This window comes from Sphingobacterium sp. UBA7625 (genome assembly GCF_002484085.1).
Classification (GTDB): domain Bacteria; phylum Bacteroidota; class Bacteroidia; order Sphingobacteriales; family Sphingobacteriaceae; genus Sphingobacterium; species Sphingobacterium athyrii.
On record NZ_DLJD01000051.1, the window covers coordinates 313,934 to 371,604 of the forward strand.

Consider the following 57,671-nt stretch of genomic DNA (forward strand, 5'->3'; position numbering starts at 1 on the left):
ATGAAAGTCCCATAAAACGTTTAATAGAATAAATAGTTTTATGCGGATTAGTAATTGCTTGACGTTTAGCTGGATCACCCACTTTACGTTCACCACCTTCTACGAAAGCTACAATGGAAGGAGTGGTACGCTTACCTTCGTTGTTCGTAATTANNTATAATTTTAGACATATCTTGTATTTTAATTTTTTACTTAATAAATTCTATCACTCTATTATCAACCCTTATGCCAATCCGAATGTTTTGTAAAAAAATCACTATTTGTCATCAATTTGTCCTTAGGTACTGCCAAACTGACATTTTCAATAGACAAGTTGCTCCAAGATCCGTTTTTTTGCTGACTCATTTTGCCGGTTGCGTGGCATATATCTGCCAAAGAGCGCCGAAAATTCCTCCAATTTCATCTGCTTTGATTTTTTGTCCCGCCAATCTGTGGGGACCAGATTATTGGTATAAGCGATATTTGTTGCCCAGTATTGGATGTGCATCTCTGGTATGACCAGCCCCAATATCATGCCCGGAAGACCATGGCTCAGGGCAGGACCTGCAGAGACCGGTATTTCCTCGGCATAGTAGGCGATCAGATAAAGGGAGTCTTTTGTAGCCCCATTAACCCTTCGGCAGTTGATGCCGGCGATATTACGAAATTCCTCGGTAAAGCGCCAGGTAATGCTGTCCAAGGTTTCGGAAAGTAAATATTTCTCATCGATATCCAATTGAATGTCGGCTGTTCCGGCTTTTAAATCCTGGTAAAGTACTTTTCCATTTTTATTGGCTCCGCCTCTGAGCATACCCCGTTGGTTTCCGCCTCTTCCGCCCCGTGCCCCTCCTTGATTTCTGCCGCCTCTGCCACTAGCAGTAATACTTGGAGCCCGCATTTTGCCTTCTCCGTTCTGCTTTTCGGCACTTGTGCTCTCTTCGGGCATAAGCACGGTAGCATTCTCATCAAAGTATAGGTTCATTCGATCCGTATGCGATTCCGGCATCTTATCGAGGTGCTCCATAAAACCCATGCCCCGATCCATCATTTTTGAGCTCATGTCATTGGACATTTGTCGCATGCGGGCTTTTGTATACGTCACCTTGTCAAAACTAATGGTCCCCCTATTGCCAAAATAGGCGTATTGTGCCTGGAGAGATAATCCGGTGAGACAGGATATAATAATGGTCAAATATGTTTTAATCATTGCTTTTTCCTAAATATTTATTAAAATCCCATTTGACACCAACTAAAAAATACTGTGTCAATACCTGTTGGGTTGATTCCGAGTAATTGGTATCACTGCCATTCCGACGTGTATTGTTAAACGTATTGAAGAGGTCAAAGGCTTTCAGGCTGACTGTCAGACTCTCATCCTTCAATACCTTTTTCTCCAGTTCCAGGTTGGTATAAAATTGATTAATAGATTTCTTGTACAGTTTAGTAGGCCCGGTATAGCTATAGTAAATGTTTGTCATGATGTTAAATTTCTTCGGTAGAAAATATTTGATATATCCCGAAGCCCCACCTTCAAAATTAGTTGCGTTATATTGTGTGTTTATAGAATTTTGTTGTGCATTGAGCCCTGCATTCACTGAGAGGTCAAAATCAAATCCTTCTGAATCTTGCTCATTTAAACTCGACCCGAGGCCGAAAGAGGTGTTTTTTGAATTGTTCAGGAGAAACTCACCTTGAGATTGGCCGTTTTCAAATTTAGTGTAGCTATAACTATTGTTATATCTGATGTTTGCACTTTTATTGAAGTTAATGCGACGGTTGGCCAATGGTTGCATGTGATTGATGTTCAATCCGCCATTCCAGTTCGATTTGCCGGATAAATTTTCATAGCTACTGATCTGGGCCGAATTCTCCATAACTGTTGTCTTATTGACAATAGGGTTGTTGACAAATGAGAAATTTCCGTTCACGTTAATGTTGGTTCCTTTTAATAAGCTGAAAGCATTAAAATTTGCCGAGATGTTATTATTGACAGCCCGTTTGAGGTCCGGATTACCGATCTGTTGAAACAAAGGATTTGTTTGAGGTTGCAGCGGCTGTAACTGATCGAACGAAGGAATGATATTCGAGCTCTGGTAGGCCAGTCGGATATTTTTACTGTTTGAAATCCGGTAATTGGCATCAACGTTTAGATTGTTGTCCCAGAAATTCCTTGAAAGGTTTATATCCCGGTCACTATCGCTTAGTTTTTGATTTTTGTAAAATGTTCGGTTGGAGAAATTAACCTCAAATTTATCTTTCCGATAAGACAGATGAACATTGACTCCCTGGTTGGTATTATTGTCGATCTGATTTTTAGAGTATAATGGATCTTTCACATTCGTGGCGATGTCTGTTGATACCTGTTCATTCCTGTTGTGTGACTGATTGAAGCTGTAGCCCAAGGCTAAGTTCATGGCATCATTTAGCCTGTTGTTAAAATTCAGTGAAGTAGAAAAATTGTTGCCTTTGTTATTACTGAGCCTATTTTGATCAATACGCGTTGTATCACTGCTTTTATAAAGAATAGTCTTGGAATTTACCTTGCTGTAGGATTCAGATTCATTAAAGCTATTCCCGACCATTAGATTCAATGAGCTGCCGGCTTTGAGTCTTTTTCTATAATTCAGGCGAAAATTATTACTTTGGCTCGAAGTATTTGATTCATTTTTTTCCTTGAAAGAGCTAACTGAATCTCTTGCAGCATCTGTGGTGAAACTTTCTGACTGACTAAAACTGAAATTATTCGACCAGTTTCCGTTGGCTTGAAGTTCTATATTTTGGGTTGAATCTATTCGCATGGAAAGATTGGATCTGACACCATTGCTTCTTGCACTATTTTCGTTGTAATTTTTGCTGTTTCGTTCTAGAATCGAGTTGTCTGGGAGGATGTTCTTGTTGTAATCTTCAGACTGATTTTTGTTGCTGCTGTTATTGTAATTATAATTGGCATTTACCTTTAATGCTTTTTTGAGAAACTGATTTTCATAGTTCGCCCCCAAGGAGGTGTTTAGCGGTTGGCCCGTAATCTGGTTGTTCATCCGCAAAGAGCCTTCACGGCTATTGGAACTTCCCATGTTATTGTGATTGGCGGTGATGCCAATCCGTTCAGTTTGGTTGAATTTAGCTGCAAACAAGTTTCCGGCGTAGAGCTCTTTTGTTCCGCCTAAAACCTCCGTACTTCCAAAGATACCTTTTCTGGCCTTTTCTTTCAACACGACATTGACTGTCTGAATCCGAACACCGTCATCTATGCCTGAAAGTTCGGCCTCTTCTGATTTTTTCTCATACAATTGCACTTTGTCCACCGCATCGGCGCGGACATTCCGGATGGCAATTTTAGGGTCATAGCCAAAAAACTCTTCGCCATCAATAAAGACTTTCTGTACCGTTTTGCCCTGCGCTGTGATATTCCCGTCACCGGACACCGTGAAACCTGGCAATCTTCGAAAAAGATCTTCGAGTTTTGCATTTTTCTCGGTTGCGAAACTTGCCGCATCATATTCTATTGTGTCCCCTTTAAGCGTTATGGGTAATCGACGTGTAATAATAACTTCCTCCAGTACATTTCTTTGCGAATTGATTTTAATGTCGCTGAGATCAATGTCCTTATCTTTGATGTCGATGGTGTCGCTATAAAGTTCAAATTTGGGATAAGTAGCCAGAATGATATAACTCCCGGGTTTAATGTTTTTGATCTGAAATTTCCCCTCTTCATTGGCTCTGTTAAAATAACGGAGCACGGAGTCCCTGTTCAATAGGATGACCGAGGCATTAGTTAAAGGCTTATTGTCAGCTTTATCTAAAATTTTCCCCTTCATACTCGTTTGGGAATAAGCGGTGCTGATTATGAAAAATAATAGAAATAATTGAATTAATCTTTTCATTTACTGGTTGTATCTGCCAAAGATAATTTAGTTAATTGTTAATAAGTGTGAAATCTCATCGGGGAATGTAAAATCTTTGGTATACAGAAATTTTGAGAAAGTTGGATCTAAAAATTACCTTTGCACAAAATTGATTTTATGACGTTTGAAAATTATTTGCAACAATTCGAAGATATATTGAATCATCCTGAAAATCACCCGACATATCAGGATGACGAATACTATCAGTACACCAAAATGAACTGGACAAGAATGGGGCGTTGGTTAAAACGTTTTGAGCCAAGCGAGGCGTTTCAGCGGTTTGTCAACACGATTGCGGAAAAACAACAATGGATCATTATTACCGAACCTTGGTGTGGCGATGCTGCGCATTCTGTACCAATGCTTGCTAAGATGGCTGCCCAAAATCCCAATATTACCGTCGATATCCAATTGCGTGACAGTGCACCCTTTTTGATAGATTCGTATCTAACCAAAGGGGGGAAGTCTATCCCAATTTTGGTGATTCGAAATCAGGATGGCGTAGATTTGGCTGTCTGGGGTCCGCGACCAAAGGACTGTCAAGATCTATTCTTAAACTTAAAAGAGCAAGGAAAAGATTTCTCGGATATTAAAGAAGAGATTCAAAAATGGTACAATGCCGACAAAGGAACGGCGATCCAAAAAGAAATTCAGACACTTTTACAAAAATAGGTGTCAATAAAAGCGATACCGAAAATGCTTAGTCCAGGGAGAACCACATCTAATAGATGTGATTCTCCTTTTTTATTTTCCGTCGCCTTTCGCTTCCAGTAAGGCAACAATTTTATTAAATCCTTTTTTTCTTGCATGCTCAACTGGGGTTATACCTTCATGATCGGCGATGTTTTTATCACTATTTGCGTCGAGTAATATTTGGACAATATCCACATATTTTTGACTGCCATCTCCAAGTATGATTGCTTCCAATAATCCGGTCCAACCCAATCTATTAATGTGGTCGACGGGAAAGCCTTTTGTATGGGCAAGTAACCTAACGGTTTCCACATGGCCGCGTTCACAGGCAGGAATAAGTGCAGTGCCGTTATACCGATTGAAGACCTTGAAGTCTGCACCATGATCAAGGTAAAGTTTAACCAGTTCGGTATACCCCGAAGCCCCGGCGTATAGGAAGGAGCTATTTAAACTATTATCCTGAAGGTTGACGTTTGCGCCATGCTCAAGAAGTAACTTAGCCATGGCAAGATCTTTCTTTTCTGTTGCAACTAATAATAACGGCTTGGAATCATTGCTTTTTTGGTTTGCATCGGCGCCAGCTTCCAATAGTTTTTTTGCTATAGTATGCTGCCCCTTGGAAACGGCTTCGACGATGTTGTCCTGAGTCATATTGTCTTGATTTGTATTGTCTATACTTTTACATTGTATCGGGAGTGTCGATATAGATATAATGGTGAGTAGAATTATTCTGATATATAATTTTTTCATCTGCTAGCTGTGTTAATGATCTTTTTTAGTCCGCTTAGATTCTTTACGTAATTTGACCTATTACAAATTTAATCACAAATCTGAGCTGTTGTTTTGTTAAATTTATATTGATTATTGTCAAATTTATACGTAAATAAGAGCGTTGATGGTTGCGAATGAGTTAAATCAAACTAAGAAAATATGAATATTGAAGAGTTAAGAGATTATTGCCTTTCCATTGGTCCGGTGGCAGAGGAGACTCCGTTTGGTCCAGATACCTTGGTATTTAAGGTGGGCGGCAAGATATTTTTATTGGTGGGGCTGGATCAGATCGACGGGTTACGATTCAATGTGAAATGTGATCCGGAGAAAGCTGTTGAACTCAGAGAACGGTATGATCAGACAGTACTACCCGGTTATCACATGAACAAAAAGCACTGGAACACCGTGATTGCAAATCAGGAATTGAATGACGGTGCATTGGAAGAACTTATTACACATAGCTATAATCTGATTGTTGAGAGCTTGCCAACAAAAGTCAAACAGGAAATCAAAGACGCTTAACTGCCTGTTGCAGTGTAAAGAATTGGTTGCCTAGAAAGAAAAGGTGATTGAAATGTCTTTTTTTGGAGGTTAGATCGGTAGCTTTGTGCTCGTTTCAATGCATTGTCAACAGCATTGGGAATATATTTACACTAATACTATTTTTTATGAAACAAAGACGAATTTACCCTTGGGTAATTTGTTTTATGCTACTTTTTAGTCTGGGGAGTTGCATAAAAGAGGAGGCATTAAATGCCGAAGCAGATATTGAAGGAGCTACTATTGCCCAAAGTGATCAATTTCTAAAGAGAAAACCTTCCATTGATAATAATACAGTTGTTTTTCCGCTAAAACGTTTCACGGGAAGTTATGTGCATTCACCTGAATTTGTACTAACACCTGGGGCGACGATAGAGCCGAAGAGCGGAACCCAACTTGATTTCACTGAACCACAGAAATACACGGTTACTTCTGAGGATGGCGCTTGGTCCAAGACCTATACTGTCTCATTTGTTATTGATGAAGGCGCAGATTTGTATTCGGCGTTTGAATATGCTGAGGTAGTAGATACTAAAAGTCCGGAAGGGCATTACCACAAATTTTATGACCTAACAAAACTTGGACAGAAGACATACAGCTGGGCGACAGCGAATGATGGCTATAATATTTTGGCGGCAACGCTTGTTGGGGAAGGAGAAAAATTAGTTCCTAGTTTTTATCCAACATCCCAGATTAATGATGGATATATTGGCAAAGGAGCACGGCTCGTGACTAAGAGTACAGGTTCTTTGGGAGGGATTTTCGGCACTCCATTAGCTGCCGGCAATTTATTTCTAGGTACATTCCAAACGACTTTTCCTACGATCAAATCTCCGCGCTTTGGAACATTGTACGAGGAAAAAACTGCGCCATTGGCTATAAAAGGCTTTTTTAAGTATAAAGCGGGTGAAAAGTTTGTTGTCAATAATAAACCATCATCGCTCACCAAGGATACCTGGGATGGTTATGCCCTCTTATTTGAAAGAGCTTTACCACCCAATGATGATTTTTTGTCGGGTGACCATGGATTTGTTGATAAGCGAATTGTTGCAATAGCACGGGTCGGAGCCAAAGAACAGATCGAAACTAACGAATGGACCGCATTTAGCTTACCATTTTCTTTTGTAAATGGTAAATCATTTGATCCCAATAAAGAATATATGTATACGATTGTATTTAGCTCGAGTAAAGAAGGAGATAAATTTAACGGTGCCGTGGGGAGTACATTGCTTATTGATGAAGTTGAACTTGTCGTCGATGATGCCAAATAATCATTGGTTCATAGTTTGAATTAAACGATAGGGGCATACAATCAATTTGATATTGTTAGCTAGGTGAATTTACAAGAATGCTCGTCGGAAGGAGAACAGATCGTCGACAGATCAATAACTATCTTCAAGACAAACATACATCAAAAGAATATTTAATGAACAGGATACTTTATATAATAGCTATTTTCATGATAGCGACCGGGTATGTACAGGCTCAAAATAGTCCGTCAAACCGCAATCCAAATTTTTTTAATACAGATATTGATTACTCGGTACAGGCTCAATTCAGTATTGGTGGTAGTAGTCCATTGGGTCTTCCTAAGACAATACGTAAAATAGAAAGTTACAATCCCGGGCTTCAGGTAGGTCTGGAGGCAAATGCGACAAAGTGGCTGCAGGAAAATAAAAAGTGGGGGATTCGTACAGGAATCCGTTTTGAAACAAAAGGCATGAAAACCGAAGCCCGTGTGAAAAATTACCTTACTGAAATTGTGAAAGATAATTCAAAGGTGAAAGGGTACTATACTGGGAAAGTGGAAACTAATGTGCAAAACACTTACCTGACATTGCCTGTTTTAGCTGTGTACAGATTGTCCGATCATTGGAATTTATATGGCGGATTGTATTTCTCGGCATTGCTGGATAATACATTCGATGGCAATGTGTCAGATGGATATTTGAGACAAAACACGCCGGTAGGAACAAAAATTACTTTCGAAGAGGGGAGTCAAGCTTCTTATGATTTCTCTGACAATATACGAAAATTTCATTGGGGGGCACAACTTGGAACGGAGTGGAAAATGAATCGACATTTTAAACTGTTGACAGACCTTACCTATGGCTTTAATAATATCTTGGAAAAAGATTTTACCTCCATAGATTTTGGTATGCATAATATCTATCTTAATGTAGGATTTGGATACAACTTCTAATAGAAACGGATCGTATACAATCTGATTATATCATTGATTATTTATAGCATAATTCTATTAGCATAAAATAAAAACAGTCCGTTAGCAATCAAACTAACGGACTGTTTTTATTTAGTGCTTAAACGAAGCTACTCATATTACATTTTCAAACCGATTTCTCTTAATCTTTCATCTAGATATTCACCTGCGGTATAGTCTTCATAGGCCTTTGGATGAGCTGCGTCAATGCAAGATTCCAATGAGGCCAAGCTCATCGAAGATTTTGGATGTAAAAAGAACGGAATGGAAAAGCGGGAAGTGCCCATTTTTTCACGAGGAGGATTAACAACGCGGTGAGTTGTTGATTTAAGTTTGTTGTTGGTCAAACGCTGCAACATGTCACCTACGTTAATGACGATATCCTCTCCCTTTGCTTTGATCGGAAACCATTCGCCATCTTTTGTCAAAACTTCCAGTCCATCTGCGCTAGCACCGATTAATAGTGTAATCAGGTTGATATCTTCATGCGCACCAGCACGTACAGCGTCAGGAGCCAATGCATCAGGATCCGTAATTGGGAAATAATGGATCGCACGCAAGATAGAGTTGCCATTGATTACAAATTTCTCAAAATAATTTTCTTCAAGATCTAGGTAAGTCGCGATTGCTTTTAGTAATTCACGCCCTGTGTCTTCTAGTTTTTTATAAACTTCAGCTGTTACGCCATTAAAACGAGGTATTTCTTCCACTTGTGGATTGTCTGGGAAGTCCGCTTTTGAATACTCTTCACCAACGATCGTCTGACCACGTTGCCAGAATTCTTTTAGATCTGGAGTTTTTGCATCTTTCGCTTTTTCTCTTCCCTTAGCCGTGTATCCACGTTGGCCTGCAAGCTCAGGAAATTCATACTTTTCTTTTATCTCTGTTGGTAAACCAAAGAATTCCGGAACGACCTGATATAATTCCTCAATTAATTCTTTTGATAAACCATGATTTGCAATCGTTACAAAGCCCGTTTCGTTAAAAGCCTTGCCAATATCTTGAATAAATTGATTTCGTTGTTCTTGGGTTCCTTGTGTATAATGCAACAAGTCCAAGCGTGGTATGTTTACTAAAGCCATACGGTGTCGATATTTGTTTAGGACAAATTTAACGCAATTAATTTTGAATATTGCACATTGGCTGTTAATAAAAGTTTTGCGTTTTACTTTATTTAACTGGATTTCAGTTGTTAAAAGTTTTCCACATTTCGATTTTGGTCATAAAAAAGCAAGAAAAGTGATTCTAGAAAGATGAGGACAGGGAATTAACAAAATTTGCATTTTCAAGTTTGTTATTCTAATTCTTAACTATTATATTTGTTATGCAAGCATAATAATAAAATCGCTTGTGAATACGCTATGAACCAAAATCAGACAATCGACTATTTTTTAAAAACAGGTTGGCAGACAATCGCCAATAAATATAATCAAATTGCTTCACAGTATGGTTTTACCCAAGCAGCGGGTTATATTTTAATCAATATCCATAAAGAGGGTACGCCTGTTTCTCAGATTGCGAATTTGACCGGGGTCAAAACAACTAGTTTGTCCCGGGTGTTGAATAATTTAGAGTCCTTGGGATTTATCTACCGAGAGACCAGTACAACGGATAAACGCTCTGTCAAAGTATACCTGACAGAGTTAGGGCGCGAGAAGAGAAGGATTGCGAAAGATGTGGTGCGCAATTTTAATCAGTATCTCGCTGAGAATTTTTCGGAAAATGAACGTGATCAATTAATTGCTTCTCTGGCTAAGCTCAATGAGTTGGCAACCAATTATAAGGAAGAAGTAATTGTGTAGAAGTTAAACCAAATGTACGGATGTGCATGATAAATATGTTATGATGAACAGAAATATTAGAAAAGTGGCAGTTCTCGGTTCGGGTGTTATGGGCTCGCGAATTGCTTGTCATTTTGCTAACATTGGTGTCGAAGTCCTGTTGCTGGATATTATTCCCCGTGAACTGCTGCCTGCAGAACAAGCAAAAGGTCTAACGTTGGAGAGTAAGACCGTTCGGGATCGAATTGTCAATACTTCGTTAGAAACAGCTTTAAAGACAAATCCTTCACCAATTTACAGCAAGTCATTTGTAAAACGTATCAAGACAGGCAATTTTGAGGATAACCTCAAAGATATTGCTCAGGCCGACTGGATTATTGAGGTTGTTGTAGAACGCTTAGATATTAAGAAGTCTGTTTTTGATCGTGTCGAACAGTTCCGTAAACCGGGGACATTGATTACTTCCAATACTTCTGGTATTCCTATTCATCTCATGACTGAGGGGCGTAGTGAAGACTTTAAAGATCATTTCTGTGGTACACACTTTTTCAACCCACCACGTTATCTAACTTTGTTGGAAGTAATTCCTACACCGCACACAAAGCCAGAAGTTGTTGATTTTGTCCTTCATTTTGGAGATAAGATGTTGGGTAAAACGGTTGTTCTTTGTAAGGATACACCCGCATTTATCGGTAACAGGATCGGTGTTTATTCGATGCTTGCTGTGACTCATCTGGTAGAACCTTTAGGCCTGACAGTTGAGGAAGTGGATAAATATACAGGTCCGGCAATGGGACATCCAAAATCGGCTACTTTCCGTACCGCGGATGTTGTCGGTCTCGATACCTTGGTTAATGTCGCTAACGGTCTGGCGCAGAATGCGCCTGAAGACGAGGCAAAAGGTGTCTTCCAGCTTCCGGCCTTTATTAGTAAGATGGTTGAAAACAAGTGGCTCGGGGAAAAGACAAAAAAGGGATTTTATGAAAAGGTAAAAGCTGCTGATGGTAATTCTGAAATTCTTTCGCTTGATCTTAAAACACTCACATTTGGTTCTCAGCAAAAAGTTAAGTCTTCAACTTTAGAGGCGACCAAGCCCGTTGAAGATATCCGTAGACGGATGAAAGTCTATGAACAAGGAACAGACAAGGCGGCGGAGCTCTTCCGTGCTATGCATTATCCTTTATTTGAATATGTTTCACGCCGTGTTCCTGAAATCACAGATGATTTCTTCCGTATAGATGATGCCATGCGCGCTGGATTTGGCTGGGAATTGGGGCCATTTGAAGTCTGGGATGCTTTGGGGGTTCGCGAGACATTGGCTAAGATCAAGGCCGAAGAGAAGCGTTTGCCCGGTCAAGATGGCGAAGTGGCATCCTGGGTGCATGAAATGTTGGATTCAGGACATGAATCTTTCTATAAAATAGAAAATGGTGTTCGCTATTACTATGATATCGCATCCAAATCCTATAAACCTATTCCTGGAACCGAAGATTTAATTGTATTGGATGATATCCGTGAAAGCAAAACCATCTGGAAAAATACAGGTGTTTCTATTATTGACCTCGGTGATGGAATTATCAATTGCGAGTTTCATACCAAGATGAATACCATTGGTGGTGATGTGATTCAGGGTTTGAATAAAGCGATAGATCTGGCTGAAAAAGAATACCGTGGACTGGTTGTTTCCAATGATGGGAAGAATTTTTCTGCAGGAGCGAATATCGGAATGATATTCATGATGGCCGTAGAACAGGATTTTGATGAACTAAATATGGCTGTTCGAGCCTTTCAAAATACTTCCATGCGCTTGCGCTATTCATCTATTCCAGTTGTCGTAGCACCGTTTCAGATGACCTTAGGCGGTGGCTGTGAATTTTCAATGCATGCAGATTTTGTGCAGGCGCACGCCGAAACCTATATGGGCTTAGTGGAACTGGGCGTAGGTGTTATCCCAGGTGGTGGTGGAACTAAGGAATTTGCATTGCGTGCTTCCGAAGAATTTAAAGATGACCAGATCGTTCAGAATACATTAAAGGATAAATTCCTGACCATTGGTCAGGCTAAAGTCTCGACCTCGGCTTACGAGGCCTATGAGCTGGGATATCTACAGAAAGATAAATTTGCCATCACGATGAACCGTGCGCGTTTACTTGCTGATGCAAAGGCAAAAGCATTGGAGCTGGCCGATGAAGGATATGTGCAACCGGCACCACGCAACGATATAAAAGTGTTGGGCAATCAAGGTTTAGGTATCGTATATGTAGGTGCATCTTCGATGCGTGAAGGAAATTATATCTCGGACTATGACCGAAAGATCTCGGAAAAATTGGGTTGGGTGATGTGTGGGGGCAATCTGTCATCGCCAACGGAAGTCTCCGAACAATATTTGTTGGATCTTGAGCGCAAAACATTCCTCGAACTCTGTGCTGAACGTAAAACACTTGAAAGAATTCAGTACATGTTGACAAAAGGGAAGCCTTTACGGAATTAGATTGTAGATGTGAGCTATTAGATTTGAGATAAGAGATTATGCATGCTTTAAAAGAATTGAAAGTTTGGCAAAGAGCAATAGAATTATCCACAGCGGTATATACAGCTGTTGTAGATTTTCCAATGGATGAAAAATATGGGCTTACATCTCAAATTAAACGTTCGGTTGTGTCTATTGCATCTAATATTGCTGAAGGAGCAGGGAGAAATACGAAAAATGAATTTGTTCATTTTCTCGGTATCGCAAATGGATCTTCTTTCGAGTTGCAGACTCAGCTAATTATAGCTCATAACCTGAATTTAATAGATAAGGATAAAGTAGAACAATTGTGTTCTCATATAGATGAGATTCAAAAGATGATTTTTGGATTTCTTAAAAATTTAAAAACTAATATGTGACATTGGAATATCTCAAATCTCATATCTCCGATCTCACATCTTAATACTCAAATAATGGAAGCATACATAGTAGCAGGATTTCGTACAGCAGTAGGTAAAGCGCCTCGAGGAGGGTTTCGCTTTATGCGGGCTGATGATTTAGCATCAGATGTGATTAAACATCTTGTGTCCACTGTGCCAAATTTAAATAAAGAAGATATAGATGATGTCATTGTAGGGAATGCGATGCCTGAGGCGGAGCAGGGGCTTAATATGGCACGTTTTATTTCCCTGATGGGTTTAGATACCGATAAAGTGCCAGGCGTTACCGTCAATCGGTATTGTGCCTCTGGATTGGAAACGATCGCTACAGCGGTTGCAAAGATCAAGACAGGTATGGCAGATGTTATTATCGCCGGTGGAGTTGAAGTGATGTCCGGAATGCCTTTCGGGGGCTGGAAAATTGTTCCCAACCCTGTTGTTGCCAAAGAGCATCCCGATTGGTATTGGGGTATGGGGCTCACAGCGGAGGCTGTAGCGAAAGATTATAATGTCTCCCGTGAAGATCAAGATGCCTTTGCATTGAAGTCTAATCAAAAGGCTGTTGCCGCTATTCAAAATGGTCATCTTAAAGATGGTATTGTGCCGATTACAGTCAAAGAGAACTACCTGAAAGACGGGAAGATCGCGACTCGTGAATATGTTGTAGATACCGATGAAGGGCCTCGTGCAGATACATCCTTGGAAGCTTTGGGTAAGTTGAAGCCTGTATTTGCGGCCAATGGTTCGGTGACAGCAGGAAACTCCTCACAGACATCGGATGGCGCAGCATTTGTGCTGGTGATGTCAGAGGCAAAAGTGAAAGAGTTGGGTGTTAAACCCATTGCCAAGTTGGTCAGTTTTGCTGTTGCAGGCGTACCACCGCGGATCATGGGAATCGGACCGATCTATGCGATACCAAAAGCTTTGGAACGGGCTGGACTTAAAAAAGAAGATATCGATTTGTTCGAATTGAATGAAGCTTTTGCTTCACAGTCTTTGGCCGTTATTCGTGAACTGGGACTTGATGAAGAAAAGGTCAATGTCAATGGGGGAGCGATAGCCTTGGGGCATCCGCTAGGCTGTACAGGAGCGAAGCTGACCGTGCAGGTTTTGCATGAATTGAAACGTCGTGGCAAAAAATATGGTATGGTGACGATGTGCGTGGGAACTGGTCAAGGAGCGGCCGGTATCTTTGAACTATTAGACTAAGTTCGGACACTAAAAATAACAGTATAAACCATTTTATTTGCTAATCTCATAGCAGATAAAAATATTCAAAATATTGTGTAAACCTGGGTGGTCAAAAGACTACTCAAGGGTTGCACCTCAAATCTAAAAAACAATGAGCGAAAATAAAGCAATCAAAGGCGGTGAGTTCGTTATTAGAGAGACTCCCTATACAGCTATTTTTATCCCGGAAGAGTTTGATGAAGAAGCAAAGATGATTCGTCAGACCTGTTTGGACTTTTTAGAGACAGAAGTATTAAATAAACTTGATCGTATTGACGCACAGGAAGAAGGATTGATGCCAAGCCTAATGGATAAAGCTGGTGAACTGGGTATGCTGGGGGTGTCGATTCCAGAGGAGTATGGTGGCTTTGGCAAAAACTTCAATACATCAATGCTTGTAGCGGAAGCCGTAGGTGGAGGTTTCTCTTTTGCCGTCGCTTTGTCTGCACATACAGGTATTGGTACTTTGCCTATTCTTTACTATGGTAATGCGGAGCAGAAAGCGAAGTATATTCCTAAACTTGCAACTGGCGAATGGAAGGCATCCTACTGTTTGACAGAACCAAATGCCGGATCAGATGCCAATTCTGGACGGACCTCTGCAAAACTAAATGCTGAAGGAACCCACTATCTGATCAACGGTCAGAAAATGTGGATTACCAACGGTGGATTTGCAGATATCTTTATTGTATTTGCAAAAATCGATGATGATAAAAACCTGACCGCATTTATTGTCGAAAAAGATTTTGGCGGAATCACCATGAACCCCGAAGAGCATAAATTGGGGATCAAAGGCTCTTCCACGCGTCAGATCTTCTTTAATGACTGTGCCGTTCCGGTTGAAAACATGCTATCCGAGCGGGAGAACGGATTTAAGATTGCCGTAAATATTCTGAATATCGGACGGATCAAGTTGGGGGCTGCGACAAATGGTTCAGCTCGTATGGTGATCAATCATGCTGTTCAATATGCCAATGAACGTGTGCAATTTAACTTGCCGATTTCTAAATTTGGTGCTATTCGATACAAATTGGCAGAGATGGCAACACGTTTGTTTGCTGTGGAATCCGCATCCTATCGCGCCGGTCAAAATATTGATGATGCCTACGATGCATTGATTGCAGGCGGTATGGATGAAGCAAAAGCCAAATTGAAATCCGTTGAACAATTTGCGATCGAGTGCGCCATTATCAAAGTATGGTGTTCAGAGATGTTAGATTATGTGGTGGATGAAGGAGTACAGATCTATGGCGGGATGGGCTATTCAGCCGATGCGCCGATGGAGCGTGCTTATCGCGATTCACGTATCAACAGGATCTTCGAGGGTACCAATGAGGTGAATAGACTGCTTGTTGTGGATATGTTATTAAAACGAGCCATGAAAGGTGAACTGGATCTGATGGGGCCAGCGCAGGCCGTGGCAAGTGAACTATTGGCTATTCCTGATTTCGGGGAAGAAGATGATGCTCCATTCGCGGCGGAGAAGAAAATTGTCGCCAACCTCAAAAAAGCAGGTCTGCTCATTGCTGGCGCTGCGGTTCAGAAGCTGATGATGTCACTTTCGAAAGAAGAAGAGATCCTGATGAATATCGCAGATATTATCGGTTACGTATACATTGCAGAATCCGTTCTGTTGCGCGCAGAAAAGCTTGTGCATACCGGTTCTGAAAAGGCCGAGTACGCGACAGATATGGCAAAGATCTATTTGTATGGTGCGATTGACAAAATTAATGCTGCAGGTAAGGAAGCTTTGTATTCCTTTGGCGAAGGCGATGAACTGAATATGATGCTTGTTGGATTACGCAGGTTCACAAAAGCGCAGCCATTCAACATCAAAGATGCACGTCAGCGGATTGCAAAAAAATTAATAGAAGAAAATAAATATTGTTTTTGATTGATAATGATTATTGGTTTTGGTTGTATGGCCGGAGAGAAATCTTCGGCCATTTTTGTGTTACAATAACCAAAAGTATCCGCAATTATAGTAAATTTAGCCTTTTAATACTAACCAATATATGGCATCGTCAAGATCATTTGCATTTACAGAAGACTGGGTAGTCGTCATTTTGGGACTCGCCACCATTTTTTTAGCACTTTCAGGTATTTTTGCGCCTGTACCTAATTTTTCCTGGAATAATTCTTCCGAATTGGCCGCTACAATTTTTGAGCCGGCCAATCTCAGTAAGATTTTTCAGCAGTTTATCTTCGTCTTTGTGACAGGTATTCTGGGGGCATTTTTGCTCGGTAAATCCGTCAAACATCTGCTGATCGTATTTCCGGTAGTTTTTATTCTGACCGTATTCGCCTTGATATTGGCAGGTAATTCGACAGTGAAAGAATATAATCTCGAAGCTGTTATTTTTAGTTTGATTATCGGTTTGATCATCAGTAATTGCTTTAAGTTGCCTACTTGGTTTAAAGAAGCCCTGAGCACCGAACTATATGTCAAGATCGGATTGATTTTACTGGGTACTACGGTGATCTTTGGCGATATTCTTAAGGCAGGTTCGCTGGGGCTTATTCAGGCTTTGGCGGTTGTGTTGTCAGTATGGTATTTTGCTTTTTGGCTCTGTAAAAAATTGAAGATAGACAAGGAAATGTCGTTGATGTTGTCCAGTGCGGTCTCCATTTGCGGTGTTTCCGCTGCCATAGCTACTTCCGGCGCGATTAAGGGTGATAGCAAAAAGCTCTCCTATGTGATTTCCCTAGTCTTGATCACCGCAATTCCAATGATGATTTTTATGCCTTATATGGCAGAATGGATGGGCTTGTCCCAAGAGGTGACCGGTGCGTGGTTAGGAGGTAGTATCGATACAACCGGAGCTGTTGTTGCTTCCGGTTCCCTGGTGGGAGAAGAGGCGTTAAAGATCAGCACAATTGTTAAATTTTCACAAAATGTATTGCTAGGACTTGCGGCATTTGCGATCAGTATCTATTGGACCTATGCAAAATCTGTGGATGATGAAACAAAGCGGGATAAACCGACGCTAAAGATTATCTGGGAACGCTTTCCTAAATTTGTGCTCGGGTTTGTATTTGCATCACTACTATTTTCATTTGTAATTTCTCCTGAAAAAATTGATACTATCAAGGGAAGTCTGAAAAATTTACAAGGCCTCTGGTTTACCCTGGCATTTACTTCGATCGGTCTGGAAACAAATTTCAAAGATCTTTTTGTGCAGGATAATAAGAAACCTCTTTATGCGTTTTTGATTGCGCAGACCTTTAATGTCGTAGTGACTTTGTTGATCGCATTGGTGCTGTTCCGATAGCTTATAGATAAAGATTATGGGCTGAATACTTTCGGAGCTAAATAACATTTAAAAAAAGTCTGCCATCCTTGGCGGACTTTTTTGTTCTAGCCTTTTTCATTTTCTAGATATAGTAATAGTCACGCCAAATGGCTTCCAAGAAAATAGAAGATGCAATTTTTTCTTACTAAAGTGTTTAGGTTGTCGGATAAGAGATTGTTGGTCGTACATGAAAAAGCAAAGTTAAATCTAAGGGGAAATCTCATGTACAGAAATAGATGTAAATGTATAAAATCTCTTTTTTACGATGTAAGTATCTGTTAATTAGTGTTTAATCGTATTTTTTGAAAAAATATTTATAAAATCTATCAAATTAGTAGTCTTTTAAAAAATATTTCTATATTTGTACTGTTATCCTGATTTACAGTGCGTCATGAAGGAGTAGCTGAAAAAATGAATATACTTAATTATGGAAAGAATGAAACAAGATTACTTTTTAAAAACAAGCTTACAAACTGCTTCGTTAGAAGTAGATTTTACTACCGTAGAAAATAGTGAAAAACGAATGTGTTGTTAAAATTTCTCTCTTACACTCTCTTATATTAGAAAAGGGAAGCCGAGGCTTCCCTTTTTAAACAAAGTTTTAACAATGAAACAAGTTCTATTGGCGTTGGCACTTGTTTATTTTCACTATTAAACTGAATAAATTTATGAAAAAAAATGCTATTTTTCGAATTAGCGTGATTTTTAGCTTGCTTTTGGCAGCGTCTTATCAGACTTATGCGCAAGTAGAAAATCCTAAACCTATTATAAATGCTTCATTAACAGGTACTGTCGTTGATGCGGTGACAAAAGAGCCTTTACAAGGTGTAACCGTGCAGCTTGAAGCCGTTACCCATCAGGTGAAGACCGATAGCAAGGGCGTATTCCAGTTTGTTACAGGGCAAAAACTACCTTTTACACTTATTGTATCAATTGTAGGTTATCAAACACGACGTGTTGTTGTAGACCAGTCGCCTACCCTGATCGAACTTACTCCACGATTGGAGGCATTAGACCAAGTGGTCGTGACTGCCCGTAGACGCAAAGAGCAATTGCAGGATGTCCCAATTCCTGTTTCTATTATTCGTGGGGCAGCACTGGAAGACGCCGGGGCTTTTAATGTCAATCGACTAAAAGAACTTGTTCCAACAGTACAGCTGTACTCTTCCAATGCACGTAATACAACTCTGAACATTCGGGGCCTCGGTTCGACTTACGGCCTGACCAATGATGGGATAGATCCGGGTGTTGGATTCTATCTTGACGGTGTCTATATTGCACGGCCTGCAGCAACTTGGCTGGACTTTATTGATATTGACCAGATCGAGGTATTGCGTGGCCCACAGGGGACACTTTTCGGCAAAAACACGACCGCAGGAGCCTTTAATATTACATCGCGGCTACCTCAATTTACACCTGAGGCTAATGTTGAAGTCAGCTATGGCAATCAGGGCTTTATTCAGGCAAAGACGTCGATCTCTGGACCTCTGGCTAAAAATCTAGCTGCCCGCGCTTCCTTTTCTGGCACACAACGGGATGGGAATCTTTTCAACGTTCACAGCAATCGAAAGATCAACGATATCAATAACCTCGGATTCAGGGGGCAATTGTTGTTTACACCAACGGAAAATATCAAACTTGTGCTCTCGGGTGACGTTTCTTCCCAAAAGCCGGATGGTTATGGTTGGGCAGTTGCCGGTGTTGTCAAAACTCAGCGGGCTGATTACCGGCAGTTTGATGCCATTATCAAAGATTTAGGCTATGAGTTGCCTTACAAAAGTGCATTTGAACGTAAGATAGACCTCGATACGCAATCCAAAGCGGACAATAAACTGGGCGGCGTAGCGCTGAATGCTGATGTCAAGATTGGTGAAGGTACTTTGACATCAACTTCAGCCTGGCGAAAATGGACCTGGGTGCCACTCAATGACCGGGATTATTTAGGCCTTCCTGTTTACACAGTTTCTGCCGGTAATTCTGTACATAACCAATGGTCGCAAGAATTTAGATATTCGGGCAAAATCAGCGAGAAAGTGAGTGGCGTGGTAGGCTTATTTGGTCTGTGGCAGGACCTTGGTACTGATCCTGTACATACTGAGGAAACGGGTTCAGCATTTTGGCGTTTTCAAAAAAGTTCGACAAGCGCCTTATGGGAAACTCCTGGACTATTTGACAACTTCGGTATCAAGACCGTTTACGGTATCAAAAGTACAAGCTTAGCCGCTTATACACAGATTGATTGGGAGGTGACTTCGAAACTTCATATCTTGCCGGGACTACGCTATAACTACGACAAAAAGAAAGCAAATTACGACAGACAGACTTATGGTGGGCTACAGACATCCGATCCGGCGCTGTTGGCTCTCAAGAACGGGGTCTATACCAACCAGACGTTTGATATAAACGCAGATGCAGATAATTTTTCTGGTCAGATTTCGGCAAAATACCGTTTCAATCCGAAGATCAATGCTTATGCTACTTATTCCATCAGCTATAAACCAATTGGAATCAATGTGGGGGGATTACCGACGGCAAATGGAGCGGTACTGTTGGATCTGGCGGAGGTAAAACCGGAAGCGGTACGCCACAAAGAGCTAGGGGTGAAGACCAATCCAACACGCAACTCGATCCTTAATCTATCCCTTTATCAAACCGATATCAAAGATTATCAAACACAGGTTCAAACACCCGAACCAGGTGTAAATCGCGGTTATTTGGCTAACGCCGAGAAAGTACGTGTCAAAGGTGTGGAATTGGATGGTAACATCAATATCGGGCACTTTCTGCGTTTAAATGGGGCACTGGCATATACCGATGCGAAATATGTGAAATTTACGAATGCACCCGTGCCATTGGAGGAGGTTGGTGGACCTCAGGCTTTCAAGGATATTTCAGGCGGAGTTCTTCCCGGAGTTTCCAAATGGTCCTGGTCTTTAGGTGGGGAAATCAATCAGAGTGGCAAATTGATTGGAATCAATGGATCCTACTTTTTAGGTGCTGATGTTTTCCACCGTTCTAAGTTTTCCTCAAGTTCATCCCCGTCTCAATACCTGAACATCGATGCTTATACACTGCTGAATGCAAGACTTGGTTTTAGAGGGTCAAATGGTGTTTCGGTTTTTGTGTGGAGCAGGAATCTGACAAATAAAGATTACTATGAGCAGTTGCTCGCTGCTCCGGGTAGTTATGGCCAATATGCTGGTGTCGTAGCCGATCCAAGAACCTATGGCGTAACGCTGCGCTACAATTGGAAACAGGGGAACTAAATAAATCCGTAATTCATAAATATATTTTCATTGACCGTCTCTAATGATTTAGGGACGGTTTTTTTGTGTCCAAAACAAGGGATAATGTCAATGGAAATTTATTGGCGATAATTCTTGGCTCATGCTTGCTTTATTTATGGAAAACCGTATCTTAATTCATCATTAAGGTGAAAGATTTGCGCATGAACGAAAAAGAGCTATTACAACATTATAAAACAACAGGAGATCTATCTGCGCTGGGGAAATTATATTCACCTTACATGTCTTTGCTTTATGGTGTATGCTTCAAGTACTTACAGGATCCTGATCGTAGCCAGGATGCTGTGATGCAGATTTTTGAAGAACTCATTCAGAAGCTGCGCCATTACGAAATTGACAATTTTAAAAGCTGGTTACATGTATACAGTAAGAATTACTGTTTGATGCAATTGCGCAAAGACAAGAGGACGACACAGGTGGATATTGAGGATAATTTGTTTGAGAGCGAGCAGAAACTCAATAGCAGTGAAGAGGCAAAATGGGAAGAACGGGATTTTGAAAGATTAGAAGGTTGCATGCAAACCTTAAACCAGGAACAGAAAGAATGTGTACGTTTGTTTTATCTGGAACAAAAGTGCTATAAAGATATCGCAGATTTAACCGGGTATGACCTGAATAAAGTCAAGAGTGCCATCCAGAATGGAAAACGCAATCTAAAAATCTGTATGGAAAGGAAAGAAAATGGAAAATAATTATCAATTATCGCGAATTCATAATTACATCCATGGCCTGATGAGTAAAGAGGAAATGTTTCAACTTGAAAAAGAAGCATTAGAAGATCCTTTTTTACAAGATGCCATAGATGGATATCGATTACAGAATGGTGTGGATGCTAGACAGTTAAGTTTGTTACAGCAAAGGCTTAACCGTCGGGTAGAGAATACAATAGCGACGAGACACGCACAATATTATACCTGGCAGCGTTTGGCTGTAGGTGCGGCCGCGGGAGTTTTGTTTGTTGTATTATTGGCGCTTCTATATTTTAAACATTTCAATGGTAAAGCAGAGCGGACTACAGATGTAACCTTAAGTGAACCGGAGAACCTAGTGACTATCGAGCCCTTGCTCGATGGCGGCGATGCGACTCCACTGGGAGGCTGGAAAGCATTTGAACACTATTTAAACAATCAGGTCAAGGATGCTGGAAAAGGAGGGGATATTATTGTCAATTTCATAATCAACAAGGATGGGCTACCTGATGAGATCCGCGCGGAGGGAACTCCGGGTCAGACTCTTGTCGAGGAGACCATAAGGCTTCTTCGGTCGGGTGTTAAATGGCAGGGAACAAAAGGTCGCCTGAAGATTACTTTTCCCCAGAAGGAATTAAAGAATTCCATCCAGTCAAATATCATCAAACCACCACATTGTTTTGGAATAGAAAAGAAGGATAGTCAATGGTAGGCTATCCTTTTTTCGTTTGGCAGTTTGAGTTATTTTATATTAAATAGAAGCACTGAAACCTGTTGGTGGATAAGATCAGGAAGAAACCGGTCATCCTAAGATAAATCCAGTAACCGGTTGCGCATCAATAAGCTCGAACCAATTAAACCAGCCTCTTCTCCCAGCGTAGAAATCTTAAATGAGGTGTCTGTATTGACCAGATTTAACGAAAACTTGTTGATCGAGGAAAGAATTGGTAGTAAGATAATAGATTCTGTTGTCGCTATTTTTCCGCCAAGAATTACAAGTTCTGGGTTAAATAGGTTCAACAGGATCGCAATTCCTTTTCCAATTTTTTCACCTGCTTTTGATAGTAGTTCAATGGCTAAAATATCGTCGTTTTTAGCAGCGTTTATAATGTGCTGTAATTTAATATCATCAATTGTATTGACTTTTTCCGTAATGGATGAAGAAATTCCCGCAGATAATGCTTCTTTCATTTGCTGTGTTAAGGCGACACCAGAAGCTTCTGTTTCCAGACACCCTTTTTTTCCGCAATGACAGATAATATCGTTATTTAAAAAAGGCATATGGCCAAATTCTCCCGCAAAACCTGATTTTCCTGAATAGAGGGCGCCATTGATAATAATCCCCATTCCAATACCATCATCCAGGTTGATAAAAAGGATATTCTTTTCGTTTTCAACAACACCTTTCGCGTATTCTCCGAAAGCCATTGCTCTGGTGTCGTTTTCAACATACCCTGGTACACCAAAACGTTGGGTCAATACGTCTCGAAGCGGAGTTTCATGAAAATTAAAATAACTATAACTATTTCCCGTAATATGATCTACCCGGCCGGTAATGTTTAATCCTATACTAATAATCTTATACTTGTCATTAGCGTGTTTTTCAATAAAAGTGTCAATATGGTTGCAGAGCAACTCGAAACAAGCTGGGGTATTTTGTAAATAAAAAGTAATATCCCGTTCAATATGAACAACCTCTTCGACGAAATTCACGATCGCAATATTAATATTATGCCGATTCACTTCCACAGATAGGAAATAAGCACAATTGGGATTCAGGCCATAGATATTCGGTTTTCTCCCTACGCCATTGAGTATCTTTCCATGGTCGATAACTAGACCCTCCGTGATCAATTCGTTAATGGTCTCATTGATCTTTGGAATGCTTGTCTTCGTTGCCTGAGATAATTCCGCAATGGTGCCTTTATTTTGAATAATTAGAAATGATAATATATCCCTTTTTAGCAATGATGTCTTATATAAAACAGCATTATTGGTAATCAAATCTGACTTTAGAGGAGAGAAAATATCAATAATCGATTTCATTCTGCACGTGTTATTTTTACAATTATAGTAATTAATCTATAGATATGCTATAATTAATATTCGTATTGCTGTAGAATGAGCTAATATGTTTTATATTTTTTTAACAAAAGTGTTTTTATTAAAATATTTTAATAAAAACACTTTTGTTAATTCTTTTTTTTATTAATTTGCTTTTCACATCGGGGACTTACTCCCTAAGATGGATGTAGAGGAATTATAAAGCATTATGAAAAAATATATAGACATTTATAGAGAATATCTGTTGGAAAACGTGGTGCCTTTCTGGCTTCAAAATTCGCCTGATACCGTAAATGGTGGTTTTTTTACCTGTTTGTTGCGTGACGGTCAGGTGTTTGACACCGATAAATTTGTTTGGCTTCAGGCGCGTGAAATATGGACTTTCGCGATGTTGTATAATGAAGTTTCACCCAAAAATGAATGGCTAGAGATGGCGGTACAGGGTGGGGAGTTTCTGATAGAACATGGGCGTAATCCTTTAGGGCACTGGTATTTTTCCTTGCAACGAGATGGAAAGCCATTGACTGAGGCGTATAGTATCTTTTCGGATTGCTTTGCTGCGATGGCATTTGCGCAGCTCCATAGAGCGACTGATATTGATGCTTATGCAGATATTGCTACCTCAACATTCAATCACATTTTAGAACGAAAAGATAATCCCAAAGGCCGGTTTTCCAAAGGGGTAGCTGGAACCCGTGATTTAAAAGGGTTTGCGCTACCGATGATTTTATGTAATCTGGTGCTCGAAATAGAACATCTATTGCCAAGGGAGGTCGTTGAGAAAGTTTTAGTGGAGGGTGTCAGCGAGGTAATGGATATATTTTATCAGAAGGATTTGAAACTCATTTTGGAGAACGTTTCACCGGAAGGTTCATTCATAGATTGTTTTGAAGGGCGACTAGTGAATCCTGGACATGGGCTGGAAGCGATGTGGTTTGTCATGGATATTGCACGCAGATGGAAAGATAAGGCACTTATTGATAAGTGTGTTGGGATCAGCTTGGATATATTGGAATATGGATGGGATGCGGAACATGGGGGGATTTTCTATTTTCGTGATATCAAAAATTTTCCACCTCAGCAATTGGAATGGGATCAGAAGCTTTGGTGGGTGCATTTGGAAGCATTAGTGGCTGTTTTTAAAGGCTACGAACTCAGTGGGGAACCACGTTGTCTGGAATGGGTGGAGCGATTGCATCTTTACATTTGGGATCATTTTGTTGATAAAGAATATGGGGAGATGTTTGGTTATCTTCAACGAAATGGTGACCCCTTGTCTTATGCAAAAGGAGGGAAATGGAAAGGTTTTTTTCATGTGCCGCGTGCACTCTTTCAATTGTGGAAAACAGCCGAACGGATCCAGATGAATAAAGAATATTTGTAAGAATTAGCCTGCTAACCAATTTATATTATTTATGAATAACCAACGATTATACCTAGGGGCGCTGATCTGTTTAGGCGTCCTTTACTTTATGATGGGATTTGTAACTGTATTGAACGATACATTGGTCCCCTATTTTAAACAGGGCTTTCATTTGAATTATGCACAATCTTCATTGGTGCAATTTTACTTTTACTTAACCTACGGATTAGTATCTATTCCTGCTGGGCAAATGCTAATGCGTATCGGCTATAAAAAAGGGATGATCGTTGGATTTCTTTTAGCTTCTGTTGGTGCAATGCTTTTTTTTCCTTCGGCCTTGCTCCATGAATATCATTTGTTTTTGTGTGCATTATTTGTTTTGGCAATAGGTGTTGTGCTATTACAGGTATCTGCAAATCCATACATTACAGCTTTGGGAACACCAGAAACGTCTGCGGCTAGATTGACATTGATTCAGGGTGTTGGTTCGCTTGGTACGACATTGGCGCCATTGTTTGGTGCGCATTTTATCCTGTCGAAGATTGAAGGAGCGGTCGATTCTTCGCAGGCTCTTGTTGTTCCCTACCTGATGATCGCTCTGGTGCTTCTGTTGATAGCCTTTGTAATATGGAGACTTAGGCTTCCCGAGGCTCAAACAATTGAGAGGCGGACCCGGCTTTCGTTAGGGGATACTTTACGGCTGTATCCCAAACTTAAATTCGGCATATTGGCATTGTTCCTTTATGTGGGAGGCGAAGTTGCCATCGGAACATTTCTAACAAATTATACTGCGGATAGATTAGGTATGTCGGAGTCCAGTGCAAATTATTTTGTCTCTTATTATTGGGGTGGGATGTTAATTGGAAGGCTGGCCGGAGCATTTTTTCTCCGTTATATTCAAGTCTCTAAACTGCTGATGATATTATCTGGACTCGGATGTGTTGCTGTTCTTTTCTCGATTTCGACTGTTGGATTATGGTCAGTATTATTTCTCGTAGGTTGTGGATTCTGTAATTCTGTGATGTTTGCTTCGATTTTTAGTCTGTCAATTGAGGGGATGGGTGAAAATGCTGGGCAGGCTTCTGGTATTTTGTCTACCGCAATTACTGGTGGGGCCATAGTTACCTATCTCCAAGGGAGCCTTAAAGATAGTTTAGGCTGGGAAGCGGCCTTTTTTATACCTGCGTTATGTTATCTAGGTATTTTCATCTATGCACGTTTTGTTCATAGACACCAGTCAAAGTAGATTTATTGATAAATTATTTTATTTCAACCCTTTTTTATTTTAATAAAAAACCTTTTTTTCTTTTTAATTTTTAAAAAAAATTAAAAAATACTTGATTGTTTAAAAAATATATCTTTTATTTGAGTAAACAAAAACCAATTATGCCTTTTCTAGGCAAACCGTTATGTATATGAATAAACCTGAAACAAATCAAACTGAAAAAGTTCTTTTTCAATACTTTGTGAAAACTGTTTGGGTATTGCTGTTCGTGATGTGGATAAGTGCTGTATGGGGACAAAGCAATCTCATCACGATCAAAGGGACGGTCAAGGACGGATCCACAGCACTGGCCGGGGTCAGTGTGAAGGTCAAGGAGAAAAATACTGTCGCCACGCAAACAAATGCCAATGGGCACTACAGTATTTCTGCACCAGCCAACGGACATTTAGTTTTTACCATTGTGGGGTATGAGAGTAAGGAAGTTGCGATCAATGGTGACGCAGAAATGAATGTTACACTCGAAATGAGTAGTGGGCAATTGGATGAGGTGGCAGTGGTTGCATTTGGGAAGCAACGTAAATCAACGATGGTTGGTGCTGTGACAACGATAAATCCGAAGGAACTCAAGGGACCTACAAGTAACCTGACCACGATGTTGGCGGGACGTGTAGCCGGCATGATCGCCTATCAGCGTAGCGGTGAGCCGGGTAGAGATAATGCTGATTTTTATATCCGCGGGGTTGGTACCTATGGTACGGGTAAAAAAGATCCGTTGATCTTAATCAACGGTATTGAGTCTAGCCCTTATGAATTTGCACGCATTCAACCTGATGATATTGCATCTTTTTCGATTCTGAAGGACGCTTCGGCAGCCGCTTTGTTTGGGGCGCGAGGCGCTAACGGCGTGGTATTGGTGACCACTAAGCAGGGGCATGATGGAAAGACCAAGTTTAACGTGCGTTACGAATCTTCTTTGTCTTCCAATTCCCGGAATTTCAAGTTCGCTGATAACATTACCTATATGGAAATGGCCAATGAGGCAAAGTTAACCAGAAAGCCCCAGGATGTTCCAGCCTATTCCGCTGAGAAAATCGAGCGAACAAGGTTGGGTATGGATCCCTTTCTATATCCAAGCAATGATTGGATGGATTTAATGGTAAAAGATAATACGTTGAACAGCCGTTTGAACTTTAATATTGGCGGCGGGGGAGCCAAAGCTGATTATTATGTGTCGGGCACAGCTAATGTAGATAATGGAATATTTAATACGTTGGAACTGAATGGATTTAATACGAATGTAAAGGCCCGGACTTTTGGACTTTTATCAGATTTTAGCTTGAGATTTACCCCCTCTACACGGGCGAAGTTCCGTCTGAGCGGTAACTTTAGTGATTATAATGGGCCTGTTTCAGGAGGCGGTGAGGTATTCAAAGCTATTCTAAAATCGAATCCTGTTATGTTTCCGGCTATATTCGATGCGAGCTATGATCCATTGAAAAAACATCCCTTGTTTGGAAATGCAAAAACGCCTAGTAATGGGTTATATTTTAATCCCTACGCTTCTATGCTGTCTGGTTACGAAACGAATAGTTCAGCCTATATGTTGGCTCAGATCGAGTTGAATCAAGACTTTAATTTTCTTTTACCGGGGCTGACGGCACGTATAATGGGGTACACCAAACGTAGATCGTATTTTGCTAAAGCTAGACAAAACAGTCCATTTTATTATTCAGCTATTATTGATCCCAATGAAGGCTTCCGTGGTCTCCGGTTATTAAACGAAGGTGAGGGAAGGGAGTATCTTGATTATAAGGAGTGGGGAAAAGATATCAATAGTTACAACTGGTTGGAGGCAGCGGTCAATTACAACAAGGTAGTGAATGAGAAGCACGATTTTGGTGCCATGTTGGTGGGCTATATGAGTGATTATGTGACGGGAAATGCTGGTAGTTTAATGGCATCGCTGCCCAAGCGAAATATTAGCTTGTCCGGACGGTTTACCTATGGTTATGACAGCCGTTATTTAATGGAGTTTAATTTTGGTTATAATGGTTCAGAGCGCTTCCATGAGAAAAATCGCTTTGGATTTTTCCCTTCCATAGGGGTGGCGTGGAACTTGAGTGAGGAACCGTTTTTAAAAGATTTTAAAGGGTCTGGTGGTAGAATTAAACTGCGTGGCTCTTATGGTCTTGTGGGAAATGATCAGATCGGGTATGATACGGATCGATTTTATTATATGTCGGATGTCAATATGAACAACGGCGACAGGGGATATACATTTGGGCAAAACTTTAGTGAAAGCAAATCCGGAATCAGTGTTAACCGCTATGCCAGTTATGACATCAGTTGGGAAAAGGCTTATAAAACCAACGTGGGGTTAGAGCTAGGGTTGTTTAAAAGTTTTAGTCTGGAATTGGACCTCTTTAAAGAACATCGTACCAATATTCTGCAGACCAGGGCACATATTCCGCTTACAATGGGCTTGTCTTCTACCCCACAGGCAAATCTGGCTGAGGTAAGGAGCCGGGGGCTTGATGCGACATTGGATTATACCAAATCTTTTATGAATAATAGTTTCTTAACCGTGAAGGGAACCTTTACCTATGCGACTAATAAAATTACACAATTTGAAGAAACAGACTATCCTACGGGGGTGCACCGCTCAATCATAGGTAATTCGACTTCCCAAACATTTGGATATGTGGCGGAGCGCTATTTTGTGGATGATCTCGAAGTTGCCAATTCGCCAAAGCAGTTTTGGTATACGAATTATCGGGCAGGAGATCTAAAGTATCACGATATCAATGGGGATGGGCGGATTTCAGACATGGATATGGTGCCTTTAGGTTATCCTACTGTACCGGAGATTATTTATGGGTTGAGTTTTACCTACGGTTACAAGGGGTTTGATATTAGTGCTTTAGCACAAGGCTCTGCTCGATCTTCCTTCTTTATTAGTGCAGGGGCTATCGCACCATTTCTTGGCTCATCGACACAGAATGGTTTGTTGCAGTCCATTGTGGATAGTCACTGGTCGGAAAGTAATCCAGACCTGTATGCATTCTATCCTCGATTGTCGCTTGATGGGATTGAGAACAACTACCATACTTCCAGTTGGTGGATGAGAGATGGGGCTTTTGTACGCTTAAAAACCTTGGAGCTGGGATACAATTTGCCTTCAAAACTACTGGATCGCTATCGGGTCTCTAATCTACGTGTGTATGCCAATGGGATGAATCTTTGGGCTTGGAGTAAGTTTAAACTTTGGGACGTAGAAATGGGAGGAAATGGCTTAGGTTATCCGGTACAGCGTGTATTCAATTTCGGAGTCCAAATAGGTTTTTAAATGACATTAATCGAAATAGAGATGAAAAAAAATATTTTTAAAACAAGGAGATATTTGGCCTTTAGGAAGCGGATCGCTCTCTGGGCGGTTGGTTTGTCTATGCCCCTGCTTTTAAATAGTTGCTTTAAGGATTATCTGGATATTATGCCCGATAACGTAGCGACAATTGAGCATGCCTTTGCGAATAAATACGAGGGAGAACGGTATTTGTACACCTGCTATTCTTGGTTGCCTCCAATCGATGGCCAGAGTATTTATTTTTTTGGCGCGGATGATGTGTGGACCTGGAGTTTCAATCATGAAAGCTACCAATGGCCATGGCAGATTGCATTAGGTATGCAAAATGTCGATAATCCTAATGTGAATGCTTGGAATGGGGATCGTTCGGGGTTTGATTTTTTTAAAGCGATCCGGGATTGCAATGTTTTTATCGAAAACACCTCCAATCCGACGATCATGTTGGATTTAGACACACAAATGCGTAAACGCTGGGTAGCTGAGGCAAAGTTCCTGAAAGCCTATTATCATTTTTTCCTGTTTAAAATGTATGGACCGATTCCGATCGTTGATACGAATTTCCCGATGGATGTGGATCTAGAGACAGTAAAGGTAAAACGTGAGCCTGTGGATAAGGTGATCGGCTATATTACAGCATTGCTTGATGAGGCTGCACCTGATCTGCCTGTATCTATTGATAAAATGGCCACAGAAGCAGGGCGCGTGACCAGAGTCGCAGCATTGATGCTGAAAGCAAGGGCATTAACTACAGCAGCCAGCCCACTTTTTAATGGTAATCCAGATTACGCGGGATTTAAAGATAAGGAAGGGCAGTTATTATTCCCGACTGCCTATGATGCAAACAAATGGAAATTGGCAGCTGATGCATGTTCAGAGGCGATTGATATCGCTGCGGGAGTAAAGCTACACAAATTTAATCCCGGTCTATTTGAGATGAGTGCGGAGACGTTAAAGCAGATGCACATACGATCGGCGATCACCGAAAAGTGGAACAGCGAGTTGATCTGGGGGAGGTCGGGAAAGGTCAATAGCCGGGGCATCCAGGAAAAGGCAGCCATCGATGAGATGGATCCACAATTCGGAAAACAGACCTATTCGGGTTCGTATTTTTCTGTTACTCTAAATATGGTCGAACGTTTTTATACCGAGAATGGGGTGCCTATTGACGAAGACAAGACTTGGGATTATGCAGGACGTTTTGAACTCAAAACCCCAATAGACAAAGATAAGTACCGGCTGGAAGTAGGTTATAAGACAGCAGCCATTAATTTTGATAGAGAGCCGAGATTTTATGGCAGCTTAGGCTTTGATGGTGGCCTGTGGTTGCAATCATCAAATAAAAGCGATAAAACACCATGGAAGATTCATGGAAAGCTTGGGCAACCTCAGGCCAAGCAAAGAGATATGTATTATAATGAGACTGGTTATTGGATCAAAAAATTTGTGGGCTGGATATTTACGCCAACGAGTCAATCGTTTACTACGGAAAATTACCCTTGGCCCGAGATGCGTCTAGCTGATCTTTATCTGCTCTATGCCGAATGTCTGAACGAAATCGGTAATGGAAATGATGCTATTTATTACTTAGATATCATCCGCGAACGCTCAGGATTGAAGGGAGTGAAAGAATCTTGGACCAATTATTCAACCCGTCCGAATAAGTTTGCGTCTAAAGATGGTCTACGTGAAATTATCCATCAGGAAAGAGAGATTGAATTGGCATTTGAAGGTTCCCGCCTCTGGGATCTGCGCCGCTGGAAAAAAGCAGAATTGTTCCAGAATCGCCCTGTCAAAGGCTGGAGTATTATGCAGAAGACAAACATAGAGTATTATCAGGCCCGTACCTTGCATCTCCAGCAGTTCATCGCACCACGAGATTATCTATGGCCTATTCAGACCAGTGAATTGCTGAAAAATAAGAATCTGGTACAAAATCCCGGATGGTAATCACATAAAAGTAGAAAAACATGAAAAAGATATTAATATTATTTTGCTTCATTGGAATGCTCTTCTACGGATGTCAAGAAGAGTTTAATACGCCTGTGCAGAAAGAAGGAGAGGTAAAGGGGCAGGTTACGGATGTCAAGATTACAGGAACACCGGGAGGAGCTGTTTTAACCTATAATCTACCAAAAGATTATAATCTGCAGTATATCATGGCAGAGGTGCCAACAGGAGATAGTCGGGGAGTAGCGTATTTTAAAGGCTCTGCCTATAATAATAAAATTGAGATAGAAGGCTTATCGGATGATAGTGAGCGCGTGGTTAAGATTTATGCGGTTAGCAAGGCCGAAATTAAGTCAGCGCCAGTAGAGGTTAAGGTAAAACCTCTATCGCCGCCATTTCAAGAGGTATTTAAAAGTCTGCAGTTTATGGCCGACTTCGGAGGGGTAAACATGAAATTTGATAATCCGACGGGAGCTGATTTGGGATTTCTATTGGAAGTTGAGCAGGGCGGGGAATGGAAGCTCTATCAAGGCGGATATTATACACAAATGAAAAAAGGAAACCATACGTTCAGGGGGATGGAAGCCGAGCCCATGAAGTTTGCATTATCTGTTCGTAACCGCTGGGGACACACCTCCGAAAAAAAATATTTCACATTGACTCCACTTTTCGAGAAAATGCTCGACAAAGGATTGTTTAAAGATCTGACGTTGCCCGGAGATTCCCCAGTTTACAATGATGTATGGAATATTGCTAAACGTTTTGCATGGGACGGCACCTGGTCTTCTGATTTTACTTTTCCGAATAACTATGGAAATTGGTTAAATGTAAGTACAAATGCGGTTAATGATGGTCAGCCAACACATATTACCATTGATCTCGGAGTTAAGGCCAAATTGAGCCGTTTTCGTGTTAATCATTACTATCGTTTCATCGATAAAGGTATGCGTAAGTATGAAATATGGGGACGGACAGATGCACCTAAAGACGGTAGTTGGGACGGCTGGGTGAAGATGATCGGTTATGAGCAGAAGAAACCCTCCGGTCTACCAGGCGAGTCGTATACTGCAGAGGATGCCGAAGTTTGGCTCGCAGGAGACAATGGCGATTTCTCTGCCGATTTACCCCCTGTACGATATATTCGGGTGAAGTGTTTCGAAAATTGGTCGGGTACAGCAAATCTGAATTTCGCAGAAATTACTTTTTGGGGTGATGACAAGTTTTAAATCCAATAGCTTTATCACAACCGAAAAAACAAACCGAGTGAACCGAACGATTGAGCTCACGAATACCTTAAAGTGCTAATTTAATGCGTAAACGAGCTCATTTATACCGATGAGGTTAACACTTATAAATAATTTATACAGATGAAAAAATTAATGTTAATATGCGGTTTAGCATTATTATGCTTGGCATGTAGCAAAATGGATGAGTATAAAGATCTCGTCGGCGGTAAAGAGCTTATTTATGCTGCCAAAGGGGATACTATCAAAATATTACCAGGAGCTGATCGCTTAAAGTTGACTTGGATGATAATGACTGATCCAAATATCACGAAGACGGTAATCTATATGAATAGCCGTAAAGATTCTGTCGTTATCCCTGTCAATCGAACGCCAGGTTTACAGAAGCTCGAATATCTCTTTGATCCGCTACCCGAGGGAAATTACAATTTTGAGTTGATCAACTATAATAGCTTAGGTAGTCCCTCGGTACCACAGTATATAACAGGGCGGAGTTATGGTGAAAAATATAGAGCTACCCTATTGAACCGGGTTTTGCTCAATCAGGAGATTCAGACAAATGAGTCTGTTCAACTGAAATGGGGGAAGTCGGATGTGCAAAGCTGCGGGGTAGATCTGGAATATACCAATGTAGAGAACAAGTTGGTCAAGGTAAGAATTGCTGCGGATGCTGAAGAAAATAATCTTCCCCAGTATAAAAAGGGAAGTTCTTACCGCTATCAAACTTTGTTTCTCCCGGACTCATTATGTATTGATACGTTTCGCACAGATTGGGTAGAACAGAAACCTTTGTTTGAAAAGCCGATGGATAAGGCCTTGTTTAAAGCCATGTCACTCCCCGGTGATGCACCCATGGTACCTGGCGACAATTATCGGATCGAGAATGCCTGGGACGGTGTATGGGCGACCCAATGGGGTGACTATGGAAATTGGAGAAGCTTGTCTTCTGATCTGAGAAGCAAGACTGTACCAGCTCGAGTTACATTTGATCTGGGCGAAGCGGTGCAACTGAGCCGATATAGAATCAATCATTATTGGCAATTAGAAAACCGGATGATGAAGCGCTACGAAATATATGGTCGTGCGGACAAGCCCATCGATGGTGATATGACTGGATGGACTAAACTGTATAGTTTTACCCGTACAGATGAAAGCCAAGCCGCATGGCTGGCCGGTGATAATGGATCATTTGATACGGGGTTGCCTAATGTACGTTATATCCGCATAGTATGTTATGAAAACTATTCGAACGAGACAGATATGGGCTTTGCGGAAATCACTTTCTGGAAGTATTACTAACAATGAAAACCATGAACATGATTAAAAATTTAAAAATCTTGGCTGTCCTTGGCATATTGACAGTGGGCATCATAAGTTGTAGTAAGGATAACGTGGTCGGACCTACAGGAGAGCCGAAGCCGGAAGTGAAAGAAGTAAAACTGCCTTCTGCCTCCCGTATTTCGGATATGGCATTAATTTATCACGGGGGATCCCAACGGATTGCCAATAATGACGAGCAGATGAAACATTATGTCTTTCGGGATAATGGTGGTAAGCCGGAGTTTTTGTTTGACAGTTTCCTTTTTCTGGAGATCACAACAACTTTAAACGGACAATTGTATGATTTTGGTGTAGAGGTGCCCTATGCTAAAGTACCGGGCAAAGCCGAATGGATATGGTTGTTGGACCAGACCTTTGCAGAAGGGAGAGGACCTGATGCTATTGAACATACGATAGACAGTTTAGTACAAAAGGGGTATGCTCCGCCTACAAAACGGAAAGTTATTTTCTCCATTCCTAATCCCATTTATGGGAATAAATCCTGGGGAATGATTGATAATAAAGCAATGGACATGTCAAAATTAGAGGATCGGTTTAAGGCCGCGCGTTGGTACGTCGAACAGGTTCAGGAACGATGGAAAAAGAAAAACTACAAATATATTGAGTTAGAGGGATATTATTGGGTTCATGAGACTATCGATAGCCATAACAAGGACGATGTGTTAATTAAGCAAGTGAGCGATCTGGTGAAAAGCGAGAAGAAGGATTTTGTATGGATTCCTTACAATTGGGCAGAAGGTGCCGAACGCTGGAAAGAAATCGGGTTTACGAGAGCTTATCAGCAACCGAATTACTTTTTTGATCTAAAATCAGAGCTATGGATTTTACAGCGCGGAATCGATTTTGCTAAAGAAAATGGCTTACAGCTGGAGTTTGAATTTGATGATAGGGTTTCGGAAGAAGGGTACCGCAAGCACTTTTACGACTATGTGGAGAAGTTTACAGAAAGTGGCGTGTGGGACAATCAGGAAGTAGCTTATTACGAAGGCGGTGGCGCTTGGTACAGACTGTCAATCAGTAAAAAAACGGAGATGATGAAAATGCTAAAGACATTGGGTGATATCATCGTGGAAAGACAGAAAAGGTTAAAGTAAACATAAACCGATTATAAAATAAAACTAAATTTTTAAATGAAATCTATCACCTATCTAATATGCTGTGCCTTTTTACTTTTTATAAATACGGGGTCGGCACAGACTAAGCACTCCAAAAAGAAGATTGCTACCGCCGAGAACGTTTCAGATTTAGCGTTGATCTATCATGGAGGAAACCATCGCCTTCGGTATTCTTCCGAGCAGATGAAACCTTATGTGTTTCGGGAGGTAGATGGAAAACCGCAGTATTTGTTTGACAGTTTTCTTTTTCTGGAAATCGTGACCAAGACAAATGGAAAAGAGTATGATTTTGGAGTAGAACTGTCCTATCGTTCGGTGCCGAATAAGACAGAATGGGATGCACTGTTAAAGGAGACGTTTGCGAAGGGTAGGGGGCCTGATGCTGTAGAACATATAATTGATAGCCTAGTGAGATTGGGGTACCCACCGCCTACAAAACGTAAAGTTTTCTTTGCACTGCCCAACCCTATATACGGCAATAAAAACTGGGGGAGTATTCATGGGAAGAAGCTGGATCTGGGATTGCTGGAGGATCGTTTCGCTGCTGCCAAGTGGTATGTGGATCAGATAGAGCATGTCTGGAAAAAGAAGAAATACAAATACATGGAATTGTGTGGTTTTTATTGGTTGCATGAGACCATTGACCACAAGAATCAGGATGATCAGCTGATCAGACAGGTGAGCAATTTCCTGAAAAAGAAAAAGCATGATCTGATATGGATTCCTTACAATTGGGCAGAAGGTGCCGAAGATTGGAAAAAAATCGGTTTTACCAAAGCCTATCAACAGCCCAATTACTACTTTGACCTGAAGTCAGGCCTTTGGATCCTGCAAAGAGGAATTGAATTTGCAAAGGAGCATGGATTGCAGCTGGAGTTTGAGTTTGATGAAAAAGTAGCTGAAGAAGGTTATAGAAAACACTTTTATGATTATGTCGAACAATTTCAGAATGGCGGGGTGTGGGATACGAAAGAAGTGGCCTATTACGAGGGTGGGGGAGCGTGGTATCGCTTGTCCATCAGTTCGGATCCAGAACTCAAGAAGATGTTTAAGTTATTGGGAGATATCATTGTCAAACGTCAATCTCGGTTGAAATAGGGAGAGTTATGAGAAAAATGATCTATCTTATTACAATATGTGCAGGATTAGTGTTGTCCTCAGCGATGATAACTGCGCCTAAAGTACCCTCTTCCAAAAAGATCGTTGATCTGGCTTTGATTTATCATGGCGGAGCGCAGCGCGTTCATTGGAATGCCGATGCATTGAAGCATTATGTTTATCGAAATAATGAAAAAAAGACGGAGTGGCTTTATGATGGTTTCTTATTCCTGGAGTTCTCGGCAAAAATTAATGGAGAACAAGTAGATTTCGAGTATAATAACGGGTTGCGAGGTGGCCGTGGTGCGACTAAGAAAGACTGGCAATGGCTATTGGAACGTACTTTCGCACCGAAAGAAGGACCTAAAGCTGTAGAATATATTTTAGATAGTCTGGCTAAAAGTAAAATCTTTCCTCCATTTAGACGTAAAGCTGTTTTTGCCCTTCCATTGCCAATTTTTGAACAACGCAATTGGGGCGAATTGTCTGGCAAATCGTTGGATTTTGCTGATGTGAAGGATAGGGCGCAGGCGATGATTTGGTATATCGATCAAGTACGTGAACATTGGCGAAAGAGCAATATAAAGCACCTGGATTTTGGCGGTTTTTATTGGACGCATGAAGCTGTTTTCGATAAGCACAAGGATAGAGAGCTGGTTAGGCTCGTAAAAGCCTATTTGGAGCAAATAAATGAACCATTAAGCTGGATACCCTATTATGGTGCTGAGAATTCTCCGTTCTGGAAAGAAGTTGGATTTGATGTTGCATATCAGCAGCCTAACTATTTTTTTGAAGTGAAGACGCCAATGGAAATCCTGACCGGAGCCATTAAGTTTGCACAGAACAATAAACTATCGCTTGAGATGGAGTACGACGGACGTATCGATCAACCGGAATTTAGGAAAAAATTCTATGAGTATCTGGAGAAATTTGATGATGCGAAGGCTTGGAATAAACTTCCTATTGCTTACTATGATGGGGATGGAGCTTGGTATCATATGTCGATGAGCAAGGATGCGGAAATGAAGAAGATGAAAAATACATTGGGAGATATCATCGTGAAGCGCCAATTAAATTATCAACATATAGCCAATACATGGGAATAATAAATAAAAGGTTGAACAATTTTAGTCAACTGTTGTTTTTGGCGATGCTGTTGCTCTGTAGCTCAATACAGGCGGCAGCGTCTTTACCAATGCATGTGGACCGTCTTCGGCAATTCGAAATGTTATCATCGAAGCAATATGTAAAAATGCTGGATGGCAAATTGTATATCGGTGCTAAGTTTGACGCCCGTAATGATATTATTATTGTTTTTGAAAAATGCATGTTTAACGAATTAATGACCTTTTCTAAAGTTGGTTTAGCGGAAAATTTAACCCAGCTTCCGCTCGCTTATCCCGAGCGAAATGTCAATTGTGTACTCAATGAAACTAGCTCCGATAATATCGGGCCTGTTATGCTGAAGCACGGTGGCTGGGTAGGAGGAAATCACAGTTTCAGGGAGAACGGAACTATTAATACGGCCAAGACAATCAGTTTTGCCTTTTATGCAGATGGAAAACAACTTCGTGATGGAGATGCCATGGAAGCAGAAATAGTCGCCGTCAAAGTCAAAAATGAGATCTATGATCCTTTTCAGCCCACAAAAGGAGCCGATGGGGAAGCGCTCGCGCTAAAAGAAATATTATTGGAAGAAGACATCACCTATACCATACAAAAAGGACAGCTATATGTAGAAGTGTCTCATGCTTATAAAAATACAAAGGAATATGTGATCGGGCGGTATTATGGCATGCAGAGTATGTTTGTTGGAGAGACAGAAGTCATGACTCCAAATGCTTCATATTCCGACTTTCAGCCTGAGCCTGAGGAGTTGTTTTTGTACAAAAAGAAATATCCCTTATTCAATCGTTTTATTGAAAGGAATTCGGTTATGGGTATCTGTCAATCAAGTTATTTGATGCCTGCGACCGAACGTGATCCCTATTGGACGCTAGCAGCCGAGGATAAAATATTTGTTAGGGCCCAAGGCAAAACTTACCATAACCAGATTGCCGAAAGACCAGTAAGAAAGGGTGCTGTTTTCAGCTGGACAGGATTATACAACTGGTTTACTCCGCTAGTGAATGATAGAAAGAATCTGGTTTATACAGGGATAATAAAAGGAGAAATTTTTCTATTTATTGATTGTAAGCAACAAGGGCAGTCTACATTGAAGTTGCCTGAAGAACTCGAGGGAAAGAAATATAGGGTTGTTGAAAAAGGGGCGGGCATCTCCTATCTACAGGATGGTAGATTAGCCAACCTGAATGCGGATCGTGCAGGCAGTATTATCCTTGCGTATTATTAATCTTTTCGGTGTCATTACCCCAGAAATAAAAAAATACCGAAAGCACCCCTTTGTGTTAATGAATAGAATATTCAAAACTAAATATATAAAAGATGAGAAAAACCATATTATTGATTACTGTCATCTGCTGTGTTTATATTGTTCGAGCGCAGCAATATCTGCCGTTGTCATCTCCGAAGACAAATTATATTACTGATCTCGCCCTGATCTATCAAGGTGGTGTGCATCGGCCTGACTGGAACCGTGAACAGATGGCGCACTATGTCTATCGAAAGGAGCAGGATAACATTGATTTTTTGTTTGATGGCTTTCTTTTTATCGAATTTAAGGACGGAAAAGGAAAAGATTATTCAATAGGCTATGAAAAGGCCCATACCGGAAAAACGGAATGGGCCTGGCTACTTGAACGTAATTTTGAAAAACAGAAAGCTATCCCCGCACTTAATGAAGTGCTACATGATCTAAGCAAGCAGGGGATCCGCCCTGCGAATCGTCGCAAAGTTGTCCTGACCCTTCCAGAACCCATTTTTGGACAACAAGATTGGGGAGAACTTAATGACAGGAAACTTTCTTTTACCAACGAAGATGATCGCTTTCAAGCCTGTAAATGGTATATCGACACAGCTTTGGAGCATTGGAAAAGATCAAAGTTAGATCAATTGGATTTCGCCGGATTTTACTGGGTAGCGGAGCAAAGCTCAGACGGGCAGCAGCTTATTCCACGTATCGCAGCTTATATTAAACAGAAAGGCTTAAAGTTCTATTGGATTCCTTATTGGAAAGCAGAAGGACATGGCGATTGGCAAAAAGTAGGCTTTGATGCAGCCTATCAGCAACCGAATCACTTTTTTGAAGAAAATATTCCCGACAGCCGTCTGGATGAGGCATGCGACTTTGCTAAAGCACATGGCATGGGCATGGAGATGGAGTTTGATAGCCGGGTAGAGCAACCCAATTTTGAGAAAAGGCTACACGCTTATATAGGTGCTTTCGAAAAACATGGTGTCCTCAAAAATGCGGCTATGGCCTACTATGAGGGGGGGGACGCGATGATGAAACTCGCCACCAGTGCAGATCCTAAAAGTAGAGCAATCTATAAGGAAGTCTGTGATCTGATCGTGAAAAGACAGAAAAAAGCGGATGAAACAAGAAAAGTAAAACCGATAAAAACTAAATAGATAAAAAAATGAAGAAATTATTTATCAGCCTAGCTGTCCTTGTAGCCCTTATTGCAATGCAAAGTCTATGCGCGGCTCAAAAAATTAATAAAGTAAAAACAGCGGCCAGTAGGCAGATCTCAAAACTCAGTAAATCGGAAAAAAGAGATGGATTTGTTATGCTTTTTGATGGCAGAAACTTTGATCAATGGATTCCAACCGAAGCCTATGATATTACGGAAGATGGCTTTATTCGTTCCAACCCCGAAAAAAAAGCCGGAACCAATCTCTATACTAAAGAGGAGTATGATAGCTTTATTTATCGTTTCGAGTTCAAATTAACTTCAGCGGCTAACAACGGGATCGGGATTCATGCGCCATTAGAGGGAGATGCGGCCTATATGGGCAAGGAGATTCAGGTGCTAGACAATGATGCTGAAGTATACAATGAACTGGCTCCCTATCAGTATCATGGATCTGTTTATGGTATTATCCCGGCAAAGAGAGGCGCATTAAAACCACTGGGAGAATGGAACCAAGAGGAAATTCGTGTTGATGGTTCAAAAATCAGAGTGACATTAAACGGACAGGTGATCGTGGATGGGGACCTCAAGGAGGCAACCAAAAATGGGACAATGGATAAATTGGATCATCCGGGGCTGAAACGGACGACTGGGCATATTGGTTTCTTGGGGCATGGTTCTGAGGTCTTTTTCAGAAATATTCGGATAAAACGGTTGTAAGCAAGTCCATTCTAAATATTCATACAATGAAAATAAAATTTTTGAGGCAATATAGTGTTCTTTCGGCGTGTATGGTAACAGCAATGACCTGTGTTGCACAGCAGACGGAAATCACTCTTTCAAAAAAAGAACTGCAAGATAAGATAAAAGGCGGCTGGGCTGGACAAGTGATCGGCTGTACCTACGGTGGCCCTACGGAATTCCAATATTTGGGACGAATGATACCAGATACCGTGGATATTCCGTGGAATGATCAAGTTGTGTCCGGTTATTATAATAAGTTTCCAGGACTTTACGATGATATATACATGGATCTTACCTTTGTTGAAGTGATCGACAAACATGGGGTGGAAGCTCCAGCTAACTATTTTGCGGAAGCTTTTGCCAATAAAGGTTATCAACTGTGGGCTGCGAATCAGATGGGACGCTATAATGTTTTGCAGGGATTAAAACCACCAAAGTCCGGACATTGGACAAACAATCCCCATGCGGATGATATTGACTTTCAGATAGAATCAGATTTTATCGGACTCATGTATCCGGGGATGCCTGCTTCGGCGGCAAAATTGGCAGACAAAGTTGGACATATAATGAATTATGGTGACGGTTGGTATGGTGGTGTATTCGTTTCTACGATGTATACTTTAGCGTTTACCTCCAAGGATGTACCTGCCATAGTTAATCAGGCGCTTGCTGCTATACCCAAGCAGAGTGATTTTTACCAGTGTATTGCCGATATCATAAAATGGCATCAACAGTATCCGCAAGATTGGCGAAAGACTTGGCAGGAATGCGAACGCAAATGGAGCAACGAAGTTGGCTCTCCTGATGGTGTGCTGGCTCCTTACAACATCGATGCAAAGATCAATAGCGCCTATGTCGTGATTGGTTTATTGTATGGTCAAGGTGACTTCTTTAAGAGTATAGACATCGCTACCCGTTGTGGTCAGGATTCGGATTGTAATCCTTCAACCGTTGCAGGTATTCTAGGGACACTATACGGCTATGATCGGATCCCAGAAAAATGGAAGTCGCCACTCATGCCAGTACTGGATCGAAATTTTGATTTCACCGGCATTTCATTAAATGGAATATATGATATTGGTTATAAACACGCCCTTGCCATGATTCAAAAGCAAGGAGGTAAGATTCGGCAAAATAACGTTCTTATAAAAACCCAGAAAATTAAGCCCGTTCGTTATGAAAAATCATTTGTAGGACATTACCCGATCAAGGTAGAGTCGCTATTGGGCCAGCAACTAAAAGATACGTACGAATACAATTTTGAAGGTATTGGTATTGTGTTTAGAGCGAATGTGGATGGGCCCGATGATTATGAGGCCAAAATTGCTTTTTCCATAGATGATCAACTGATCGAAACTGCGATATTACCTGTTAACGAAATAAAAAGACGTTACGAAATGTTTTACAAATATCAATTACCGAATGGAAAACATAAACTCACGGCCAAATGGCTTAATCCGAAAGAAGGGGTGCATATTAAATTATATGGTTCGGTTATATATGGGAATAAACCTTTGTCGCAGTAATATACGATTGGAACGGGCACCGGAGCTTCGTCTTTAGTGACAGCAAAGTTCTTTATAATGGAGCATAAATGATAATTTGTTTAGTGTACTGAACGATATTTGTTTGTTTTGTTCAATATAGTGAACAATTTTGTTTATTTTTGTATTGTGTACTAAACAAAATAGATGTTTAAACAAAACGAACAATATCCCATGGAAGAACTAATCCAACAATTTCAGCGACGTATACAGTTTGTTAATATGGATTTTGTACGAAATATAATGTACGAAATTAACTGGTCTGCTCGCTTAATTGGAATCAAAGGGGCAAGGGGAATCGGTAAGACGACGTTATTACTACAATACGTTAAGCTGAATTTGCTAGATAGATTAGACGAAGTGCTTTATGTCAGTTTGGATGCCGTTTGGTTTAATAATAGGTCTTTGTTGGATTTAGTATATGAATTCGATCAAAAAGGAGGTAAGTATCTGTTTTTGGATGAGGTACATAAATATGAAGGATGGGCACAATTATTAAAAAATATTTATGATGACTACCCTGAAATGAAGATTGTCTTCACAGGGTCTTCGCTTTTAGAGATACTCAATGCACGTGCCGATCTAAGTCGTAGAGCAATAGTTTACAAAATGCAGGGATTTTCTTTTCGGGAATTTCTCTCATTGGAAACAAAAGCTACTTTTCCTGTGTTAAGTTTAGATCAACTTCTGCAAGAACATAATAGGCTGGCTTATGAGATCAATGATCTGGTCAAACCTTTTCAGTATTTTGAGAAATATTTGACGCATGGGTATTATCCTTATTATCAAGAGCAGCTTGATTTGTATGCGATGCGCGTAATGGAGGTCATCAACATGATTCTGGAGATCGAATTGCCCCTTTTACGAAATGTAGATATCGCTTATGTAGCTAAGATTAAGCAATTGCTCGTGATTATTGCTGAATCTGTCCCTTTTGTACCTAATGTGAGTAAACTTAGCGAAAAAATTGGAATTAGCCGGACGACTTTGTTGTCTTACCTACACTATTTGGATGAAATTGGCTTGACGCATAACCTTTATAAGGTGGGTGAAGGAATAAGTCAGTTACAAAAGCCTTCAAAGATTTTTCTTGAAAACACTAATCTTTCTTTTTTATTTGCACATGAAAATGTTAACCGTGGAAATCTAAGAGAAACGTTTTTTGTCAATCAGCTCGTATTCCAACACCAGGTCAATTTTACAGACCAAGGAGATTTTATTGTAGATGAAAAGTACACATTTGAGATAGGAGGGAAGAATAAGTCCAATAAACAAATTCAAGGGATAGAAAAAGCCTATATTGTAGCAGACGAGATCGAATTCGGACATCTCAACAAGATTCCTTTATGGTTATTTGGATTTTTGTATTAGTAACTTTTCCTAGAAAATAAACAAAATAACTAGTAAGGGCCCGAATGATTCGAGCCCTTAATAATTTTATCGTATGTTGCGGTACGCTATTCTTCCCAACGAATTTTTTCTTCAATCGGTGTACGTATCGGCTCACGCGCCTCTGACTGGTGATGTCCCAAGTAAAATAGGCCGATACATTTTTGGTTCTCTTCCAGATTAAGGAAACCTCCCAAATGATTAATTAAGCCCGGTGTTGCCCAGTATCCACCAATATTCAACGAATGTGCAGCGAGCCACATATTTTCTACAGCGGCAGCAGTACAAGCCAATTCTTCCCATTCGGGAACTTCACCCGTATAATTGACGATAAGCGCAATGGCAACATTCGATTGTGTTGCTTTCTTGCCCATGGTGATCTCCGTTGCTTCTGTATATTTCTCCGTTGGTGTAACCGATTTATAGATGCGCGATAATTCAGTACCCAAGCGTTGAAGTCCTTCTTTGCGGAAGATGACAAAACGCCAAGGCTGTGTCCGTTTATGTGTTGGAGCAGCATTAGCTGCCTCGAGGATGCTGAGGATATCTTCTTTGCTTACTTCCTCGTCTGTAAAAGAAGCCTGAAATACCGATCTTCTGTAGTGTATTGCTTTTAAAACGTCGTTTTTCATTAAAAATATGTTGATTTTAGAATGTATTTATGCTTTTTCTTCCCATAAAGATACAACATGCAAAATTGTTTTGACCGCTTTTTCCATATCTTGTGCTGATACCCATTCCTGTTTCCCATGAAATGCATGTCCACCCGCAAAGATATTAGGACATGGAAGCCCCATAAACGAAAGCCGTGAGCCGTCCGTACCACCACGGATGCTTCGTCTTTCTGCGACCATACCCGCTCTTGTAATCGCTTCCATACCGATCTCCATAATTTCGGGATGTTGATCCAAGACCTCTTTCATGTTGCGGTATTGCTCTTTTACAACAAAGGTATAGCTGCAATTTGGATATTGACTGACGATGGATTTTGCTATCGCTTCCAGTTCATCTTCGTGTTTTTTAAGATTAGCTGTTGCATGATCTCGGATGATAAATTGAATCTCAGCTTTTTCTACAGACCCACTGATATTTACCGGATGCACAAATCCATCTTTTTTATTGGTGCTTTCCGGAGAAAGTCGGTCTTTCGGTAATGCATCAATGATGGCACTTGCGATTTTAATCGCACTTTGCATTTTGCCTTTGGCAAAGCCAGGATGAACCGAGACGCCGTGTATTGTTAAAGTTGCTCCATCGGCAGAGAATGTCTCATCCTCGATCGTGCCGGCTTTTTCACCGTCCATGGTGTAGGCAAAGTCTGCTGCCAGACGTTTTAAGTCTGCTTTATCAACTCCGCGGCCGATTTCTTCGTCCGGTGTGAATAAGATCTTGATAGTCCCATGCTTAATCTCAGGGTGTTTCATCAACAGGCGGGCAGCATCCATTATTTCAGCGATACCCGCTTTATCGTCTGCCCCCAATAATGTTGTTCCACTGGCGGTAATCACATCGTTTCCGATTTGATTGGCTAGGTCGGGATGTTCTGCATATTTGATTACAATACTCGTATCGTCAGGAAGTACCAGATCTTGGCCTTGGTAATTGTGGTGTACCAAAGGTTTGACGTCTTTGCCCGAAGAATCCGGAGAAGTGTCCATGTGAGAACAGAAACAGATCACTGGAACTTTCTTGGCTGTATTGGAAGGTATAGTTGCATAGATGTAACCATTTTCATCCATAGCTGCATCCGAGATGCCCAATGATAAGAGTTCTTCTACCAATAATTTGCCCAGATTTTTCTGTTTTTCGGTAGATGGACATGTCGGTGAATTTACATCAGATTGTGTGTCAATCTGTACGTAGCGCTGAAATCTTTCCGAAACTGAAAAGTCACTTATGTTATTAATCTCAAATGTGCTCATTTTTATCGCCCTAATATGATAAGGGTGACCAAATTTACAAATTCTAATGGGCTTCGACCAAAAACAAACAAGACTTGTCAATAAACTGACAAGTCTTGTTTACTAGAGGTAATATTTCGCTAACCTCCTGTATCTCTCTTGGGGCTAATCCTAGATTTAGCTTATTTTTTTTCGTCGGCGTAGCCAAATACTTTCTGCAAGATATTTGTATTTCTGCTTCCGCCGATATTGTTTCTGATTTTTGATTCTTGATCCGCTACCTTAATAAATAAACCATCTATGGCCTTTTGTGTGACATAAGCGGTGAGGTTTGTTTCTACTTTATTGCCTAGCGGCAGATTATTATAGGCACTGGTCAGCTGTGTCCAATATTGGTCAACATTATTCACGCCCATGGCCGATTGAATGACAGGACTGAACTTGTTTGTCAATTCAGTTGATGTATTTGTTTTGAAAAATGTCGTTGCGGCATCCTGCTTGCTACCCAATAGAATATTGGTTGCATCGGTGATGGTCATTTTAGATAATGCATTCACAAATACGGGGGCGGCTTCTTTTACGGCTCCTTCCGCAGCTCTGTTCATGCTCTGTATAAATTGATCACATAGTTTGCCCATACCCACAGCGCGAAGTGTTTTCTCTACTTTTTGAGCCTCCGCAGGCATTAAAATCTTAACTGCTGCATCACCTAAAAAGCCGTCTTTTTTTGCCAGAGACTCGATACTTAGGTTGAGACCGTTGCTTAAAGCCTGTTTAATACCCAGTGATGTATCCTTACTTGATAAGGAAGCTAAAGTATTCGATTTATTTGAACTTGAAGTCGAAGACCCGCTAGTTGAAGAATTCGTTGTTTTTGTGCTATCGGTTTGACCTTGGCTTGCCTTGTTCAAGGCCTCATTAATCTTTTTAAAGATCTGCGCTTCGCTGTTGTTGGAGTACAAAAGCCCCGAAACAAATAGGGTACAATATAGTAAAGGAAATTTCATCATGATATGTTTTGCTGTCAAAATTAAGGATATCGACCGTTAATTTTTGTAAAAGTTTAAATTGTCGATTATTATTTCCATGAGATTGTCCATATCCGTAGTAAATGCGCCACAATCTTAATGCTGCGAAAGCTGCGCATTGTCACAGCAGTCTTTGTTGGAAGGGGTAAGGTTTAAAAATAAAACGCCCCAAAAAGGAGCGCTTTATCTGCTATATAATAAAATTGCTTTTTTAATTTTATAGGACCTATTTCCATGAAAGTGTTGTTACAACAGGGAAGTGGTCAGAAGGGAATTTACTCATGTAAGTATCTGTCAGGATACCGTATTTTTTTACCTGGAAAGGCTTTGTGATAAAAATATGATCAATACGGCCAGATGCCCTAAGACTTTTCCCCCAGCCGTTAAAGGAAGAGTTCGGCTCATATTTAAGTGGAGACAGTTCGTGTACATCGGTGACCACTTTACTATTGGCGAGCGTAAAATAGGCTTCGTCTTTTTCATCCACATTGAAATCACCGGTTAAGATCAAAGGAAGATCCTTTGCAAATTCTTTTGCTTTGGCCAAAATCAATTTCGCACTTTCCGTTCTCGCTGTACGTCCGATATGGTCAAAATGTGTGTTCATAAAAATAAAGCGCTTTTTATTGGCTTTATCTTCAAAAATCCCCCAGGTACAGATTCGAGGTAAGGCTGCATCCCAACCTTTATTCGGATGTTCGGTATCTGTCGCTGAAAGCCAGAACGTACCGCTTTTTATGGCTTTGAACCGATTGGTATTGTAATAAATTGCGGAGTGTTCACCCTCCTGTGCGCCGTCATCACGCCCCACACCGACATAGTCGAATCCCGGAAGCAACGTTTTTAGATCCTGAACCTGATCATGAAAGGCTTCCTGAACACCGAATAAATCAAAACCATGATACTTGATCAAATTCGTCAGGGGCACCTTGCGGTCGGTCCACATATTACCGCTATCTACGGTATTTCGTTGTCTGATATTGTATGTGGCTGCAATAAAATCCTGTGCATAAGAAATATACGATAGGCATAATGCTGCAGCGAGTATAAAGATTTTTTTCATCTATATTAATTATTTATAAGTGTTAATCTCATCGGCATTCATGAGCTCGCTTTGCTCGGTTATTCAATCCCTGGTGTGATCGAATCAATCGTGATGTTTCATTGGAATAATTATTTTGCAATACCTGAGCTTATCGATGTATGGCTGCATGGTATTCCGATTTTGTCCGTTGTTTAATCCCGAAGTTCATTTATATTTCCCATCTTGGGTCTCGTATCAATAAAGCCATAGGCTAAACTTGTTTATATTCGACTTGCAAGAAATAAAACGATCCTCAGTTTGTAATGTTGCTGATGATCTCGGGGATAACCTTTATTTTTTCAATACCTGAAGCAACAATTCGGGTTCATCCGTTGTGATAAAATCGATCTTTTGTCCAATGAGATTGCTCATTTCTTCTTCGGTATTGACGGTCCAGGCATTTACTTTCATACCTAATTGATGTGCGTCCTGTAACCAGCTCGCATTCTTTTTGAAGACCGAAAAATGGTAATCTAGGCCATTGATTCCTGCAGCATTCACATCAGCAGGTGATTTATCCCCATTTAGGTATTGGATATTTGCTTTTGGAGCGAGCTCATGAATCTTTTGACAAGCCTCGAAACTGAATGCGATATAATCTGTTATTTTCTCTGCTTTCAGATTTTTTACCATTTCAACAGACTTTGTTGCAGCCTCAAGCGTTCGTTCTACACCGAGTTTGTTGGTTTTTAACTCCAGGATCAGACGTAAACCCTTTAACTTTTTTCCTGCTTTGATATATTCCTCCAAAGTTGGAATGGATTCTCCGTTGGGATGTTTTTTGGCGAGGAGCTCCGCATACGTTGCTGTTGCGATGTCGATACCATAAAAATCATTGTCATGATTGACGACAAGGACGTTGTCTTTCGTAAGGTGGACATCAAACTCAGATCCAAAAAGTTTAAGTTCATGTGCGGCTTTTAAAGAGGCAATGGAATTTTGAGGAAGATGACTGTTTTTCCATACCCCACGATGTGCAATTGCTTTGGTCTGTGCAAATAATGTTGTCGATGAAATGACCATAGCCAACGTCAGACAGCTAAAAATGTGTTTTTTCATATGTGTTAGTTTGAATGCTGATTTTTACAGCATAAAAAAAGTGGTACTTTTTATCCTGATTCACAAGATCTAAAATACCACTTTTATATTTAGTTATTGTTAACTGTAATTTATTTTTTACCATTCCATTCTGCCATGAACTCATCCAGGAATTCGAGCATATATCGGTGGCGGTGTTCAGCAATTCTTTTTGCAGCCTGTGTATTCATCTTATCTTTCAACAAGAGTAGCTTTTCGTAGAAGTGATTAACTGTCGGAGCTTCAGAATGTTTGTAAGCTTCCTTGTCTTTATATTCCTGTACGGGGATGTTGGGGTTGTACATTTCCCGGCCTTTATTTCCGCCAAAACTAAATGCACGTGCGATACCGATCGCTCCAATGGCGTCCAAACGGTCGGCATCCTGTACAATTTCCATTTCTTTGGAATGGAAAGAGACCTCACCCAAACTTGCTTTGAAAGACATGTTAAAGATGATCTTTTTGACATGGTCGATAATTTCCGGAGAAATTTCCAGACTTGCCAAAAACTCTCCGGCAACGCGAGGGCCAATTGTTTCGTCACCGTCATGGAATTTGCTGTCAGCGATGTCATGCAGGAGTGCGGCTAATTCGCAGACCATGACATCAGCTTCTTCATCTTCTAAAATTAACTTCGTATTGTTCCATACGCGTTGAATATGCGACCAATCATGGCCTGCTTCCGCAAATTTCAAACGATCTTGCACAAATGCGACTGTGCGTTCAATAATGTTATTCATACAATACTTTTGTTTTTTCGCGAGTACCCTCGTATAATTCGTATTCTAATAATCTACAATCTAATTTACCGTTATAAAATTCTATACGTCTGGACGCACGGAGACCAATTTTCTTTGCTAGATCCGGATTACCTGTAAATATATAGCCTCTATAACCTTTGCACTCCTGTTTCATAAAATCACCCATGCGTTTATAAGTAATTTCCAACTTGGTATGCGTACCTAAACGTTCACCGTATTCTGGATTGAATAAGATGACACCGCCTTCTTTAGGAACGTGTGTTTCGGCAAAATCGCATACTTCAAATGAAATTAATTGTTCCACACCTGCCGTGCGGGCATTCATTTTGGAAACGTTGATCGCTTCTTCAGAGATATCCGAAGCAATAATTTGAGGAGCTGCTTTTTTATTGATCTGATCTTTTAACAAGCGACGTTCCTGAAAGAAAACAGTTTCATCATAACCGATGAAATGCATGAATGAGTAATTCATGCGTAGGAGTCCCGGTTTTCTATTGGTAGCGATCAATGCTGCTTCAATGGCCAGTGTCCCGGATCCACACATCGGATTGACAAAAGCGGATACGCCATCCCATTTCGATGCAATAATTGTTGATGCCGCCAGGGCCTCCAGCATGGGAGCTTTTCCCGGAATCTTGCGGTAACCATGTTTGGCAAGTGTCTCGCCTGAGGTATCAAGGAAAATTTCCGCACGGTCATCCTTCCAATAGAGGTGAATGACAGCTTTGTTGTTTTCCGGACCAGAATTCGGGCGCATGCCTTTTTTATCTTTAATACGATCTACAATAGCATCCTTCACTTTCACATTTGCAAATAGAGGTGTACTGATTGTTTCATTGTCCACATTGGAGCTTACCGAGAAGTAGCCATCGAATTGGATCAGTTCTTCCCAGGCAATCGCGCTGAGCTCTTCGTAAAGCTCCGTAGGATTGTTGGCCGAAAACTCCTTTAACGAATATAGAATCTGCGAAGCGGTACGCAAGTTCAGATTGAGCTTGATCGTATCATTTACACTGACTTTCAATTCGACTCCAGTAGGAAACGCTCTGACGATGTCAAAACCTAACTCTTTAACTTCCTGTTGCAAATACGGCGATAAGCGTTTATTGCACGTAATGATAACTTTATTGGGGGTGTTGAAAACTTCCATCATATTTTGTACAAAGTTAATTAAACTCTTCCTCAAAAATTGCTTAATTTTACGCTTTAATATTTATTTTTTTGATTATGGAAATTAGAGGAAAAGTACACGAGATAGGAGCGACACAACAAGTAACAGAATCATTCAAAAAACGTGATATGATTGTAGCTTATGCTGAAAACCCACAATTTGTTGAGTATATCCGTTTTGAATCAACACAAGACAGAACTTCAATTTTTGATAACCTGGCTATTGGCGAAGAGGTAGAGGTATCTTTTAATCTTCGTGGCCGTCCTTGGACAAATAAAGATGGCGTGACGACATATTTCAATTCACTGGTTGCATGGCGAGTAACAAAATTAGGAAATGCTGCACCGGCACCATCTTCTCCGGGTTACGCGGATATGCCCGCTCCTGTAGATTTGTCGGGCTCATCAGATGATGATGATTTACCGTTCTAGTCTAAATAAGACATGCAATAATTCCTGTAGGCACATCACGCTATAAATATAGCATGTTTATGGCACGGATTGTCGTACAGTATATGATATAAATAGGGCTGTCCAACGATGGACGGTCCTTTTTATTTCACTTTGTCAGGGTATGCTACCATCTCGGGACAACCATGGATATCCGAGCAACCATACCATTCCTATCTGCTTTGTTTTTACTTTTTGGACACCGCTTCATTATTTTAACGGCGATGCATGTTTTAGATTTGGATAAACATTTCTTGGCGCCGAAATTGCTTGTTATCCGGTGTATTTAACTCAAAATAGCAGAAATATGAAATCATCCGTATTATTTATTTGCCTCGCAGCACTCTGTTTGAGCGCCTGCAATCAGACAAAAAAGGAAAATCAACACGTGGTAGCACCAGATTCATCCGATCATATAACGATGACAGCGGATACGACCCATACCTCTCAGAATTCTTTGGATTGGCCGGGCAAGTACGAAGCAACTATTCCCTGTGCTGATTGTGAAGGTATCAAAACAAACATTACCTTAAAGAATGACAACACTTTTTCGATTGTAAGTGAATATATCAATAAGAACAGCAAAGTTGAAGATTCGGGCAAAGTGATGTGGCATGATAACGGTTCGGTTGTACATCTGACCGGCAAAGAAACCAACATGAAGTTAAAGGTGGGTGAAAATAAATTGATCGGGCTGGATCAGGATGGGAAGGAGATCGACGGTCCCAATGCACACCTGTATGTCTATAATAAAGTCGAAGGCGAAAAATAAGCACCGGACCAAATTGAACTAACCGCTGACATATTTCCCAAATGGGATCTTTCGCAGACAGTAAGTCAGCAGGGCACTTGAGAGCAGCGTGAGTATTGCTGCTACCGGTATTTTCCAAAGTGTCGATAATGGTAGCAGTGGATGAATATAATTCAAAAACAAGATATGGCTTAGATAGATGCCAAAACTATGGATGTCGATAAATTCCCAGAATGCATTCAACCGTTCTGGGAGTTTTAGACATTGAATAAATACAAATAAAAAGCCTGCACTTAATGCAGTATTGGGTGAAAGATAATTATACAATGTAGGGTCAAATTCGCTTTTTTCCAGACTGAGATAATAAGTCCCCCAACCCGTAATCAGGCAACAACCTATAAAGAAGGGGAGGCTAGACCATCTTAACTGGGGGAGTGGATGATTGTAGAGATAGTAACCTAAGACGAGATAACCCATGTAGCCCGTAAAGAAAGTTAGGTCAAAATTCGGAAGATATGCATTAAACCATTTATTGTTGAAAAATAATGCAGCAAACCACAGGCATAAGAAAATCTCAATCTCTCTTTTTGAACAGTTACGGATCATTTTTCGCAAAAAAGGTATTGCTAGATAGAGTCCAATAAGCATGTAAAGGTACCATAGGTGTGCGTTGCTTCCTGACTTTAAGCGAATTAATATAATGTTGATAACTTGTGGAAAACCAACATACTCAAAATCAATATAACGGATAAAATAATAGATCAGGTAGACGATGGTCCAAAAGACAAATGGCGGAATAATTTTAGACAGACGCTTTTTGTAGAATGTGCCTGTATCTTCATCTCTCTGCAAAAGCAATGCGCCGGAGATGATGACAAAGAGGGGGACGGCAAAACGGGAGAAGCTGTTGATCCAATTGGCATAATTCCAATCGAAAGAATTGAAATCATTGCTGTTTAAATAGCCCGAAGAAGAGTGGATCAGGATAATCAAAAAGATCGCAATGATACGCAATACACTGATGTAACTACTTCGGGCCATTTGAATTTTTTTTAACTGTTAACTTTTATTGTCGTAAACCTTGAGATAAAGCAAAGTCAGTAGAGCGCCAATACTTGCCATACCTACACCCACTAGGGAAGGGGTATTGTAGGCTAATCCCATGGTGATGGGAATGCCGCCTAAAAATGCACCAAGTGTATTGCCGAGATTAAAAGCCGCCTGTCCGCCTGCTGCGGCTAATGTTGCGGAATCTTTCGAAGCCCGGATCAACATCAGCTGGGTTGGTGAACCGATAGTAAAAGAAACCAAGCCAGTAATAAAAGCCAAGGGATATGCTGTCCAGCCTAGCGGCGAAACAAAATAGACCATGACCAAACAGAGCGCCATAGCCGAGAAACTCGCGATTGCTGCTTTTGTTGGCGAAATGGTATCGGCTAGTTTCCCGCCGATCAGATTGCCAAAAAACATACCGACCCCAATCAATATCATAATCAGTGGCACACGGTCAGCTGGAACTCCGGAAACCTTGGTTGCCAAAGGAGCAATATAACTGATCCAGGCAAATAATCCACCGGTACCGATTGCGATAATCGCCATGAGCAACCAGGCGATTTTTTTGTTGAAAAAATTCAGCTGATTGAAGATATTATTTCCTTTAGAGGCCTCAATTTTCGGCATCCAGGCATATATTGCCGCGAAAGTAATCAGGCCCAGTATACTGATAATGCCATAGGTCAGGCGCCAGGAATAGTGATGACCAAGATAGGTACCCAAAGGTACCCCCGCCAGATTGGCGATTGTCATACCTGTAAACATGATTGAGATGGCCTGGGCTTCTTTTCCTTTTGGAGCGAGTTTTGCGGCCACAACAGACCCAACACCAAAAAATGCGCCATGTGGGAGTCCAGCCATAAAACGCGAGAGACTGATCAGAAACTGTCCCGGCGCTATACTGAATAAGCCATTGAAAATAAAAAAGAGGAGCATTAAAAAGAGTAAGACCTTTTTGGGAGGATATTTACCCGTAAATAAGACCAATGTCGGGGCGCCCACAACCACGCCTAGCGCATATAGGGCAATAAGGTGAGCCGCAGTAGGGATTTCGATCTGCAAATCCTTAGCAATATCGGGCAAGATTCCCATCATCGTGAATTCCGTCATTCCGATGGCAAGTCCTCCAAAAGCTAAGGCAATTATTCCTTTGTTCATATGGATGGTTGGAAGTTGATAGGCAAAAGTAAAAATAAAAAACCGGTTATTACATGTTGATTTTTCTATCGATGTAATAGTCCCTTGAAACGAGTCGATCAAGATAAGGTAGAAGTAGGCCTACCAAAGGCTTGCATAGAGAACAAAGTCTAAATCCTAATGTCTCAATACTAATATCTCTTCTTAGGTATACAGGTGATATCTTTGGTCTTTCTGAGCACAATAGGACGTTGGTCAAACCGGCTTTCCAGTACCACAGAATCAGCAGAATGATAGACTACTTTAAAACGTGGGATATATTGACCCGAAAGATAACAACCTGAAATCTTCTGTTTGCCATTTTCTTTGGTATAAATACCGTCTACAATAATCGAGTCACCGCGCAGGACATAAATTCCTTTGGCGTGTTCCGTCCAGGCACCATTTTTATAACAGCTATCCGGGATCGTTTGTACCTTATTGTTTACGTGCATTGTCGCGTAAACGGAATCACAGGTAAATTTAAACTCGGCCAATGTATATTGCAGCATCTGACCTTGCCCCGGAATACTGTCCTGTATCCACTCGCCCTGTAAAAACGAAGCCCCTTCACCCTGCATATCCGAATTGAATTTGCACGCAGTAAAAAAGAAAAACATACCTATGGCAAGAGCCAATAGGTATGTTTTTGATGATATATTTTTTATTGAAATTATTGCCACAGCTTATTTTAAACTTCCAACCATTTCTTCAGGTTTCACCCAAGCGTCAAAATCTTCTGGAGTCACATACCCCAAGCGTACTGCCTCTTCTTTAAGTGTAGTACCGTTTTTATGCGCTGTTTGTGCAATTTCAGCCGCTTTGTAATAACCAATTTTCGTGTTTAATGCAGTTACCAACATCAATGAGTTGTCAACCAATTCCTTGATGCGTTTGTAGTTAGGCTCGATACCTGCAGCACAGTGCTCTTCAAAAGAAACGCAGGCGTCACCCAATAAACGTGCAGACTGTAAGAAGTTTGCTGCCATTAATGGTTTGAACACGTTCAATTCATAATGTCCCTGTGTACCGCCAATGGTGATGGCAACATCGTTACCCATTACTTGTGCAGCCACCATTGTTAAGGCTTCACATTGTGTAGGGTTCACCTTGCCCGGCATAATAGATGATCCCGGTTCATTCTCTGGAATAAGGATTTCACCGATACCTGAGCGTGGGCCTGAAGCCAACATCCGGATATCATTTGCAATTTTATTCAATGAAACGGCCAATTGTTTCAATGCACCATGTGTTTCGACAATAGCGTCATGTGCGGCCAAAGCTTCAAATTTGTTTTCAGCAGTGACAAATGGAAGACCTGTAAATTCAGCGATGTATTTCGCAACAACCACATCATAACCATTTGGTGTGTTTAAGCCAGTACCTACCGCAGTACCACCTAATGCCAATTCGGATAAGTGGGAAAGTGTATTTCTTAAAGCTTTTAAACCATGGTTTAATTGCGCTACATAACCAGAAATCTCCTGACCCAATGTCAATGGCGTCGCATCCATTAAGTGTGTACGACCAATTTTAACCACATTTTTGAACTCTTCAGCTTTTTTGGCCAATGTATCACGCAGTTTTTCCACACCCGGTATAGTTACTTCGGCAACAGCTTTATAAGCCGCAATATGCATTCCGGTAGGAAAAGTATCATTGGATGACTGTGATTTATTGACGTCATCATTTGCTTTCAATACAGGTTCTCCTTCGCCAATCTTATATCCAGCTAATACTTGAGCACGGTTTGCCACAACTTCGTTTACATTCATGTTGGATTGTGTGCCCGAACCAGTTTGCCAGATCACCAATGGGAATTGGTCGTCTAGTTTACCTGCAAGGATCTCATCACATACAGCTGCAATGGCGTCACGTTTTTCAACAGGTAAAACACCCAATTCGTGGTTTGCATAGGCCGCTGCTTTTTTCAGGTAAGCAAAGCCTGCAACGATCTCATGTGGCATAGAAGCTGCCGGTCCGATTTTGAAGTTGTTGCGTGAACGTTCCGTTTGTGCACCCCAGTATTTATCTGCAGGTACCTGAACTTCACCCATCGTATCTTTTTCAATTCTGAATGACATATTGTTTTGTATAAGTAAAACGTAAAAATTAATCGGTATGCGTGCATGGCACACAACACATCGATCACAAAGTTAACGGATAATACAGTAAAAAGTAAAAATTAAAAGGTAAAAATCAAAAATTGAAACAATTAGTAAGCCATCGACTTGTAAAACCAAAATCTAAATACGCATTACCAAATACTAAATACTCAAAAACCAAGGCGTTTTGTCAGGGATTCATTGACATGATGAAATACTTGCTTTGGTTTTAATGTACGCCAGGATAGTTCATTGAGTGCTCCTCCAAAATTGATGTAATAGTCGATATTCTGCTGTTGAAACTCTTGGACGACATGATCACGGAAGCCCACACCCGCAATCCAGCCATCGTCAATATCCTGGAACCACTCCTCATAATACGAGTCATCTGAAGAATGGAAATTCAGCACATTCTCACCGACAAGAATAAAATATTTTATCCCCTGACTGATCATAACATCGATAAGTTCCCTTTTCAGTAACATAATGTCATTGTATATGGCATCATTCCACTCGCCGATCAATTCGATAATGCAATAGTATTTTTCATAATCGACAAATAATACCTTCAGATAGAGTGTGAGCGACCCGAATTCATCCCATTGGGGATGCAGCAAAAAGTTGTAAATCTGTTTATCGAAATCGAATTCGCTGTAGACAGTACCATAGAATGGTGATTGTTCGTCTTCTGCGGCGATGTAATAGTCACGCCAATTATAATAAGGTTCGATTTCGTGCATATTTTAAATTCCTTTCCAAGTCCAAACTAAGATAAATTTAAGCTTATTTGCAAGTTTCAAGCATGCTATTTCGTGTTTTCTGACAATGCAGACAGCACTAATTTTTAATGATGAACAGCCAACGACAATTTTTTGTTTTTAATGTAAAATTATGTGGCTGTATACGGGTAAAACCGAATAAACTTGTTACTTTTGGGGGTAATTTCATGAACACACAAACACAGTTTATCTGTTTATAAACACTGGATTTTTCCTATGCAAAAGAGTATTAAGCGAAATATTTTTGTAGCTGCTACATATGCTGCAGTATTGCTTCTTGGCTTGCTGTTGGGACAAAATTATGCCGAGGAACAAGGGAGCAACCAGAAAAAAACCTTTTCAAGTTTAGGTTCCAACGGCAATTCAGACAAACTACAATATTTGATTCAGCTGATTTCCGAAAATTACGTAGACAATATCAGCATTGATACCGTGCAGGATGAAGCAATAGAGCACGTTGTCTCCCGCCTGGATCCTTTCTCCACCTTTTTAAGGCCTAATCAGGTTCTCGCTAAACAGGAGACTTTGGAAGGTTCTTTTGATGGGATAGGTGTGGAGTATTTTCGTTTAAAGGATACGCTGCTGGTGGTGGGTATGGTCTCTGCCGGACCTGCCGAGAAAAGTGGCATGCGGATCGGTGACCGTATTCTAAAAATCGGGAACAAAGATCTGGCAGGGAAAAAGGTGCCCGAGGCGGAAATCGAAAAATTGATCCGTGGGAAGAAAGGAACCGCAGTACTTATTTCGATCCAACGGGATGGACAGACGCTCGTTAATCCGCTGAAAGTCATTCGTGACCAGGTAAACGTTACCAGCTTGGATGCGTCTTATATGATCGCGCCTAAGACTGCCTATATCAAGATCCGTCGCTTTGGACATAAGACCGCAGATGAATTCAAGCAATCGCTGATTGATATGCGTAAAAGCGGTGCTCAGGACCTAATCTTGGACCTAAGGAATAACGGTGGCGGATTTGTGCATACGGCCATAGATTTAGCTGGACAGTTTTTCAAAGAAAAGAGGCTATTGATGTATACCGAAGGGGCCA

At 40.8% G+C, this 57,671-nt stretch carries 47 protein-coding genes and 1 pseudogene (1 of these 48 cut by a window edge); 30 read left to right on the top strand and 18 right to left on the bottom strand.

Annotation, left to right across the window (positions count from 1 at the left end; genetic code table 11):
- From B4G94_RS21495 to B4G94_RS21505, 3 genes and pseudogenes are all read right to left on the bottom strand, one after another.
- Positions 1 to 151, bottom strand: a pseudogene (locus B4G94_RS21495) (Hsp70 family protein); the annotation flags it as partial.
- Positions 152 to 301: 150 nt separating this feature from the next.
- Positions 302 to 1,186 carry a GLPGLI family protein gene (locus tag B4G94_RS21500; protein WP_286861850.1) on the bottom strand — a complete coding sequence of 295 codons (885 nt, stop codon included), beginning with the start codon at positions 1,184 to 1,186 and terminating at the stop codon, positions 302 to 304.
- Positions 1,179 to 3,797 (bottom strand): TonB-dependent receptor, encoded by a 2,619-nt coding sequence (locus B4G94_RS21505; protein WP_286861852.1) that lies wholly within the window; start codon positions 3,795 to 3,797, stop codon positions 1,179 to 1,181. Before B4G94_RS21505 ends, B4G94_RS21500 begins: the two co-directional genes overlap by 8 nt.
- A 204-nt stretch (positions 3,798 to 4,001) precedes the next feature.
- On the opposite strand from B4G94_RS21505, the gene B4G94_RS21510 reads away from it, so the two are divergent.
- Positions 4,002 to 4,556 carry a thioredoxin family protein gene (locus B4G94_RS21510; protein ID WP_286861854.1) on the top strand — a complete coding sequence of 185 codons (555 nt, stop codon included), beginning with the start codon at positions 4,002 to 4,004 and terminating at the stop codon, positions 4,554 to 4,556.
- Between the two features lie 72 nt (positions 4,557 to 4,628).
- Here B4G94_RS21510 and B4G94_RS21515 read toward each other — a convergent pair whose 3' ends face one another.
- Positions 4,629 to 5,327 (bottom strand): ankyrin repeat domain-containing protein, encoded by a 699-nt coding sequence (locus tag B4G94_RS21515; protein WP_286861856.1) that lies wholly within the window; start codon positions 5,325 to 5,327, stop codon positions 4,629 to 4,631.
- A 180-nt stretch (positions 5,328 to 5,507) separates the two neighbouring features.
- Between B4G94_RS21515 and B4G94_RS21520 the strand changes: the two genes are divergently transcribed.
- The 3 genes from B4G94_RS21520 to B4G94_RS21530 all read left to right on the top strand — a co-directional run bounded on the left by B4G94_RS21520 (position 5,508) and on the right by B4G94_RS21530 (position 8,091).
- Positions 5,508 to 5,870: an MmcQ/YjbR family DNA-binding protein gene (locus B4G94_RS21520; RefSeq protein ID WP_286861858.1), complete on the top strand. Its 363-nt coding sequence runs from the start codon at positions 5,508 to 5,510 to the stop codon at positions 5,868 to 5,870.
- A 146-nt stretch (positions 5,871 to 6,016) separates the two neighbouring features.
- Positions 6,017 to 7,159, top strand: coding sequence for a PCMD domain-containing protein (locus B4G94_RS21525; protein WP_286861860.1), 1,143 nt, complete (start codon positions 6,017 to 6,019; stop codon positions 7,157 to 7,159).
- A 188-nt stretch (positions 7,160 to 7,347) separates the two neighbouring features.
- Positions 7,348 to 8,091 carry a porin family protein gene (locus B4G94_RS21530; RefSeq protein WP_286861861.1) on the top strand — a complete coding sequence of 248 codons (744 nt, stop codon included), beginning with the start codon at positions 7,348 to 7,350 and terminating at the stop codon, positions 8,089 to 8,091.
- 137 nt (positions 8,092 to 8,228) lie between these two features.
- Here B4G94_RS21530 and B4G94_RS21535 read toward each other — a convergent pair whose 3' ends face one another.
- A complete protein-coding gene (locus tag B4G94_RS21535; protein ID WP_108634811.1) occupies positions 8,229 to 9,191 on the bottom strand; it encodes an isopenicillin N synthase family dioxygenase in 963 nt (320 codons plus the stop codon).
- A 279-nt stretch (positions 9,192 to 9,470) separates the two neighbouring features.
- Here B4G94_RS21535 and B4G94_RS21540 point away from each other — a divergent pair, with 279 nt between their 5' ends.
- The 9 genes from B4G94_RS21540 (at position 9,471) to B4G94_RS21580 (ending at position 22,029) form a co-directional block, all read left to right on the top strand.
- A complete protein-coding gene (locus tag B4G94_RS21540; protein WP_108634812.1) occupies positions 9,471 to 9,911 on the top strand; it encodes a MarR family winged helix-turn-helix transcriptional regulator in 441 nt (146 codons plus the stop codon).
- 40 nt (positions 9,912 to 9,951) lie between these two features.
- On the top strand, positions 9,952 to 12,381 hold the full coding sequence (locus B4G94_RS21545) for a 3-hydroxyacyl-CoA dehydrogenase/enoyl-CoA hydratase family protein (RefSeq protein ID WP_286861865.1): 2,430 nt from the start codon (positions 9,952 to 9,954) through the stop codon (positions 12,379 to 12,381).
- Between the two features lie 38 nt (positions 12,382 to 12,419).
- Positions 12,420 to 12,779, top strand: coding sequence for a four helix bundle protein (locus B4G94_RS21550; RefSeq protein WP_108634813.1), 360 nt, complete (start codon positions 12,420 to 12,422; stop codon positions 12,777 to 12,779).
- A gap of 54 nt (positions 12,780 to 12,833) precedes the next feature.
- Complete coding sequence (locus tag B4G94_RS21555; RefSeq protein ID WP_286861867.1) at positions 12,834 to 14,009, top strand: acetyl-CoA C-acyltransferase; 1,176 nt, start codon at positions 12,834 to 12,836, stop codon at positions 14,007 to 14,009.
- 133 nt (positions 14,010 to 14,142) lie between these two features.
- Positions 14,143 to 15,924 carry an acyl-CoA dehydrogenase family protein gene (locus B4G94_RS21560; RefSeq protein ID WP_286861869.1) on the top strand — a complete coding sequence of 594 codons (1,782 nt, stop codon included), beginning with the start codon at positions 14,143 to 14,145 and terminating at the stop codon, positions 15,922 to 15,924.
- Positions 15,925 to 16,045: 121 nt separating this feature from the next.
- Entirely contained in the window at positions 16,046 to 17,302 is a 1,257-nt protein-coding gene (locus B4G94_RS21565) for a YeiH family protein (protein WP_286861871.1), read from the top strand.
- A gap of 689 nt (positions 17,303 to 17,991) precedes the next feature.
- On the top strand, positions 17,992 to 20,589 hold the full coding sequence (locus B4G94_RS21570; RefSeq protein WP_286861873.1) for a TonB-dependent receptor: 2,598 nt from the start codon (positions 17,992 to 17,994) through the stop codon (positions 20,587 to 20,589).
- A gap of 182 nt (positions 20,590 to 20,771) precedes the next feature.
- The gene (locus tag B4G94_RS21575; RefSeq protein WP_286861874.1) at positions 20,772 to 21,320 is read left to right on the top strand and encodes an RNA polymerase sigma factor; all 549 of its coding nucleotides are present in this window, start codon (positions 20,772 to 20,774) and stop codon (positions 21,318 to 21,320) included.
- Complete coding sequence (locus B4G94_RS21580; RefSeq protein ID WP_286861875.1) at positions 21,310 to 22,029, top strand: hypothetical protein; 720 nt, start codon at positions 21,310 to 21,312, stop codon at positions 22,027 to 22,029. Before B4G94_RS21575 ends, B4G94_RS21580 begins: the two co-directional genes overlap by 11 nt.
- A gap of 95 nt (positions 22,030 to 22,124) precedes the next feature.
- On the opposite strand, the gene B4G94_RS21585 is transcribed toward B4G94_RS21580, so the two are convergent.
- Positions 22,125 to 23,363, bottom strand: coding sequence for an ROK family protein (locus B4G94_RS21585; protein WP_286861876.1), 1,239 nt, complete (start codon positions 23,361 to 23,363; stop codon positions 22,125 to 22,127).
- A 226-nt stretch (positions 23,364 to 23,589) separates the two neighbouring features.
- On the opposite strand from B4G94_RS21585, the gene B4G94_RS21590 reads away from it, so the two are divergent.
- From B4G94_RS21590 to B4G94_RS21655, 14 genes are all read left to right on the top strand, one after another.
- A complete protein-coding gene (locus tag B4G94_RS21590) occupies positions 23,590 to 24,765 on the top strand; it encodes an AGE family epimerase/isomerase (protein WP_286861878.1) in 1,176 nt (391 codons plus the stop codon).
- A gap of 31 nt (positions 24,766 to 24,796) precedes the next feature.
- Positions 24,797 to 25,990, top strand: coding sequence for a sugar MFS transporter (locus tag B4G94_RS21595; protein ID WP_286861880.1), 1,194 nt, complete (start codon positions 24,797 to 24,799; stop codon positions 25,988 to 25,990).
- Positions 25,991 to 26,159: 169 nt separating this feature from the next.
- Positions 26,160 to 29,315, top strand: coding sequence for a SusC/RagA family TonB-linked outer membrane protein (locus B4G94_RS21600; protein ID WP_286861882.1), 3,156 nt, complete (start codon positions 26,160 to 26,162; stop codon positions 29,313 to 29,315).
- A 21-nt stretch (positions 29,316 to 29,336) separates the two neighbouring features.
- Positions 29,337 to 31,280 carry a RagB/SusD family nutrient uptake outer membrane protein gene (locus B4G94_RS21605; protein ID WP_286861884.1) on the top strand — a complete coding sequence of 648 codons (1,944 nt, stop codon included), beginning with the start codon at positions 29,337 to 29,339 and terminating at the stop codon, positions 31,278 to 31,280.
- Positions 31,281 to 31,300: 20 nt separating this feature from the next.
- A complete protein-coding gene (locus B4G94_RS21610; protein ID WP_286861885.1) occupies positions 31,301 to 32,506 on the top strand; it encodes a DUF5000 domain-containing lipoprotein in 1,206 nt (401 codons plus the stop codon).
- Between the two features lie 141 nt (positions 32,507 to 32,647).
- Positions 32,648 to 33,823, top strand: a complete 1,176-nt coding sequence (locus tag B4G94_RS21615) for a DUF4998 domain-containing protein (protein WP_286861886.1) — start codon at positions 32,648 to 32,650, stop codon at positions 33,821 to 33,823.
- 17 nt (positions 33,824 to 33,840) lie between these two features.
- The gene (locus B4G94_RS21620) at positions 33,841 to 34,959 is read left to right on the top strand and encodes a DUF4855 domain-containing protein (protein WP_286861888.1); all 1,119 of its coding nucleotides are present in this window, start codon (positions 33,841 to 33,843) and stop codon (positions 34,957 to 34,959) included.
- A gap of 36 nt (positions 34,960 to 34,995) precedes the next feature.
- Entirely contained in the window at positions 34,996 to 36,078 is a 1,083-nt protein-coding gene (locus B4G94_RS21625; RefSeq protein WP_286861890.1) for a DUF4855 domain-containing protein, read from the top strand.
- An 8-nt stretch (positions 36,079 to 36,086) separates the two neighbouring features.
- Positions 36,087 to 37,184 (top strand): DUF4855 domain-containing protein, encoded by a 1,098-nt coding sequence (locus B4G94_RS21630; RefSeq protein WP_286861892.1) that lies wholly within the window; start codon positions 36,087 to 36,089, stop codon positions 37,182 to 37,184.
- Positions 37,185 to 37,195: 11 nt separating this feature from the next.
- Positions 37,196 to 38,431, top strand: coding sequence for a hypothetical protein (locus B4G94_RS21635; RefSeq protein WP_286861894.1), 1,236 nt, complete (start codon positions 37,196 to 37,198; stop codon positions 38,429 to 38,431).
- A gap of 92 nt (positions 38,432 to 38,523) precedes the next feature.
- Positions 38,524 to 39,609, top strand: a complete 1,086-nt coding sequence (locus tag B4G94_RS21640; RefSeq protein ID WP_286861896.1) for a DUF4855 domain-containing protein — start codon at positions 38,524 to 38,526, stop codon at positions 39,607 to 39,609.
- Positions 39,610 to 39,617: 8 nt separating this feature from the next.
- The gene (locus B4G94_RS21645) at positions 39,618 to 40,331 is read left to right on the top strand and encodes a 3-keto-disaccharide hydrolase (protein WP_286861898.1); all 714 of its coding nucleotides are present in this window, start codon (positions 39,618 to 39,620) and stop codon (positions 40,329 to 40,331) included.
- 26 nt (positions 40,332 to 40,357) lie between these two features.
- Complete coding sequence (locus B4G94_RS21650; protein ID WP_286861900.1) at positions 40,358 to 41,881, top strand: ADP-ribosylglycohydrolase family protein; 1,524 nt, start codon at positions 40,358 to 40,360, stop codon at positions 41,879 to 41,881.
- 165 nt (positions 41,882 to 42,046) lie between these two features.
- Positions 42,047 to 43,270 (top strand): ATP-binding protein, encoded by a 1,224-nt coding sequence (locus B4G94_RS21655; protein ID WP_286861901.1) that lies wholly within the window; start codon positions 42,047 to 42,049, stop codon positions 43,268 to 43,270.
- Between the two features lie 86 nt (positions 43,271 to 43,356).
- On the opposite strand, the gene B4G94_RS21660 is transcribed toward B4G94_RS21655, so the two are convergent.
- The 7 genes from B4G94_RS21660 to B4G94_RS21690 all read right to left on the bottom strand — a co-directional run bounded on the left by B4G94_RS21660 (position 43,357) and on the right by B4G94_RS21690 (position 50,289).
- Positions 43,357 to 43,920, bottom strand: coding sequence for a nitroreductase family protein (locus B4G94_RS21660; protein ID WP_286861903.1), 564 nt, complete (start codon positions 43,918 to 43,920; stop codon positions 43,357 to 43,359).
- Between the two features lie 27 nt (positions 43,921 to 43,947).
- The gene (pepT, locus tag B4G94_RS21665) at positions 43,948 to 45,210 is read right to left on the bottom strand and encodes a peptidase T (protein WP_286861905.1); all 1,263 of its coding nucleotides are present in this window, start codon (positions 45,208 to 45,210) and stop codon (positions 43,948 to 43,950) included.
- 161 nt (positions 45,211 to 45,371) lie between these two features.
- The gene (locus B4G94_RS21670) at positions 45,372 to 46,199 is read right to left on the bottom strand and encodes a DUF4197 domain-containing protein (protein WP_286861906.1); all 828 of its coding nucleotides are present in this window, start codon (positions 46,197 to 46,199) and stop codon (positions 45,372 to 45,374) included.
- 244 nt (positions 46,200 to 46,443) lie between these two features.
- Positions 46,444 to 47,280: an endonuclease/exonuclease/phosphatase family protein gene (locus B4G94_RS21675; RefSeq protein ID WP_108634823.1), complete on the bottom strand. Its 837-nt coding sequence runs from the start codon at positions 47,278 to 47,280 to the stop codon at positions 46,444 to 46,446.
- A 312-nt stretch (positions 47,281 to 47,592) separates the two neighbouring features.
- The gene (locus B4G94_RS21680; RefSeq protein ID WP_286861907.1) at positions 47,593 to 48,360 is read right to left on the bottom strand and encodes a glycerophosphodiester phosphodiesterase; all 768 of its coding nucleotides are present in this window, start codon (positions 48,358 to 48,360) and stop codon (positions 47,593 to 47,595) included.
- Positions 48,361 to 48,470: 110 nt separating this feature from the next.
- Positions 48,471 to 49,118 carry an HD domain-containing protein gene (locus B4G94_RS21685; RefSeq protein WP_108634824.1) on the bottom strand — a complete coding sequence of 216 codons (648 nt, stop codon included), beginning with the start codon at positions 49,116 to 49,118 and terminating at the stop codon, positions 48,471 to 48,473.
- Positions 49,111 to 50,289 (bottom strand): THUMP domain-containing class I SAM-dependent RNA methyltransferase, encoded by a 1,179-nt coding sequence (locus B4G94_RS21690; protein WP_108635112.1) that lies wholly within the window; start codon positions 50,287 to 50,289, stop codon positions 49,111 to 49,113. The genes B4G94_RS21685 and B4G94_RS21690 overlap by 8 nt, the downstream gene beginning before the upstream one ends.
- A 77-nt stretch (positions 50,290 to 50,366) precedes the next feature.
- Here B4G94_RS21690 and B4G94_RS21695 point away from each other — a divergent pair, with 77 nt between their 5' ends.
- Complete coding sequence (locus tag B4G94_RS21695; RefSeq protein ID WP_077437102.1) at positions 50,367 to 50,741, top strand: DUF3127 domain-containing protein; 375 nt, start codon at positions 50,367 to 50,369, stop codon at positions 50,739 to 50,741.
- A gap of 325 nt (positions 50,742 to 51,066) precedes the next feature.
- Positions 51,067 to 51,531, top strand: a complete 465-nt coding sequence (locus B4G94_RS21700; RefSeq protein WP_108634825.1) for a copper resistance protein NlpE — start codon at positions 51,067 to 51,069, stop codon at positions 51,529 to 51,531.
- Between the two features lie 18 nt (positions 51,532 to 51,549).
- Here the strand turns inward: B4G94_RS21700 and B4G94_RS21705 are convergent, their stop codons facing one another.
- The 5 genes from B4G94_RS21705 to B4G94_RS21725 form a co-directional block, all read right to left on the bottom strand.
- The gene (locus B4G94_RS21705) at positions 51,550 to 52,551 is read right to left on the bottom strand and encodes an acyltransferase (RefSeq protein WP_286861910.1); all 1,002 of its coding nucleotides are present in this window, start codon (positions 52,549 to 52,551) and stop codon (positions 51,550 to 51,552) included.
- An 18-nt stretch (positions 52,552 to 52,569) separates the two neighbouring features.
- Positions 52,570 to 53,721, bottom strand: a complete 1,152-nt coding sequence (locus tag B4G94_RS21710; protein ID WP_286861912.1) for an MFS transporter — start codon at positions 53,719 to 53,721, stop codon at positions 52,570 to 52,572.
- A 170-nt stretch (positions 53,722 to 53,891) separates the two neighbouring features.
- Positions 53,892 to 54,422 carry a fumarate hydratase gene (locus B4G94_RS21715; RefSeq protein ID WP_241254873.1) on the bottom strand — a complete coding sequence of 177 codons (531 nt, stop codon included), beginning with the start codon at positions 54,420 to 54,422 and terminating at the stop codon, positions 53,892 to 53,894.
- A gap of 3 nt (positions 54,423 to 54,425) precedes the next feature.
- Positions 54,426 to 55,823 (bottom strand): class II fumarate hydratase, encoded by a 1,398-nt coding sequence (gene fumC, locus B4G94_RS21720; protein WP_108634828.1) that lies wholly within the window; start codon positions 55,821 to 55,823, stop codon positions 54,426 to 54,428.
- Positions 55,824 to 56,014: 191 nt separating this feature from the next.
- Positions 56,015 to 56,584: a hypothetical protein gene (locus B4G94_RS21725; RefSeq protein ID WP_286861914.1), complete on the bottom strand. Its 570-nt coding sequence runs from the start codon at positions 56,582 to 56,584 to the stop codon at positions 56,015 to 56,017.
- A gap of 255 nt (positions 56,585 to 56,839) precedes the next feature.
- Here B4G94_RS21725 and B4G94_RS21730 point away from each other — a divergent pair, with 255 nt between their 5' ends.
- Positions 56,840 to 57,671 carry the 5' portion of a S41 family peptidase gene (locus tag B4G94_RS21730; RefSeq protein WP_286861916.1) on the top strand. It continues 779 nt past the right edge of the window, so the window shows 832 of its 1,611 coding nt (coding positions 1-832); the start codon lies at positions 56,840 to 56,842; the stop codon falls past the right edge of the window.

Coding starts and splice junctions, on each gene's coding strand:
- B4G94_RS21500 (WP_286861850.1), bottom strand. CDS start 1,186: ATGATTAAAACATATTTGACCATTATTATATCCTGTCTCACCGGATTA.
- B4G94_RS21505 (WP_286861852.1), bottom strand. CDS start 3,797: ATGAAGGGGAAAATTTTAGATAAAGCTGACAATAAGCCTTTAACTAAT.
- B4G94_RS21510 (WP_286861854.1), top strand. CDS start 4,002: ATGACGTTTGAAAATTATTTGCAACAATTCGAAGATATATTGAATCAT.
- B4G94_RS21515 (WP_286861856.1), bottom strand. CDS start 5,327: ATGAAAAAATTATATATCAGAATAATTCTACTCACCATTATATCTATA.
- B4G94_RS21520 (WP_286861858.1), top strand. CDS start 5,508: ATGAATATTGAAGAGTTAAGAGATTATTGCCTTTCCATTGGTCCGGTG.
- B4G94_RS21525 (WP_286861860.1), top strand. CDS start 6,017: ATGAAACAAAGACGAATTTACCCTTGGGTAATTTGTTTTATGCTACTT.
- B4G94_RS21530 (WP_286861861.1), top strand. CDS start 7,348: ATGATAGCGACCGGGTATGTACAGGCTCAAAATAGTCCGTCAAACCGC.
- B4G94_RS21535 (WP_108634811.1), bottom strand. CDS start 9,191: ATGGCTTTAGTAAACATACCACGCTTGGACTTGTTGCATTATACACAA.
- B4G94_RS21540 (WP_108634812.1), top strand. CDS start 9,471: ATGAACCAAAATCAGACAATCGACTATTTTTTAAAAACAGGTTGGCAG.
- B4G94_RS21545 (WP_286861865.1), top strand. CDS start 9,952: ATGATGAACAGAAATATTAGAAAAGTGGCAGTTCTCGGTTCGGGTGTT.
- B4G94_RS21550 (WP_108634813.1), top strand. CDS start 12,420: ATGCATGCTTTAAAAGAATTGAAAGTTTGGCAAAGAGCAATAGAATTA.
- B4G94_RS21555 (WP_286861867.1), top strand. CDS start 12,834: ATGGAAGCATACATAGTAGCAGGATTTCGTACAGCAGTAGGTAAAGCG.
- B4G94_RS21560 (WP_286861869.1), top strand. CDS start 14,143: ATGAGCGAAAATAAAGCAATCAAAGGCGGTGAGTTCGTTATTAGAGAG.
- B4G94_RS21565 (WP_286861871.1), top strand. CDS start 16,046: ATGGCATCGTCAAGATCATTTGCATTTACAGAAGACTGGGTAGTCGTC.
- B4G94_RS21570 (WP_286861873.1), top strand. CDS start 17,992: ATGAAAAAAAATGCTATTTTTCGAATTAGCGTGATTTTTAGCTTGCTT.
- B4G94_RS21575 (WP_286861874.1), top strand. CDS start 20,772: ATGAACGAAAAAGAGCTATTACAACATTATAAAACAACAGGAGATCTA.
- B4G94_RS21580 (WP_286861875.1), top strand. CDS start 21,310: ATGGAAAATAATTATCAATTATCGCGAATTCATAATTACATCCATGGC.
- B4G94_RS21585 (WP_286861876.1), bottom strand. CDS start 23,363: ATGAAATCGATTATTGATATTTTCTCTCCTCTAAAGTCAGATTTGATT.
- B4G94_RS21590 (WP_286861878.1), top strand. CDS start 23,590: ATGAAAAAATATATAGACATTTATAGAGAATATCTGTTGGAAAACGTG.
- B4G94_RS21595 (WP_286861880.1), top strand. CDS start 24,797: ATGAATAACCAACGATTATACCTAGGGGCGCTGATCTGTTTAGGCGTC.
- B4G94_RS21600 (WP_286861882.1), top strand. CDS start 26,160: ATGAATAAACCTGAAACAAATCAAACTGAAAAAGTTCTTTTTCAATAC.
- B4G94_RS21605 (WP_286861884.1), top strand. CDS start 29,337: ATGAAAAAAAATATTTTTAAAACAAGGAGATATTTGGCCTTTAGGAAG.
- B4G94_RS21610 (WP_286861885.1), top strand. CDS start 31,301: ATGAAAAAGATATTAATATTATTTTGCTTCATTGGAATGCTCTTCTAC.
- B4G94_RS21615 (WP_286861886.1), top strand. CDS start 32,648: ATGAAAAAATTAATGTTAATATGCGGTTTAGCATTATTATGCTTGGCA.
- B4G94_RS21620 (WP_286861888.1), top strand. CDS start 33,841: ATGATTAAAAATTTAAAAATCTTGGCTGTCCTTGGCATATTGACAGTG.
- B4G94_RS21625 (WP_286861890.1), top strand. CDS start 34,996: ATGAAATCTATCACCTATCTAATATGCTGTGCCTTTTTACTTTTTATA.
- B4G94_RS21630 (WP_286861892.1), top strand. CDS start 36,087: ATGAGAAAAATGATCTATCTTATTACAATATGTGCAGGATTAGTGTTG.
- B4G94_RS21640 (WP_286861896.1), top strand. CDS start 38,524: ATGAGAAAAACCATATTATTGATTACTGTCATCTGCTGTGTTTATATT.
- B4G94_RS21645 (WP_286861898.1), top strand. CDS start 39,618: ATGAAGAAATTATTTATCAGCCTAGCTGTCCTTGTAGCCCTTATTGCA.
- B4G94_RS21650 (WP_286861900.1), top strand. CDS start 40,358: ATGAAAATAAAATTTTTGAGGCAATATAGTGTTCTTTCGGCGTGTATG.
- B4G94_RS21655 (WP_286861901.1), top strand. CDS start 42,047: ATGTTTAAACAAAACGAACAATATCCCATGGAAGAACTAATCCAACAA.
- B4G94_RS21660 (WP_286861903.1), bottom strand. CDS start 43,920: ATGAAAAACGACGTTTTAAAAGCAATACACTACAGAAGATCGGTATTT.
- pepT (WP_286861905.1), bottom strand. CDS start 45,210: ATGAGCACATTTGAGATTAATAACATAAGTGACTTTTCAGTTTCGGAA.
- B4G94_RS21670 (WP_286861906.1), bottom strand. CDS start 46,199: ATGATGAAATTTCCTTTACTATATTGTACCCTATTTGTTTCGGGGCTT.
- B4G94_RS21675 (WP_108634823.1), bottom strand. CDS start 47,280: ATGAAAAAAATCTTTATACTCGCTGCAGCATTATGCCTATCGTATATT.
- B4G94_RS21680 (WP_286861907.1), bottom strand. CDS start 48,360: ATGAAAAAACACATTTTTAGCTGTCTGACGTTGGCTATGGTCATTTCA.
- B4G94_RS21685 (WP_108634824.1), bottom strand. CDS start 49,118: ATGAATAACATTATTGAACGCACAGTCGCATTTGTGCAAGATCGTTTG.
- B4G94_RS21690 (WP_108635112.1), bottom strand. CDS start 50,289: ATGGAAGTTTTCAACACCCCCAATAAAGTTATCATTACGTGCAATAAA.
- B4G94_RS21695 (WP_077437102.1), top strand. CDS start 50,367: ATGGAAATTAGAGGAAAAGTACACGAGATAGGAGCGACACAACAAGTA.
- B4G94_RS21700 (WP_108634825.1), top strand. CDS start 51,067: ATGAAATCATCCGTATTATTTATTTGCCTCGCAGCACTCTGTTTGAGC.
- B4G94_RS21705 (WP_286861910.1), bottom strand. CDS start 52,551: ATGGCCCGAAGTAGTTACATCAGTGTATTGCGTATCATTGCGATCTTT.
- B4G94_RS21710 (WP_286861912.1), bottom strand. CDS start 53,721: ATGAACAAAGGAATAATTGCCTTAGCTTTTGGAGGACTTGCCATCGGA.
- fumC (WP_108634828.1), bottom strand. CDS start 55,823: ATGTCATTCAGAATTGAAAAAGATACGATGGGTGAAGTTCAGGTACCT.
- B4G94_RS21725 (WP_286861914.1), bottom strand. CDS start 56,584: ATGCACGAAATCGAACCTTATTATAATTGGCGTGACTATTACATCGCC.